Genomic DNA, 54299 nt, shown 5'->3' with positions numbered 1-54299 from the left:
ACCTGGTTGTTGATCTGGATGATGATGCGGTCGCCGATCTCGCGCAGCACTTCGGTGCCTTCCGGCCGCGGACGGCGGCGGATGTCGAAATCGGGAGCCTTGTCGAGGCGGGTGCCCTGTTCGGCGATGACCGGCTTGATCTCGACCGGCTGGGCCGCTTCCTGGGCGGTCTTGTCGTCGGTGGGCGGCGGTCCGAGATCGACAGGCTGCGGCTGCTGGGCAGGCTGTTCGCCCGTCTGGCCCTGTTCGCCTGATTTGCCGGGCTTGCCGCGCGCCGGCTTCTGGCCGGCCTCGACGGGGGCGACCTCTTCCTTCTGGCTGTCGAGGATCGGCGCATCGTTCGGATTGGCCGGCTGCTCGCGCTGCATGGTCGGACGTTCTTCGACCTGCTTGGCCGGCTGTTCGCCCGTTGCGGGCTGCTCGGCGGTCGCAGGCTTTTCGCCCGTAGCCGGCTGTTCGGCAGTTGCAGGCTTCTCGCCTGTTGCTGGCTGTTCCGCCGTGGCCGGCTTTTCTGCCGGCTGGCCAGACGACTGTTCGCCGGCCGGCTTTTCGCCCTCGGCAGGCTTTTCGGCCGGCTGTGCGCCCTCGGCAGGCTTTTCGCCCGTTGCAGGCTGTTCCGTCGCCGGCTGCTCGGCAGGCTTGTGCTTGCCGGGCTTCTTGCCCTCGACTGGGGTTTCGCCCGACGGGGTCGGGGTGGGAACCTGCTCAGGCGTTATTTCTGCCGGCTTTTCCGCCGGCTTCTCGGCCTGCGGCTGCGGTTCTGGCTGAGGCGCCACCTCGGGCGTCTCGACCGGCTTGGTTTCCTCGGCCGGAGCCTTTTCCTTCTTGTTGTGCTTGGGCGCCGGCTGCTCGGCCTGCGGTTCAGGCTGGGGCGCTACCTCAGGTGTCTGGGCCGGCTGTTCGACAGGGGCCTCGGCTGCCGGCTGGCGCTTTTTGTGCTTGGGCTGCTCAGCCTGGGGCTGTTCGGCCTGCGGCTCGGGGGCCGCCTCCTGAGGAGCGGCTTCCTCGACCGGCTGACGCTTCTTGTGCTTGGGTTGTTCGGCCTGCGGCTCGGGAGCGGCCTCCTGCGGGGCTGCTTCCTCGACCGGCTGGCGCTTCTTGCGCTGCGGCTGTTCGGCCTGCGGCTCTGGGGCAGCTTCCTGCGGGGCTGCTTCCTCGACCGGCTGGCGCTTCTTGCGCTGCGGCTGTTCGGCCTGCGGCTCGGGGGCAGCTTCCTGCGGGGCTGCTTCCTCGACCGGCTGACGCTTCTTGCGCTGCGGCTGCTCGGCCTGCGGTTCGGGCGCCGGCTGTTCGGCCTGCGGCTGCTGGCGGGGCTCGGGCGCCTGCTGGCCGCCGCCCTGGCGCGCGGCGCAGGCCTCGGCCGATTCGCCTTCCTGGCATTCGGCCTGCACGCGCACCAGCGGCAGTGCCTGACTGTTCGTCGATGCCATGCCCGATGGCAGCGGCATGGCGCCCAACGGCGCGGACGCCATGAACAGGCCGATAGCCGTGCCTGCGAGAATCCGTGGTTGGCGTTTCATTGCTGGAAGTCTCCTCAAAAGGTGTCCCGTCCCCGCCCAAACAGGTGGAACCGGTAATGGTTCCGCCCGCCAGTCGCATCGTTTAGGGGCATTTGCCCGACAGCAACATGGCAATATCGTGACTTCACTGAACTGGCGATGAACACAAAACCTGCATTCGCCCGGCGTGAGGCCCGCATGCGCTTGACGCGGGATGCGATGCGCGCCACATGCCAGACCATGGATGAGCCGTACTGGAAAACCACGCCCCTGGAGGCGATGAGCCCCGCCCAATGGGAGGCGCTGTGCGACGGCTGCGGCAAATGCTGCCTGTCCAAGCTCGAGGACGAGGACACCGGCGAGATCTACTGGACGAGCGTCGGCTGCCGCCTGTTCGACGGCGCCACCTGCCGCTGTTCCGATTATGCCAATCGCCTCGCGCGCGTGCCTGACTGTGTCGGGCTGACGCCCGCCAATGTGCGCACCATCTCCTGGCTGCCCGGCACCTGCGCCTATCGCCTGGTCGGCGAGGGCCGCGATCTCTACTGGTGGCACCATCTCGTCTCGGGCAGCCGCGAGACCGTGCATGAGGCCGGTATCTCGGTGCGCGGCAAGCTGACCGCGCATGAGGACGAGCTCGCCGAGCCCGAGGACTATTTCGATCACATGCTCGACCAAGAGCCCTGATCTTTTTTCCTTATCTTGCCGACATTGCCCTGACTTTTGCCCTGCCGGAGCGCAGCGTCCGCGCCCGAGCCTACGCCTGTGTTCTCCAAAAGAATCAAAAAAATCAAAAACATGGCGGATGAACCGAAAATGAACGTGCGGTTCGACATCGGTTCAGATGGCCAGGTGCATTGTCTGGTCATCGCTAGGCAACAACGGCCTGACGCCCCCGAATTCAAGGAGAAGACCTCATGAACAAGTTCACGACCGCCGCTCTTTCGGCTCTCATTGGTCTCGGCACGCTGGCCGCCATCCCGGCCTCGGCCCAGGCAGACGGGCTTTACCTCAATCTCGGCCAGGGCGAGCCGCGCGTCGGCGTGTTCGTTCAGGACAACAACCGCTGGGACAACCGCCGCGACAATCGCTGGGGCAACCGTTGGGACAATCGTCGCCCCGACCAGGGCCGCTGGGATCGCCGCTGCACGCCCGACCGGGCGCTGGACAAGGCCGACCGCATGGGCCTGCGCCGCGCCCGCATCGCCGATGTCGGCCCGCGCACCATCACGGTCGCCGGCCGCAAATATGGCGAACGCGTCGCCGTCACCTTCGGCCGCGCCCCGAACTGCCCCGTGGTTCGCTGGTAAGCCGTTGCCGGTAAGCCGGGCGCTGGCAACCGAGCGCCGGTAGCAAGATCGTCGCCCGCGGACGCGGGCGCCGGATAGTGGGGAGCCCCCGGGACAGCGGGTGCGGCTCCAGGCAAAAACCCTGGAGGCTCGGCCTCCGGGGTTTTTCGCGTCTTGGGACTTCACTGCTCCGATGCAATGGACTCGGAAAAGGGGCGGGCTCGGAAAAAAGGGCGGCGCCCGGAAAGCAGAAGGGCCCCGCGCGATGCACGGGGCCCTGTCCAGGATATCACCAGGGCAACCGTGCGCTGCACGAGCCCCCGGGGAAAAAGAATCAGTTCTTCATTTCGAAGGTGACGTTGACCTGCACGCGGTAGGCGTTCTCGCCGGCCTGAACAGGGGCTGCCGCACCGGCTGCGCGGTCGAAGGCCTTGGCTTCGATCGGCATCGGCGGCGGCGCATAGGACTGGTCGGTGATCTCGACGACGCGGCCGAGGCTGACGCCGGCGGCTTCGGCCAGGACCTTGGCCTTGTCGATGGCGTCGGCAACCGCAAGCTTGCGCGCCTCGGTGATGGTCTTGGACGGATTGTCGTTGGTGAAGGTGATGCCGCCGCCCTGGTTGACGCCGAGCGACACGGCCTTGTCGAGCACTTCGCCTGTCTTGGCGACGTCGCGGACGCGCACGGCGAGCGTGTTGGTGACCTGGTAGCCGATCAGTTCGGCGGTCTGGGTGCCGTCGGGCTTGTTGGTGTAGTTGTAGCGCGGCGAGATCTGGATGCCCGAGGTCTGCAGGTCGCGTTCAGCGATGCTTGCCGCCTTCATTGCGGCGATGACCGCGGCCATGGCGTCGTTGTTGGCGTCGAGCGCTTCCCGGGCGGTCTTGGCCTCGCGCATCACCGACAGCGACAGCAGCGCCAGGTCGGGGGCCACGGTGGCCTGGCCTTCGCCCATCACGATGATGCGCGGCGAGGGCTGGTTGTCGGCATGGGCGACAGCTGCCGGAAGCGCGAGCGTTGCGGCAAGCAGTGCTGCCATGTATTTGCGATTCATAATATTCTCCATTCTGGAAGGCCCTTCCGGGAAGGTGAACTACTGTTGGATTATGGGTGCATTGCGGCAACGTGCAAGCTTGCTGAGAAGATGTCTTGTGCCCGCCCGAAAAAGCCACTATCCAGCCCGCGTGGGGCCTGTAGCTCAATGGTTAGAGCCGGCGGCTCATAACCGCTTGGTTGGGGGTTCGAGTCCCTCCGGGCCCACCAGAACCATCGCTTTGTCCCTGTGCGTTTTTGCCTACTTCTGTCGAAGCAAGGGCGCCTTGGGCCGCAACGGCATTTCATCTGCGGACCGAATTAGGCCTCTTTTCAGGCCTCGCCACCAATCCGTTCTGCCGAGATAAGGTGCCCTGGCGGCTCGCGTCGCCAGGGACGGACTCGCTATTAGCGGGGGCGGCTCCCCTCAGGACGTAAGATTGCTAGCCTTCTCCGCATTGCAAGTTTCCTGAGGGCCTGATGCTTGCGGAGGTGGCCGTCCATGCACCTTACGGTCCAGAGATGTGTCCGCCGGCCCATGACAGTTGGTTCGGGGAAGAGACCTTTGCGGATCAGTCTCCACATGTGGGCCTTTGACCAAGGGCAGTAGCCTAAACGTTTGAGATCGCTGTAGCGGAGCGTCGGAATCTCATCAAAAATGGATACCTTAGTCAGGGTTCATTTTTCCGGGTGTTCGACTTGAGCTCTTCCTCCGTTGGTTGTCCAAACTACTGATAGCGTTTGTCTAGGGGCGCTTGCATCCCTGCTGTTCTTACCCGAAGCTTGGAAGCGGTCTCTCCGCGATCAACTCGTATTCGGCCCTGAAGAGTTCCAGTTGGCTACGGATGCTTCCGCGGATCTTGAGGTGCTGGCTCAAATTCGTGATGCTGCAGGTCGACGGGCTTCTTCAACACAAACTGATTGTCAGCGACGATGTAGTTGTCGGCATGCAGGCGGGCGATCGGCTGATAGGCCTCGGGCCGCACATAGCGGCCTCGTTCGTCCAGGCATTCGTCGCGCACATACATCTGAATGACTTCGCCGATGACAATGATGCGGCGGCCGTAGTCGAGGATTTGGGACACCCTGCATTCCATGGCGCAGGGCGACTCGGCGATGCGGGGGGCGGCGACCTTGACTGCGGCTACGCTTGTCAGTCCGGCGAACTCGATCTCATCCACGTCGCTCGCGAAGTTGATGCCTGTGATGATCATCTCCCTGGCAATGGCCATGTCGACCATATGGACCACGAACTCTCCCGAACGCCTGATGTTGGCGACCGTGTCCTTGGCAGTCCCGTCAGGACGGGACTGCATGCCAAGGATCAGCAGCGGTGGTTCGTGCGAGAACACGTTGAAGAAGCTCATCGGGGCGGCATTGTTACAGCCGTGCTCGTCGACCGTCGTCACGAGTGCGATCGGGCGCGGGCCGACGAAGTTGCTGAGCAGGCGGTAGCGGTGCTGCTCCGGAAGTTCGGCGAAATCGAAATCCATCTGCCTATCCTAAAATCGCGAGGCGTTCTGTCTGTTGCGGGGCGGTGGCCGGAAACAGCCGGGCTGGAGCATAGGCCGAGAGCTTGCCCAGGTATGGCTTCGGCAACGGATAGGCGAGGTCGCCGATCTTGGATGTGCGAAGCCTCATGCCGACGAGGGCTTCTGCGAACTTCACCGATGCGGCAACGCCGTCGATGACGGGTACGCCAAGACGCTCTTCGAGATATTTCGCCAGGTCCGCCATGCCGGCACAGCCAAGGACGATGGCTTCCGACTTGTCGGTGCGAAGGGCCTCTTCACACTCGCCCAGGATGATGGCGCGGGCGCAGGATTCCGGCTCCTCGAGATCGAGGACTGCTACATCGGTAGCCCTGACCCGGCGACAATGGCGTTCCATGCCGTAGTTTCGCACCAGCTGCTCCGAGATTATTCGGGTCCTTTCAAGCGTGGTGACGATCGAAAAACTCGTGGCGACGAAGGTCGCGGCATGCATTGCGCACTCGGCGATGCCAAGGACCGGTGCCGCCGTGATCTCTCGTGCCGCGAGCAGCCCAGGGTCGCCGAAGCAGCCGATCACATAGGCATCGGCGGGGTTCCCCTCCAGTATTTGATCGATCGTGCCGAGAACGCTCAGCGCCTCGTCATAATGTCCTTCAATCGACACAGCGCCTGATCTGGATGTCGCGAGAACTATCTCCGTGCCCTGTGCTGCAACCGCTCTCGCTGCCGAACCCATGAGTTCTGTCATCGATGCCGTGGTGTTCGGATTGATCAGCTTGATCTGCATTTCTTCCCCTTCCTTGAGGCGCTTTTGGATCCCGCGTTTGTCGGTCGGCAGCGAGCTCGAAAGGTCGAATTCGCTCGCCTCAGATGCACGTTGAATCCTTCCTGCACACGGACTGTCGGCAAGATTGTCGACATAAAATTTCAAAATTGTCGCCCGTATTGACACATTATTGTACACATGCCATTTCTAATATGTCTATACAAAATAGCGCGGCTGCCGTAGCGGCAGCAACGACGTTCCGGGAACTTTAGAAGACGAGAGGAGTCTCTTATGTCATTGAATAGGCGTGCGTTTTTGCAGGCATCGTCCGCAGCTGTCGGATTGGCCGTGGCCCAGGCTGCCCTTACCAAGATCGCGTACGCAGAGGGTGCAAAGGGCACTCTGCGCGTGGCGATCGCCAAGCCTGCGGGCAATCTCGATCCGCAGAGCCATTTCGCCATCTGGGCGATCCAGGATCTCATGTTCGAACCGCTGGTGAAATACGGCAAAGGCGGCAAGATCGAACCGTGCCTTGCCACCGACTGGAAGCTCGAGGACGGGGGCAAGACGCTCAAGCTGACACTGCGCCAGGGTGTCACCTTCCAGGACGGCACCGTCTTCGACGCAACGTCCTGCAAGTGGAATCTCGATCGCTGGATGGGGAAGGATCAGTTCAGCTGGATGAACTGCTCCAAGTACTTCCAGTCGGCCGAGGTGGTTGACGACAATCATATCACCCTGCGGTTCAAGGAAGCTCCGCTCGCCTTGATGCAGGAACTCTCCTACACGCGGCCGACCCGCTTCCTGAGCCCCAAGTCAGTCGGTGCCGATGGCAAGTTCGTCGACCCTGTGGGCACCGGACCATGGCGCCAGGTCAGCGCCGACGACACCCAGAGCGTCTTCGAGCGCTACGACGGTTACTGGGGCGACAAGCCGTCCTATGAACGCCTAGAGGCAAAGGTCATTCCCGATCCGCGCTCGCGTGTCGCGGCCTTGCGCTCCGGCGAAATCGACCTGATTGGCGGCTTCTGGGTTGCGGGCCTGACACCCGTGGAAGCCAAGCAGCTCGATGCGGCCGGCGTGCCTGTCGTCATCGATCCCGGCAATGTCACGCTGGTGATGGCCTTCAATCCCGACCGGGCGGAAGCCCTCAAGGACCCGCTGGTGCGCAAGGCCATCAGCACCGGTATCGACCGTGCCGCCATCGCCAAGGCCCTATACCTCGGCTACGCCAGGCCGGCCGGCAACCTGTTCTCCGACGCACTTCCCTTGGCGGGCAAACAGTATGACGCTCCGGTCCGCGATGCGGCCGCGGCTTCCGCACTGCTCGATAAAGCCGGCTGGACCGGTGGTCCTGTCCGCTCCAAGGAAGGCAAGCCGCTGACCTTGGAAATGGTCGTCAGCCCGGAAGCCATTCCCGGCGCGCGGGTGGTGGCTGAGGTCATCCAGGCTGAACTCAAGGAGATCGGCATCGACCTGGTTATCCGTTCGGTCGACCATGCCTCGAAGCACACCGACATGCTCGAGAAGAAGTACGATCTCGGCTTCTTCCTCACCTACGGTGCTCCCTTCGAGCCGTTCGGCACCATCGTCGGCCTCTTCCTGTCGACGTTCAAGAACGACGTTGAAGGCAAGCTGGTAACCGATCCGGTCAATCTCGATCCGCTGATCAATGCTGCCGCATCGGCTTCGGAGGACAAGGTCGAAGGCGAACTGCAGAAATTCTACGACTGGCTGCGGGACAACGACGCGATCGCGCCGCTGATCTACGTCCCGACTATCTGGGCCCACTCCAAGCGGGTTCAGGGCTTCAGCACTGCGCCCACGGAATACGACATGCCGTACGAAAACATCGTGCTGGCCGACTAGGGGAGGTTGCGTTGATCCACTTCATCAGCAAGCGGCTGAAGCATTCCCTGGTCCTGCTCTTCATGGCTTCCCTGGTCTGCTTCACGCTCGTGGTTTCTGCCCCGGGCAATGTCGCCGTCCTGATTGCCGAGCTTCGGGGCGCGGTCGCGACCCCGGGCTACGTCGAACAAGTCGCCGAAGAGATCGGACTGAACAAGCCACTGCTGGTGCGCTATGTGGATTGGCTTGGCGACGCGGTCCGCGGAGATTTCGGCATCTCCTACCGGACGGGCCAGGCTGTCAGCGCAGACCTTCCGAAGCGCATGTTCGTGACTGGAGTCCTTGTCGCCGGCAGCGCGGTAATTGCCACCCTGCTCAGCCTGCTCCTCGGGTTTCTGGGTGCCTTCTGGCCCTACAAACTGCCAGACCGCGTTTCGCGCGGTCTGGCTCTCATCGGCGCGTCGACCCCGACGTTCTTCGTCGGCGCGCTGATGATCTATGGCTTCTCCGTCAGCTTTCAGCTGTTCCCGTCCTTCGGCTTCAACGGCCCCGAAAGCTGGATACTTCCGTGGCTGACGGTCGCGGTCCTGCCGGCAGCGGTGCTGAGCCGCATCGTGCGTGTCGGCCTGGAAGAGGCCATGACCAGCCCGTACGTGCTGACGGCGAAGAGCAAGGGGCTGGGCCGTACGGCCATCCTGTTTCGCGAGGCGTTGCCCAACATCACGCCCATCTTCATCAATGCGCTTGGCACCCAGGTGGGGCTGATGACGGCCACCGGCATCATCGTCGAGCCGCTCTTCGCCTGGCAGGGGGTCGGCGACTACTTTCTCGCCGGCGTGCGCTTCCGCGACTTCATGGTCGTGCAGGCCTGCCTGCTGATCTTCCTCACCTTCTTCATCGTGGTGAACCTGATCGTGGATCTTGCGGTCCTCATGACCGATCCCCGCATCCGGCGCCAATGGAGCTGATTATGACCAAACTCAAGCCTCTCTTCGCAGCACTGAACAAGATGCCTCGCGTGGCATTGATCGTCATCGGCCTGTTCGTCGCCCTGGGTACGTTTGCGCCCTGGCTCGCTCCACAGGATCCCAGCGCCCAGAACCTGCTTGCCGCCGGCGAGGGACCAAGCTTCGCCCATTGGCTCGGCACGGACCACCTCGGCCGCGATACACTCAGCCGCCTGATCATCGCCGCCAATACCTCGCTCGTCAGCGTTGGTTCGGTCCTCATCATAGCTATGACGGTCGGCATCCTGATGGGCACGATCGCTGGCTACCACCGGGGTTGGGTCGATGACCTCCTGATGCGTATCGTCGACGTGGGCCTGTCGATCCCGAGCCTGATCACCGCCCTTGCCGTCATCGGCATCGTCGGTCCCGGTTACTGGACTATGGTGCTAGCGCTTGCCTTGGCATGGTGGCCGATGAGCGGCCGCATCAGCCGTGGCGTTGCGGTCAGCATCATGAGCAAGCCGCATATCGAGGCCCTTCGGGTCCTGGGTGCCAGCCCATGGCGCATCTATTTCGGCCACCTGCTGCCCGGTACCATAGGTGCGGTCATGGTGTATGCGACAGCTGATGCGGGAACCGCAGCACTTGCAGTGGCCACGCTGAGCTTCCTCGGCCTCGGCATCCAGCCGCCCACGCCGGAATGGGGGCAGATGCTGGTCGACGCGCTGCCTTATCTCGAATCCGATCCCCGCCAGGTCATCCTGCCGGGCCTGGCACTGACGGCAGCTGTCATCGGCTTCAACACGCTCGGCGAAGCGATTGCACTCAACCGCATACCGAAGCCGCTCACCCGGCGGATGCTCGCCATGCGGCGCATCGAGGTCGCGGGCTGGGCCAAGGAGAATTCCGATGCATGACCAACCCCTTCTCAGCGTCAGCAACCTCACGGTCGATCTCCTGACTGCCAAGTCGGCCGTGCGCCCCGTCGACGGGGTCAGCTACACAGTCCGCCAAGGCGAATGCCTCGCCATCGTCGGCGAGAGCGGCAGCGGCAAAACGGTGATGAACTTCGCTCCGCTTGGGCTGATGCCCATGGGGGTGACGACCAATCTATCGGGCTCAGTGCGGTTCGATGGGCGCGAGTTAGTCGGACTTCCCGAGCCTGAGCTCCGCAAGGTCCGCGGCAAGTCCATCGGGTTCATCTTCCAGGACCCGATGAGTGCGCTCAATCCGGTTCGGCGCATCGGGCGCCAGATCGCCGAAATGGCGGAGCTCCACCTCGACATGACCCCGCGCGCTGCAGAGGCGCGGGCACTCGAACTGGTCAAGCTGGTGGGCATCTCGGACCCGGCTGCACGTCTTCGGCAATTCCCGCACGAACTTTCGGGCGGCCTGCGTCAGCGTATCGTGATCGCCATCGCCTTGGCGGGAGAGCCAAAGCTGCTGATTGCCGACGAACCGACGACGGCCCTCGATGTGACCGTGCAGGCCCAGATCCTGCGCCTGCTCAAGGACCTGCAACAGCGGCTCAACATGGCGATGGTTCTGATCACGCATGACATGGGCGTGGTTGCGGGCGCTGCCGACAACATCGTCGTCATGTATGCAGCGAGGGCTGCGGAACGTGGCCCTGTGGACAAGGTTCTGGTCACGCCGCGACACCCCTACACGAGGGGGCTGATCAACGCGATCCCGCGCAGAGAAGACCCGATTGGCTCGGAGTTCCGCGGGCTTCCCGGCATCCCGCCGACGCTCGGAGCGCCCATCAGGGGCTGTGCCTTTGCGCCGCGCTGCGATCTCGCGATCCCAGCATGCACGGCAGCCCGTCCTCCACTCGTGCAGTCAGTCGACAGCGCCGTCGTCGTTGCCTGCCCGGTCGTCAACCAAGGAAAGGCAGCAGCGTGATGCACGGGCCTGTTCTGAAAGTCGAAAACCTGCAGACGCGGTTCAAGAGCGTGCAGCGGGGCAAGTTCGTCCATGCCGTCGATGACGTTTCCATCGAACTGTATCCGGGTGAGATTGTTGGTCTGGTCGGCGAATCCGGCTGCGGGAAATCCACGCTGGGGCGCACGATCGTCGGCCTTGAAAAGGCAAACTCTGGTCGCGTCCTTCTCGATGGTGTCGACCTGAGCACGCTTTCCGGCTCGGCGCTGCGCGCCAGCCGCAGGGCACTCCAATACGTGTTCCAGGATCCGTACTCGTCGCTGAACGATCGACAGACGGTCGGCGAGGCCATCGATGAAGCCTTGTTGATCGATGGTGTGAAGTCGCAGGCAGATCGTGATCGGCGGACCAAGGAACTCCTCGATCAAGTCGGCCTCGCTGAAGCGGTCAAGGGTCGCCATACGCGAGAACTGTCAGGCGGTCAGCGCCAGCGTGTCGCCATCGCTCGTTCCCTGGCCGTCAATCCGAGAGTGCTGATCTGCGACGAACCCGTCAGCGCTTTGGACCTGTCGATCCGTGCCCAGGTCATGAATCTGTTCCTTCGGCTGCAGAAGGATTTGGGCGTGGCCTGTCTGTTCATCGCCCACGACCTCGAACTCGTCAGGCAGGCGGCTTCGCGCGTCTATGTCATGTATCTCGGCAAGATTGTCGAGCATGGGCCATCGCAGGAACTCTACGATCATCCAAGCCATCCGTACTCGCAGATGTTGTTGGCTTCGGTTCCCGAGGCTGACCCGATCGCCGAACGGCAGCGCAAGGCTCCGCTGATGATCGGCGAGGTGCCAAGCCCAACCAATCCGCCGTCCGGTTGCAGGTTCCGAACCCGGTGTCCCATGGCCGTCGGCGACTGTGCCCAGCAGGTTCCGCCGGCGTTCAAGCTATCGCCGGGGCATGACGCGGCATGCGTGTTTGCCAAGGATCTCCACCGCGGCAAGCGCTCAGCACTGCGGGAAGCCGAAGCCAATGCTGAACGCGTCGGTGCCCTGATCCCCTCCTGATCAGGCCCCGCGCGGCCATCCGGTGCGATGACCCAAGCGTGAGGCGCTATCGGCAGAATAGCGTCTCATGCCAGGCCCCTTGGCGAGCACCGGATGGCCTGCATTTCTAGGTGCTTCGCATCGCCTCTATTTCTCCGCCAGCGCATGTTTGAATGCACTACGGCCCAGCCGATGAGCTGGGCCGTTTGGCGAATGCCTGGTTGCTAGCGTTGGAAGATCACGGGAAACCAATCGTTGCGCAGCTTCTCGCCGGGCTTCATGCCATGGCCGGGAAATGGCGGAGACGTGCGGCCGGGCCGTTCCACGTAGTGAGCGTCGTCGCCGAGAAGCCGCAGCGAGAAGGCCCTGCGTCGCGATTTGCTCTCGTTGCCGCGGGCACCATGCAGGGTTTTGTAGTTGAAGGCGACCGCGTCGCCGGGCTCCATGGCCCATTCCAGGACTGTCATGCCTTCGGCATCGGGATCGGGCACTGGCATGTAAGCTTCGGCATCGGGATAGAAGTTCTGCTCTGACAGCCAGCGGGTCGGAAGTACCGGCTTCTCCCAAAGGTGGGAGCCGGCGACGCAGCGAAGGGAAGCCTCTTTGACCGGGTCGAGCGGCGACCAGAAGCTGACTGTCTGTTCGCCCTCGACAAAATAGTAGGGAGAATCCTGGTGCCAGGGAGTTGGCTTCGACGTTCCCGGTTCCTTGACCAGTACATGGTCGTGGAAGACCTGCACAGCGTTTGACTGCATCAGGTCGGCGGCGACTTCGGCTGCGGCCGACGTGCGGATGACATGTTCGAATTCTGGAATGCGCTGCCAGTTGCAGTAGTCATCGAAGAAGCGGCCGCCTTCGCCTGCCTTGAGGTTCTCAGCGGCATATTCTCCAGGCTCGGCCATGTTGGTCTCGACCCCCTTACGGAGAGCCTCAACGTGGTCGCGAAACAACCCCTTGATCAGCACAACGCCGTCGCGCCGATAACTGTCGATGTGGTCCTGAGTGATGAGCGGATGAGGCATTGCAGTCTCCCTGTTGATCCGGCCGGGATCATGCTGTGAGCCGCTTTTAAGTTCCAATAATCAATTCGGAAGCATAATATAATCTGATGCTATATCTGTCGCTTCGCCAACTGGAATACGTGGTGGCGGTCGCGCGTGCTGGCAGTCTCACCGTCGCTGCCCAGCAGGTGAACGTATCCCAGCCCGCACTTTCGGTCGCCATCACACAGGTCGAAAGGCATCTGCAACAGAAGCTGTTCCTGCGTCGGAAAGGTGTGCCTGTCACACTCACGGCCTACGGGCGGCTGTTCCTGTCGGATGCGGAAACCCTGCTGGCCGATGCGGCGCGGCTTGAAGACCCCAAGGGCCTCGGGCGAAGGCGGCTGGAGCGCGTCGTCTTGGGCATCTTCGACGACCTGGCACCAAGCCATCTTGCGCCTCTGCTCCGGTTGATGCGAGAGCAATTTCCAGAGGTAGAGGTCAGGACGAGGGTTGTCACATTTGAAGTGCTCGCGGAGGCCCTCCTGGCTGGCGATATCGATTTGGCGCTGACTTACGATCTCGGCCTGGATAGCAGTTTTCAGCGAGAACTCATCGCCCAGGTTTCGCCCCAGGCCTGGCTTCGACCGGACGATCCCTTGGCTATGATCAAGGAGATCAAGCTTGTCGACATAGCTGACCGCCCGCTGATCCTTTCCGATCAGGGCCTGTCCATCCGCCATATGGTCGGTCTGTTTCGGTCGCTCGGGCTGATGCCTCATGTGGCCCACAGGGCTGCCTCGGTCGAGGTGCTGCGCAGTCTGGCGGCAAACGGAGAAGGTGTAGGCATCAGCTACACGAATCCGGCAGGCGCGATCAGCTATGACGGCAAGGAACTGGTGCGGTTGCCGATCGTGGATGCGGAAGCACTAGAACCTATCGTGCTTGTTCATTGCGGACCGCAGCCTGAGCCTTTGCCTGATATCCGATCTGCCGTTCGAGCCGCCGCGTTAGTTGGGACGGGTCGCCCGGATCCAGGCGGCTCTGCCTGACCCGCTAACTGCGATCATTCATAGTCGGAGGAGCGCTTCCCTCGACACGGATGTGATTGAAGCTCAACGCGAACACGGTGACGACGAAGACGGCCAGTACCGCGAAAATGACCCAGTTCGAGCGCTTCCTTCTCTGTTGGATCGCCTGGGACTCCTTGGCACTCATTTCATTCAGTGATCCGTGCACGGCCAACCTCGACGTTAATCCTCTGTACTTGGGTCTATCCCAAGAGGCCGGCACTGTGCCGTCTATTTGCTGCGGTTCTTTGCCGCTCGCAAAGATGCTGGCGGAAACAATGCCTTAACCATGATCATTGGACACTAAGCGCACTGAGCGGAGATGCCGCATATCAGGGAGTGGTTCTTGCAGATGTTGAATGCCCTGAGAATGGGTTCGATTGCCGTACTCGCCGTCCTTTTGAGCAGCTGCGTTTCCAGCGTTCTTGAGGTCGATGGCAATGCGACGCAGCCTGTTCCTGCCGCTCTCAAGGCCGAGATGTCACGAAAGGCTATGTCGCCGTCGGCACCTATTCTCGTTCGCATCTTCAAGCAGGAAAGCGAACTGGAAGTATGGAAACGCGACCGGAACGGCAAGTTCGCGCTGTTGAAGACCTATCCGATGTGCAGATGGTCGGGCAAGCTCGGGCCCAAGACCCGCAACGGCGACCGCCAGGCGCCGGAGGGCTTCTATCACGTGTCCGCGGGGATGTTGAATCCTACCTCGCAGTACTATCTTTCCTTCAATTTAGGCTATCCCAACAGGCTCGAAGCCGCGCTGGGCTATACAGGCGAAGCGCTGATGGTGCATGGCGCCTGCTCCTCGTCCGGATGTTATGCGCTTACCGACCAGGGTGTTGCCGAGATCTACGCAGTCGCGCGTGAGGCCCTGGGTGGAGGGCAAGGGTCCTTCCAGGTCCAAGCGTTCCCCTTTCGCATGACACCTGAAAACATGGCGAAGAACCGGTCCGATCCAAATTTTGCGTTCTGGACGGATCTCAAGCAGGGCTACGATATATTCCAGGTGACCCGTCGACAGCCGAAGGTCTCGTATTGCGGTGGGCGATATGTGTTCGATCAGGAGTTTGACGGAGGCGACCCGAGCGATGTTCTTGCCTCATGTCCGCCCGCATCAAATGGGGCAGATTCCGTGGTTGCGGCCAGGACGCAGGCCGATCGCGTCGCCATGGAGAACCTCGTGTCGGCTGGCGTTGCGCTTTCCGCCCACTCATATGCCGACGGCGGAATGCACCCGAGCTTTCGCAAGTTGCTCGAGCGCAATGGGCAGGCAGACCTGGCGAAGCGTACGTCCTTGACCGCTGTGCCGATCAGTCGCCCAGAAGCAGCCCTTGCCGATCCGCACTCGCCGGGAGATTGACCCAGCGTTCGACTTGGACGGCTTCGTGCTCCAGCAAAGTGGACGCACGTGGATGCGCCTCAAGGCCTTTGTCGACAGATGCGATATCGCCTGCGCTGGTGGCCCAGGCCAGGATTGCGTGATCTTCAAAGACTTGGCGCATGAAACCGGTTGCCGCGGCTGTTGAACTCGTCGGCTGTGACGGTGTCCCGGGGCGGCTTTCGAGCCCGCACTTACGGGCTTCGTGATGCTGACCGCCTGGAAGATACCGCCCTGGATCGTAGTTCTCCTATTGGCGACAGGTGGCGCTGGTTTGCAGGTCTGTTGAGGGACATGAGGAATGCCCGCGTCATGGCAACTTGGGACTATTCTTCGCCAATTGCCGCTGTTTCCTGTGGAACGAGCGCATAGATGGCCGCGAAGCCCACGATGGCAAGAGTGCCGGCCGTAGCGGTGAATCCGAGTGATAGGGATGTCCCGAACAGGGCCATGCCATATGCAAGGGCGAAGGGGGCCGTTGCAGATACGATCAGGCGTGCGGCCGTGACGCGTCCCTGAAGCCCTCCATAACCTTCGCTTCCGAACAGCATGAGCGGCAGCGTTCCAGACACGATGCTGAAGAGCCCGTTCCCCAGGCCGAACAGCACCGCAAACGCGATTGCTCCCGCGACGGCCGGGGCCGAAGCCACCAAGGTCACGATGGCGAGCGTCATCAGGCCTGCTGCCGTCAAGGCGAGGACTACGGGTGACAGCTTGCCGCCGAACACCATGTTCGTCAGGCGGCTGAGCACCTGCGCCGGGCCGAACAGCGTGCCCACGATCGCTGCCGACGCGCCCAGACCTAAACCCGAAAGCAGTGGCACCATGTGGACAAGGATGGCAGCTCCGACGAGCGACTGAAGGGAGAAAGCCGTCACCAACAGAACGAAGCCCAAGCGTCGGGTGCGGGCCTCGAGACGACCGCGAACCGGGACGGAGACACTCTGGGTTTTCATCCGACTTTGCGTCAGTTCGCGTGCCAGCCATGCGTGAAGGGGCAGGCAAACAACGAGGTTGAGGGCGGCGAAGCTCAGATAGACATGCTGCCACGGCATCTGGGCGTGTAGGGCTGCCGTGATCGGCCAGAAGATCGTCGATGCAAACCCGCCAATCAGGGTCAGGTACGTGATGCTCCGCTGGGCCACCTGGGGTCGGATTTGAACCAGCAACGCAAATGCCGCACCATACTGGACGAGGTTCGCGGCGATCTCGACGACGATCAGTGCAAGGACGAATGTGGTTCTTGTGGGAGCCAAGGCACAGGCAACGAGGCCCGCAGAAGCCAACACCGAGCCGACTGTCATCAGTCTGCCGGCACCAAATCGATCGATCCAGGCGCCGAGCAAGGGGGCTAGCAGACCGCCCGCCAACAAGGCGACGGACAGGGCACCGAAGACCCACTCCACGGACCAGTCGAAATCCCGGGCGATATCCGCTGCGAGAATGCTGAATGCGTAATAGAGCGTCCCGTAACCGATGATCTGCGTAACGCCGAGGGCGACGATGGCGGCGGTCGGCGTACGCTCGGCAGTCATATGGATTTCAGGCTCACTCGCTTCTCCAGCTTGGCAAGGCTTTCCTTGCGCTCGCTGTAGCGGTCGGTGAGATGGTCCGAAATGCCACGGGTCAACAAGGTGAACTTCATCAGTTCTTCCATCACGTCGACGACCCGGTCATAGAAGGAGGAGGGTTTCATGCGCCCGCCTTCGTCGAATTCCTGCCATGCCTTGGCGACGGAGGACTGGTTCGGGATGGTCACCATGCGCATCCACCGACCGAGGATTCGCATCTGGTTCACGGCGTTGAAGGACTGCGAGCCGCCTGAAACCTGCATGAGCGCCAGGGTCCGCCCCTGTGTTGGCCGGATGGCCCCGCCCGGCAAAGGTATCCAGTCTATTTGAGACTTCATGACTGCACTCATGGCACCATGCCGTTCAGGGCTGGTCCACACCTGGCCCTCCGACCAGAGCATTGCTTTCCGCAATTCCTGAACCTTGAAATGCTCGGCCGGCGCATCGTCGGGAAGGGGCAGGCCATTCGGATGATAGATGCGCGTTTCCGCGCCCATCGCATCCAGGATGCGCTGGGCCTCAAGCGTCAGGAGCCGACTGTAGGAGGGCTCCCGATTTGAACCGTAGAGCAGGAGAATACGGGGCTTATGGGGCGGGAAGGCCGCCTTCAGCGCATCGGCATCAGGCATGCGGAACGCATGGCGCTCCAGATTGGGCAATTCCATTTCAGCGGCGGTCTTTATCATATGCGACGACTTCGCCGTCTTCCTTGGTGAAGGTAGTAACCGGATTGTCGAGGAGGTCGAGGACTGCTTCGGACGGCCGACAAAGTCGGGTGCCTTTGGGCGTTTCCACAATCGGACGGTTGATCAGGATCGGGTGTGCCATCATGAAGCCGATCAGCTGGTCATCCGTCCACATGGGGTCGGACAGTCCGAGCTCGCCATAGGGCGTGCCCTTTTCCCGCAACAGGGCCCGTGGCGACATGTTCATCGCCGCCAGCAAGGCCACCAGCTTTTCACGGGTTGGTGGCGACTTCAGGTATTCGATGACCGCCGGGTCCTCACCACTGGCGCGGAGCAGTTCGAGCGTGTTGCGTGAGGTGCCGCAGCCTGGGTTGTGATAGATCGTGACGGTCATTGGACGCTCCCGGTTTCGATGGGTTGCTTGTGGGCGATGCCGCGCTCGTACCAGCCCTTCGACCGGTTCACGATCCAGACGACCGACAGCATGACAGGCACTTCGACCAGCACGCCGACGACGGTGGCGAGGGCAGCACCTGAGCTGAAGCCAAACAGGCTGATGGCAGCGGCGACGGCCAGTTCGAAGAAGTTGGATGCACCGATCAGGGCGGACGGCCCGGCCACGCAGTGCTGCTCTCCGGAAATCCGATTGAGCAGGTAGGCGAGCCCCGAATTGAAGTAGACCTGGATCAGGATCGGCACCGCCAATATCGCGATGACCAGCGGCTGGGCGATGATCTGTTCGCCCTGGAAGCCGAACAACAGGACCAGTGTTGTGAGGAGCGAGACGAGCGACATCGGCTGCAGGACGTGGAGCACGCGGTCGAGTGCTTTCTGTCCGCCGCGGCCGAGCAGGCTGCGCCTGACGAACTGGGCGATGACGACAGGGATGACGATGTAGAGAACAACCGACAGGACCAGCGTGGCCCACGGAACGGTGATCGCAGAGAGGCCGAGCAGCAGGCCGACGATTGGAGCGAAGGCCACGACCATGATCGCATCGTTCAGGGCCACCTGGGACAAGGTGAAATGCGGCTCGCCTTTGGTCAGGTTCGACCAGACGAAGACCATGGCCGTACATGGTGCCGCTGCCAGGATGATCAGGCCGGCAATGTAGGAGTCGATCTGGTCGGCAGGCAGATGAGGGCGAAACAGCCAGCCGATGAAGAACCAGCCGAGCAGCGCCATGGAAAATGGCTTCACTGCCCAGTTGATGAACAGGGTCACGCCAATCCCGCGCCAATGCTGGCCGACTTCGCGCATGGCCGAGAAGTCGATCCTGAGCAGCATCGGAATGATCATCAGCCAGATCAGCAAGGCCACCGGTATGTTGACCTTGGCAATCTCGGCCGCCCCGATCGCGTGGAAGATGCCGGGGAAGAGGTGGCCGAGCGCAACGCCAGCGACAATACATAGCGCGACCCAAAGGGTCAGATAACGTTCGAATATGGACATTGGATCAGACCTGGAGCTGCTTGGTCAGGATAGTTGCCGAGGCCGGGCACAGGGATGCTGCTTGCCTGGTTCTGAGGATCGCCTCCGGCACGGAACTCCGATCGACGGGAGCAAAACCCAGCCGTTCGAAGAAGCGAGCAGCCGATGTCGTGAGAAGATAGACTTGCCGTGCGCCGCCCTGCTTGGCCTTGTCCATGAGTAGGCTGGTGGCGCTCTCGCCTATTCCATGGCCTTTCAGCGACGGCAGCACGACGATCGAGCGCAGCAGAACGTTGCTGCCAACGGTCTCATATCCGCAGAAGCCAACGGTCGAGTCACCTCTCACGACACGGAAGAAGCTGCGTCCGTCCTCCGTCAGGTCATCGATGGGCAGACCTTCAACCGACAAGGCCGTCGCCAGGTCTGCAGACGATCCTTCGACGGGCTGCAGCCGAATGCCGGCAGCACCTTCAATGGTGCCGATCTTTCGCAGCTGGCGCTCCAGCGCCATGCGGTCGATCGATGACATTGGCAGGCTGAGAAACGCACTGATGCGGTTCTTCATGAAGCGGGCTGCCGTCGAGAAAGCCCGCTCCTTATCGATGTCGCTGCCTTCCACGGCTGCGGGATCTTCTATACCCCAATGAGCCGTCATGGGCTGTCCCGGCCAGACAGGGCAGGCCTCGCCAGCTGCGCTGTCGCAGACGGTGAAGACGAAGTCCATTTGCGGTGCGCCCGGGGCCGCGAACTCATCCCAAGACTTCGACCTGAATGCTTCGGTCGAATAGTCCATGGCCGCAAGCACCTTCAGCGCATACGGGTTCACCGTCCCTTTGGGGTGGCTGCCCGCTGAGAATGCATTGAACCGTCCAGCGCCTTCCTTGCGCAGTACTCCGTCTGCCAGGATGGAACGGGCGGTATTGCCCGTGCAAAGGAATAGGACGTTGTAGGTGCGCTCGCTCATTGAGTGCGTTCCTTCGCCGGAGTGCAGCAAGCGGCAGCGTTGACGACTGGCGAGCAGATCTCGGGGCGGCCGGAGCAGCAGTCTTCCATCAGGAAGCGGATCAGGCCGCTGATTGCGTCATACTCGGCGTTGTAGATCATTGAGCGGGAATCCCGCCGGCCGGCAACGAGCCCAGCCCGTTCCAACTCCTTCAGGTGAAAGCTGACGTTCGAGGCAGAGACCTCTGCGTTCTCCGCGATCGTGCCGGCTGCAAGTCCGTCTGGGCCGGCGACGACCAGCATGCGCAGGATGCGGAGCCTGGTTTGTTGAGACAGTGCCCCGAAGGCGGTGAGGGCTTGACGCTCATCCATATTTCAATAATCCTAGAAATGTCAAAATGAGGAGTAGCCGACATGAACGCGCTTGGCAAGGATGATGTTGTAGCCACAGTTTTGCCGGACCCGGGCGAGGCGACGATCGGGAGCCTTCTGGGCTTCTTTGCCTGCCATCCGAAGCATCGCGTGACCTTCAGGTATGACGGCAGGACTGCCCGGCCCGGCTATCACGTGACCGAAGTCAAGGCCGGCGCGTTTGCCGCGCTCGACTGCGGGGCAAACCCCGAATCCTGGGACGAGATCTTCGTTCAACTCTGGGATGTCGACGACTCGCCCGAACAAATGACCGCGGGCAAGTTCTCAGCGATCGTCCGGAAGGTGACCGAACACGTCGCCCTCGACATGGATGCGAGGCTGACATTCGAGGTCAGTGATGGAATCCTGCCAATGCAGCTTCATCGGGCTGCCGCGCCAGAGGCAGTGGAAGACGAAATCGTCGTCGAGCTTTCCCCGCGCCCGGCGAGCTGCAAGCCCAGGGACCGGTGGCTTGCTGAGCAGAGCAAGTCGGCATCGGGATGCTGCGGTTCCGTCAGCGCGAAATGCTGCCAATAGGCGTTCAGTTGATGGCTATGCCCGTTGCTGGTACCAATAGTCGATCAGGAGATATCGGCTAGAAACGGATGCCCAGACCTCCAAGAAGACCCGGTTACGACCGCTGTGACGCGGAATGCGGCGCTGAACGCTAGGCCGTTCGCCGCATTCGCTGTCGTAACCACTTCTGGAGTTTGCCATCATGCGCCGTTCGCTGCGCTTACCTCCTGCTGCCCTCTTGGTTGTTGCTTGCGCCCTTTGGGGGGCGGCAACCGTCTTGAACAAGGCGCTTCTCGGGTCGATCAACCCTGTTACGCTTCTCGTCCTTCAATTGGCTCCAAGCGCCCTCGTGCTCTGGCTGGCCGTTCGCTGGATGAGCTGCCCATTCCCCAGGCGGTCTCTTCTGCTGCCGCTGATCGCACTTGGCGTTCTCAATCCAGGCATTTCCTACACGCTGAGCTTGATGGGACTTGCACGGACTTCGGCGAGCGTGTCGTCGCTGCTGTGGGCTGCCGAACCTTTGATGATCCTTGGACTGGCTGCCCTGATCCTAGGAGAAAAGGTCACCAGGAGCCTGGTGCTGGTGATGTTGCTTGGCGCATTCGGGGTTGTCCTTGTGGCCAACGTCGGTGGGGGAGGCGGAGCCCTTCTCGATCTCGGTGGGACCCTTCTGCTGTTGGGAGGAGTACTGTGCTGTGCGTTCTACACGGTGTTCTCTCGCAGAATAGGCGAGCATGTCGATCCAGTACTTGTTGTCGCCGTGCAGCAATCCGCCGGGCTGGCTTGGGCTCTGGCGGTTTTGGTCGCCGATACGCCGTTTGGTTCGATTGAAGATATCCTCGCCATTCCTGGAGGCCTTCTGGTGGCTTCGGCAATTTCGGGGCTTCTTTACTACGCCGCTGCCTACTGGCTCTACATATCAGCATTGCGCTCGGTCCCCGCTGCGGTAGCGGGTAGCTACTTCAACGTAATTCCGATATTCGGCATTGCGCTTGCCTACGCCTTCCTTGGCGAAACGTTGGAGCCCATCCAATGGCTTGGTGCGGGCGCAATTCTCGTGTCGGCCTACATGCTGGTCCGGCTCACCAACGGCATCGGAGCCGAACGACCAGCAGAATGACGTGAGGCGGTCGTCGACGCGGGCAGGAAGGAGGTGTCCGCGTCTGGTCGCCTATTGAACTTCAGCGTGCCAGGGCGCGAGATGCTTCATGAAGTAGACGGAGGCCTTCGGAGCTCCGAAAGGGTCGACGAAGTGGTTCGGAACGACACCGATTTCGTCCCAGCCCAGCCGGCGGTAGAGCCGTTCGCTCGTCCCACCTTGAACCGTGTCAAGGATCAGCAGCGAGCGGCCCCGCCGGCGAGCTTCCAATTCGAGCGCCTCCATCAAGGCCGAGCCGACACCACGCCTTTGCGCCCGTCGGTGGACCAAAAGCTTGTAGACTTCTGCCCGGTGCCGCGCATTGGGTTCAGGTGAGAGGTAGAGCTGCACGGTGCCTATGACCTGACCTTCGTCCATTGCACAAATCAGCAGTCGCTCGCCATCCGCGACTGACCCAAGTGTGCTTGTCCAATATGCCCGTGCCTGATCGCCGGAGAATGGGAGAACGAAGCTGATGAGTGCGCCGTCTTCGACGCTTCCGATCAATATCTCCTCGAGCCTGGGCAGATGCATCTCCGCTCCGGCCGCCGTGAGAATTTGAATCGTGAAATCCGATTTCATGGATAGTGTTTCGCCAATCCAGCCCATCGTTGGCGCACCTGTCGTTTTGTCCCCGCACACATTGAGTGCATGTGCACTAGCGTGCCCGTCAAGGCACCCTATGCTTCGCCGGCAAGTGCGTTGCGGGCTGCGTAGAGTTCGGTCGTGAAATCGCCGACCAGGGTCGAGTTGACACCGTCTGGCGGTCGCAGGATCAGTGCCCGGAAATGGACCGCCGGCTCTTCGTCAAGCCGACCCTGGCTGATTGGTGCGTGGCTTCAGCTTCGTGGACCTGCTGCGTTGACCGGCCTCAGCGGCAGCTTCCCGCGCTGCAGCGGCGCGCCGCCGCCATCCGATCATCGTGCAGGACGAGGCGGTGAGAGGCAGCGCGATGTTCACCAGTTGCCGGTCCCGCGAGCTGGACAAGGCTGCTGCCACCGTCGTGCTCGCCGAGCGTTTGCAGCATGCAGAGGCGTCGCTGGCGACTTGTGTGGCGCAGGTTGATGGCGTCGGCAAGGCTCTATGGGCGGTCGGGAGGCTGCTCTTGGCTGCCGCAGCCGGCAGCGGCTGCCTGATATGCAATCACCAGCCGTCCGCCACCCTGACCATTCTACCTGGGTCGAAAGTGCCTGTTGTGTTTCAGCAACGCGCCAAAGTGAGTTCAGGATGGGACTATAAATTTCCCGACCACGTGGTAATTTCTACTGGGGGGTAAGTCCGGAGAACTGCTGTGAAAAAGTTTTTGCTAGCGAACGTTTTCGTGCTCGGGCTGTCAGGCATTGCCTCCGCGGCCGATGCGGTCGTGCTTGAGCCAACTCCCGAAGTTTTGCCGGCAGGTTTTGTTTGGACAGGCGGATACGTCGGTCTTCAGGCAGGATATGGCTGGGGCGATGGTGACCTGTCGACCAATCCCGTCGGACCTACGGCGCCTGCGGATATCGATGGTTGGTTGGGTGGCGTCTATGCCGGCTACAATCACCAACTGGCCAACAACATCGTGGTCGGCATTGATGCCGATATTGCGTGGTCAGGCATTGATGGCTTTGGCCAAGGGTTGACCTCGGGCGTTCCAGTGGCTGGCGCGGGCATAGACTACGAGTTGAATTGGACCGGCGCTGTGCGCGCGAAACTCGGATATGCGGTCGATCGGTTCTTGCCGTACATCTCAGGCGGCGTGGCATTTGCCGGAGCTGACGCAACCGTCTTCACCGGCGGTTCGCCAACTGTGAAATTCAGTGACACGCTTGTCGGATGGACGGTGGGTGTAGGTGTTGAATATGCCTTCACCGATAGTCTGATTGGTCGGGCCGAGTACAGATACACGGATTATGGTGATCTGGACTTCACCGATGTGGGCGGAAGCGGCAGCTTCGGCTTCAAGACGAGCGATGTTCGTGTCGGGTTGGCATACAAGTTCTAAACCATAATGTGAGCGCTTGTGCCCCGTTGCCGAAAGGTGGCGGGGCTTTTGTATCAATAGTTGCACCAGAACACCCAAATGAGTGGGCGTTCGGAGTGAGATCATACCCCGGCCAGGCAGTTCCTGTTGATCGAAATGCTCACCAAGCTCATAACTATTCGCTGTGCGTCGACCCTGGCAATTCCGCCAATATCAAACCCGCACTCTGTCAATGACTCGTAGCGGTTTTCTGGGTCTCGAAAGTTGTAATAGACTTTGCATACCTGATCGTCGCAATACGTGTAATTTTGTCTCAGTCTCGACAGACGCACGTTGAAGTAGCGGCCGATGAAACGCTGGGTGCAAGCCTCCGGCGTGTCAGCGCAAGGCGTGGTCGACGCTATCGGTATCTCGATATACAGACTGCAGAAGTTGCCTGCGGCGACAATGCTTGTTCCTGGCATGCTGCTCTCTGCCCCAGACAGACAGAGTTCGCGCAGATGTTGGGAGTAGCCGGCGGCATCTGTCGGAAGCTCAGCTGCATGTGCAGTTGGCAACGGCAGGCCGAGCAAAAACGAACCAGCAAGGACGTTACGAAGGATTGTTCGCCCCGACATTCTTCTTGCCCCCAATGGATTCAGTCACTGCCTTCGTGGCAGCGGCGTGCCGCTGCCCATCGCGATGTCCATGCTTGCAGTGAAGGCGGCCGCAACCTTCTCTGTGATCTCGTCTCGCCGTGGCGAGGACTTTGGCAAGATATCTGACGATCTTCAGGAGGTCGTCTTGATCCCGCTTTCGCGTACTGGAGAGCGTGCCTTGAGCCGCGGAGATGGTCAAACAAAAACCCCGGCCGGAGCCGGGGTCTCTTTGGTCTGACTGTCGAGGTCAGAATTTGTAGCTGGCGCCGAGCCGCACGACATGGACGTTGTTGTCGAAGTCGTATCTGAAGCCATCGAACGAGCCTTGGCTGTCCTTGAGATCGACATACAGATATTCGGCGCGAAGGGACCAGTTGTCGGTGAGCGCATATTGCGCGCCTGCGCCGATGGTCCAGCCGGCCACGACGTCGTCGGCGACGGCATGGTTGCCTGGGACGAAATCATTGTCGTCGTAGCTGCTCTTGATGTGGCCAAAGGCGACGCCGCCGGTGACATATGGCAGGAAACGGTCGACCGAATATCCCAGGCGTGCGCGGGCCGTGCCGAACCAGTCGATCCTGGTGGAAAAGCTCTCATTGGCGCCAGGGATCATGGAGTTGGCGACGGTGTTGCTGATGTCGGCGCCGGTGATGTCAAGTTCAAGGCCATAGACCAATTGGCCCGACTGCCAGTTGTACCCGGCGTGCACGCCGCCAAGGAAGCCGTTCGAGTTGAACTTGAACTGCGTGTCGCCAAACTCCGAGAACGAATAATCGTCCAACTCGGTGACCGTGGTTCGGCCGGCGCCGTAGCCGAGATGCACGCCGACATAGCCGCCGGTCCAGACAAAGCCGGCCGGTGGGACGCTCACGGCATCCGCAGCATTTGCTGCACCGATCGACATGACGAGAGCCGTTGCGGCCCAAAGCACTGACTTCATGATTATCCCCTTGCCATTGGTCGGCAAATTACGCACGAAAAGATGAATTGCAATATCCTAATGCTCTAATAGGTTGTGGAAATTGGAGCGGGTGTTGCTGCATTGCCACGAGGTGGCCACGAGGAGGCCTGGGCATTGCCAAGCCTTCCGTCAGGCGGCAGAGTTGCGCCATGTGCGGTCGCGTCTTCGTCAAGTCGACCCTTGCCGAGCTGGTGCGTGGCTTCAGCTTCGCCGACCCTTCAGGCGTGGCCGGCCTCGGCAATGCCTTCCCACGCTACAATGGTGCGCCGACGCTGATCTATCCGATCATCGTGCCGGACGAGGCCCTAAAGGGCAGCGCGATGTTCGTCTCGGCCAAATGGGGCCTGATCCCGTCCTGGCAGAAAGAGGCGAGTTCCGGGCGGCCGCCGCCGATCAACGCACGTTCGGAGAGCATCGCCACCAACGGCATGTTCAAGCGGGCCTATGCGTCCAGGCGCTGCCTGGTACCGATCGACGGCTATTTTGAGTGGCGCGACATCAATGGCACCGGCAAGGACAGGCAGCCCTACGCCATCGCCATGAAAGATGGCTCGCCCTTCGCGCTGGCCGGCGTCTACGACGACTGGCGCAATCCCGCGACCGGCGAGCTGTTGCGGACGTTTTGCCTTGTCACCTGTGCGCCCAAGGCCGAAGATGTTCCGGTCGAAGGTCGGGCGCTTTTCGTGCGCGACGCTGCCGTGCAAGGTAAGATCATCGCTGACGTTCCAGGAGATGCCGGCAAAGGTCGTCTGGGTGCCGACCAGGCTGCCCTCCGAAATCTCGGGCGCATCGCTGTAGCCGACGAACAGGCCGATATGGGATGTCGGCGCAAGATCGGCGCGCAGGGCATAGCCGTCCGACTTCGTTCCGGCGTCATCGAAGGCATGGATCCAGCGCGCCGACAGGCCCAGCTTGCCGTCGAAAAGATAGGTCTGCAGCCAGGGCGACAGGGTGGTGACCTCGCTGTCGGAAAACACGTCGTATCGTGCGTCGATATTGAGCAGCAGGGGACCGAAATCGCCTTCCTTGCCCAGCGCCTGCCAGGACGCGCCGCCGCCGACCGACACTTGCGCCAGGAAGTCGGCATCGGGTGTCGCCGCGACCAGTCCATAACCGGAGAAGACAGGGGAAAACACATGCTCGAGGCGCGCCTCGAGCTGTATGTCAGTCGCGCCATTTCTGGTTGCGACACGCGTCCGCCCGCCGAGCGTGGTGTCCGGCGTCAGGCGATATGAAAGGCCGATCGAACTGTCGGTCCAGCTGCCCAAACCCGACGTCAGCGCGCTGACTTCGGTGCCGAGATCGAGGCGCCACTTTCTGGGGGCGGGCGCGGCAAGCCGCTGCTCGATGTCGCGGGAGCCGGGCTCAAGCGCAAGTGCTTGCCGAAAGGCAGCCCTTGCGCCTTCTTCGTCTCCCTGTGCCCTGCGAACGTCGCCAAGCCCGACGATGGCCTCGGCATTGTCGGGGGCGGATGCATGTATCCGGGTAAAGATCTGGCCGGCGCGTTCGTAATCCTTTTGGTCGAGCGCCACGCGCGCGCTCAACGCAAGCGCCTCGACATTGCCGGGCGATGACGCCAGCACCCGGTCGACAAGGCTCGACGCCTGCTTCAGGTCTCCCTGCCACAGCGCGAGACGCGCCTGTCCAAGGCGGGCGTCGACGAGATCGGGGCGAATGGCCAGCGCGGCGTCGAAGTAGCGGGCGGCGGCGTCGAATTTCTGCTGGTTGCCGCTGACCAGGCCCAGCGCCACCAGCAGGTCGGTGTTGCGCGGCTCGATTTTCAGGGCGCGCAGATAGGCCTGTTCGGCACCGGCAAAGTCCCCCTGCAGGCGCAGCCGCCGGCCCTCCGCCATTGGCCCGGCGACGGGGTCGGGCTTCGCTGCCGCCGGTCTCTTCCTGGCCGTGGCGGCTGCGGGCGGCTGCCTGGCCGCAACTTCGGCCGCCGCGCGCGCCTTCGTTATGTTGGCGATGAGACCGGCGATGTCGGCATTGCCCGGCTGCTGGGCCGCAAGCGGCTCGACCAGGGACTGTGCGGCATCGAGGTTTCCGGACCGAAACTCGACCTCGGCCAGGCCGAATCTTGCATCGGAGTAGGCGGGGGCCACGACCAGCGCCCTCGAGAATGCGCTTCGGGCCTCGGCAAGGTCGTTGCGCCCAAGCTGGGCGAAGCCCATCTGCACCAGGGCATCCGAATCGTCGGGCTTGATGGTGAGCAGGCGGTTGAGAACATCGACCGCGTCGTCGAAACGCTGCTCTTGCCTGGCCTTGACCGCCGATGCGTAGAGATCGTCCGGCGTCTGGGCGAGGGCGGCAGGCGAAAGACCGGAAGCAGCCAGCAACGTCAAGGCGAAGGCGATGCTCCGGCGGCCGCGCATCAACGGCCTCCGCCCTTGCGGGCAATGAGGCGGGACAACCGCGCCAGCAGCTCTTCAGGGATAAATGGCTTGACCAGGTAGTCGTCCGCTCCCGTCTCCAGCGCCGAGACGATGTCGCTCTGGCCCTTGCGGGCCGTGAGCATGATCACCGGCGTGGCGCTCAAGGCCGGATCGCCCTTGATGCGGGCCAGAACCTCGAACCCGTCGGCGCGCGGCATCATGGCGTCGAGCACGACCAGGTCGGGTCTTTCCGACTGCGCCTTGGCCAACGCTTCGTGTCCGTCTTCCGCGGTGACGACGTCATAACCTCGCGCCTGCAGCCGGAACTGGATGAGTTCCAGAAGCAGGGGGTCGTCGTCGCAGATCAATACTTTAGCTCTGGCCTCGTCCACACGTCCTCTCCGGCAATTCCTGCGCTCAGCCCCCCGGAGTGATCAGATCGTGAACCAGCATTCCGCCAAATGTGGCCCACGCACCCAAATGTCCCTCGAGCCTCGCCAGCGCCGCATCGATCGCATCCCGATTTCCGAGAAAGCTGATTCGTGATGGCTCGACCTGAAACTCATGGTTAAATGAGTAAACGGGCTTCGCATAGCTGTCGGCGACAATAGTGCTTAACAGTATCGCTTCAACCTGCCGCCCCGATCGGTCCAGCACCAGCTCTCCGCTCGCGCTGCGATTGTAAATCCGGTGTATTTCTTCCGGCAACGGGCCGCTTTCCAGGGCAATGTCGATCGGGATACCCATTTCGCTGCCCCAGTCGAGCCAGCCGATTGCAATCTGTTCGACGACCTCGACATCCGTCCTGTAGGCCATCACCGTGATGCTGGAGACCGCGCTTTTGACCTGCCGCAGGGCCATCTTGCCGGATGGCTCGTCGAGCATCCAGAAGGGCACGACCACGGCGACGTTTTCGCCGAGAACCCCGGAGAGCTCCTGGACCGTCACTGCCCATTCCCGCCAGCCGGAAGCGGGATCCGATCGGTATGTCTGCTGCAGATACGGCTCGATGTCATATTGGAACGAGCGCACAGGCGCTCCCGCGCGTTTGAATTGACGCAGCACGGCTGCACGCCGCAGCGCATTGGCCCGGCCTGCGGCGCTCGCCATGTCGGGGTCGCCCTCGACCGCATGCGGGGCGATGCCGGCCGCCGCCAGCGTCGCCATGAGGTTCCGGACCCTGGCAGGGGCGACCACGCCGGCGTCGTCGACGCCAAGCTGGAGAAACAGGTCGCGGACACCGGATGTCCGAGCCGCCGCCACCAGCAATTCGGGTCGGTCGAGCCAGGGCGTCAGGTCCCAGAGCCATGTCCCGATCCCCCGGGATTGCCTGATGGGATGCGGCACGATGCGGATGGCGGATATCGACACTGCCGCAGCTTCGGCCGGGCAGACGACGACCAGTTCCGCCTTGCCGCTGCCCGGCCATGCAGCCGACGGGATGGCCGCCAGCTTCGCCCCGGCCGATTTCGTCTCCGCCGGTCTCGACGGGAAGGTCGTCTCCGCGTCGCGACCAGCCTCGACCATGGCAAAGGCGACGTTCTCGCCGACACCCTCGATTTCGAGCGTGCCCGTCATGGCGCGTGGAAACCGCAAGCCGGCGTTGCAAGAACGACGCCGGCAGGCCTGGAGCCGGCAGCGCAGGAGATCGTGGTTCTGCCGCGGGCCGTTGTCGCGCTGGCCCGCTCCTCGACGCCGAAGGGGCGGACGCTCATCTGCGCCAGGAGGTTTGTCGAGAGCGGGAAGGGGCGTGGTGCCGCCGCCGCTGGCTCGTGCGATGGCAACAAGGCCTCGTTGGGAACGAATGTCGCGCCAACCATGCGCCCCACCAGTTCGATGCGATCGGGCACGGCATCGACTTTGCCCAGGCTGTAGATCCAGATGGGATCGCGCTGGTCAGCCATGGCCGTTCCGCCTCCCGTCAGAACCTGCAGATGGAGGGCAAGGCCCAGGACGATCGGCGACCACCTGCCTTTGCGTTGGGCTGCGCTATGTCCTGCCGTCATGAGCATTGAGCAGCTGCTTGACCTCGGCTGCCAGTTTCATCGGATCGAAAGGCTTGGCCACGACGCCGATGGCGCCCATCGACCGGTAGCGCTCGACTTCGTGCAGCTGCGTCTTGGCCGTGATGAAGATGACCGGAATTGCAGCCGTCGAGGGCTGCTCGGCCAATCGCCTCAACGTTTCCGGGCCATCCATTTCCGGCATCATGACGTCGAGCAGTATCAGGTCGGGTTGCCATCCGGCTGCCTCGCCGAGCGCCTCGCTGCCCGACGAACATTGACGCACGCTGAAGCCGGGCTCGAGTTCGAGCGACATCTGGGCGATTTCGCGGATATCGTCTTCGTCGTCGACGTAAAGAATTCTGGCGGACATCATTTCACCTTGCTTGCGAGGGGGCTTGCGAGGGGGCGCGCGGCGGCAACATGCCTTGCGGGAAGATGGCTCCTCACCAGCCGGGCGACGTCGACCTCCGACGCCTTGGTCTTGGTCATCACCGCCTTGACGCGTCCGCTCAAGGTCTGGTCGAACTCGGCCGCCGAAAACACCACGACAGCCGTTTCGGGAGGCAGGTTCGACAACAGGTCGAGGCCCGATCCATCGGGCAATGCGATGTCGAGAATCATCAGGTCGAAGCTGTCGCGGGCAATCTCCTGCTGCGCCTCGCCGAGCGTCCTTGCCGAGGTGATCGAGACGTCGGGCCCGAGCCCCTCGGACATCACCGCAAGCACGCCTTCGTCGTCCTCGACATGGAGGATCCTGGGCTTGTCAGTCCGGCGCATCACGATCTTGCCGAGCGCCGAATGGAGACGGTTGGGGTCGACGGGCTTTTCGAGCCAGTCGATGATGCCGACCGCCGAGCCGTTGATCGAACGCCTGGCCTCGTCGGCAACTGCCGAAACGACGATCACCGGGATGTCGGCGTTGACCTCGGAGGCCCTGATGTCGTGGAACAGCTTGATTCCGGATTCGCCGGCAAGCTTGATGTCCAGCGTCATCGCCGCATAGTTGCGCGACCGCAGCAGCATCTTCGCCGAGGCGATGTCGGGCGCGACGTCGCAGGAGAAACCCTCCGCATCGAGCAGGGCGGCGATGACGGTCGAGACATCGGCCTCGTCTTCGCAGACCAGTACCCGGGTTCGATGGTCGTCTAGCCCCATGGTCGCGATCGGCTTCGGCGCGGCATGTGACGGCCTGGCCTCAGGCAGGTCGACGTGGAACGACGTTCCCTTGCCTTCCTCCGTTTCAAAGGTCAGCGTGCCGTCGAGCCTTTCGACGATGGTCTTGGCAATGCTGAGGCCCAGCCCGGTTCCGCCCTTTTCCCGCGTGTTGGATCCGTCGGCCTGCTCGAACTTGCCGAAAATACGGCCCCTGAACGCCTCGGGAATACCGCTGCCATTGTCGATCACCGAGATGCGAAGCGTACCTTCCCTCAGGCGGGCCAGCCTGACGGTGACAGTCTCGCCGGCGGGCGAGAACTTGATCGCATTGGACAGCAGATTTGCCAGCACCTGGTGAAGGCGATCGGGATCGACCCGGACTTCGGCACGCGGGGCATCGTCGATCAGCACCAGCCTGATCTGCATGTCGGTGCGATAGTTCGCACTCGCCGCAACAACCTGCTCGAGCACCTGCCGGACCGCCATCTGCCTGATGTCGAACGTCATCTTGCCCGACTCGATCTTCTCCATGTCGAGGATGTCGTTGATGAGATGGACCAGCCGCTCGCTGTTGGTGTGCGCGATCTTGACGAGGTTTGCCGCCTTGGGCGGCAGTTCGCCGGCCACGCCCGCCGCTATCAGCCCCAGCGAGCCGCGGATCGAGGTCAGCGGCGTGCGCAACTCGTGGCTGACGGTCGAGATGAACTCGTTCTTCAACTGGGCGCTGCGCTTCTGTTCGGTCACGTCGCGGTTGTAGGTGATGATCCCGACCACACGGCCGGCCTCGTCCTTGAACGGCGCCTTCAGCGTCGACAGCCAGCCGGGCGCGCCGTCGGCGAGCAGGGCCTGCTGGTCGACCCGCACGCTTTCATCGTTCTCCAGGGCCGCGACCTCGTCCTTGCGGAACTGGGCGGCCATCTCAGGCGGGAAGAAATCGAAATCCGTCTTGCCGATCAGTTCCTCGACGGAGCCGACGCGCATCAGGGCCGCCGTGGCCGGATTGGCGGCAACGAAGCGCCCGTCCACGTCCTTGACGTTGAGACAGTCCGGCAATTCGCGGACCATGGCGCTGAAAATCCTGTTGGCCTCGGCCAGTTCGCGCCGCCTCAATTGCCGGTCGAGAAGCACGCCGATGATGACCGGGCTGATGAAGGCGAACAAAACCAGCGGAATGCCGGTGCGGGCAATGAGATCGCCCCTCGCTCCCGACGGAAAGGCAAACAGGCTGATCAGGCTGCCGATGGCGACGGCGACCGCCAGGCCGAAGATATCCATCGTCGTCCGCTGGCGCGACCTGACCGCCCGGTGGCAGGCCAGGCCGACGACCGTGGCAATGAGGATGCCCGCCAGGCCGGGCACCGCGCCCTGTCCGCCAAGATGGACGCGAAAGGCGATTGCCGCGCCCGTCGTCACCACCATTGCCGGCAATCCGCCGAAAAAGACTGCCGATGCGATGAAGGCTGAGCGCAGGTCGAGGATAAAGCCCGATGCGATGGGCAGCGCCAGCATCATCGAAATGATGGCGCCGCCTCCCATCACCGCGCCGAGAGCCAGCGACTGGGCCGTCTTCGAAAGCTTGCCGGTCACATCCGAAATCAGGTCCCATGCGACCATCAGGATCGAGACAAGGGCGAGATTGGCCAAAAGCGATTGCCAGATTGGGCTCATGGTTCGGTCGACCCCCGTTCATGCATGCGAGTCGCCTCGCGGCAAAAGTCGCCCGAGTATGGAGCGCGACAGCTGACTTCACCATATCCCGAACGCACCGGCGGCGGGTTTTGCTCAGGTCGGTGAATGACGGACCGCACGACCATGCTCGATGGCTCGGCGGCTTCGGCTCGGCCCTATGCCCACGATCTCCACCTTGGACGGGGAAAAGACTGGGGGACGCCGGAAAAGGCCGAGCGCATCGGCGCCTGCCGACACCTTTATCGCAAATGCCGCCTGCCTGCAGCTGTCAGGCATCGTCGCGTTGCCGTCAGAACAGCCAGATGCCTATGGCGAGCAGCGCTGCAAGGCCTGCGCTCGGCAGGATCAGGGAGGTCAACTCGAAGCTGCCGGATTCGCCATGCTCGGAGGCGTGGGCATGGTCGCCGGCCGTGTGCCCCGCGGCTGTCTGGTCGCCGGAGAAGGCGTCAGGCTGGAGCGCTGCGATGACGAGCGTGGGCACGCCATCGACAGCCGGCCGGGAAAGGCGATGCGCGTGCCTATGCGCATCCCGGCAGCTCCGGCGATGCAATGGCGAAGAGTTCGGTGCTGCCGTGAATGAACAGCCCGGCGCCGAATTCGTATGCAAGACCTTTCGCCCAGAAGACATAGAACATCGCGCCGAGGATGCACCCGTTCATCAGCATGAGCAGGGCCGTGGGTACGGCGAGCGCGCAGCCCAGTGCAAAGGCGAGGATCGACACCTGGACGTTGTGGTGAAAAGGTAGGCGGCGAAAGTGGACAGGTGGCCGTCGCCGCCATCGTAGAGCCCTTGTCGCCATTTGGAAGAGCAGCCAGCCGCCCGTAAAAATAGGAGGGGATTCTGCCATGACCAGAGAACAGATGATCGCCCATATCCGTGAAGCCAATGATGTTGCTCGCGCCACCGCTGCCCATGGTCATCATCCCTTCGGTGCGGTGCTGGTCGGGCCCGACGACGGGATCCTCATGCGCCAAGGCAACATCGATACGGTGCATCATGCGGAGAGCGAGCTGGCGCGGCGGGCGGCGGCGGCCTATTCGCCGGAATTTCTCTGGACCTGCACGCTGGTATCGACGGGGGAGCCCTGTGCGATGTGCGCAGGCACACTCTACTGGGCAAACATAGGCCGGCTTGTCTACGGCTATGAGGAGACCAAACTCCTTGCACTGACTGGCGACCATCCCGAAAACCCCACGATGAGCCTTCCCTCCCGCACGGTGCTTGCCTCCGGCCAGAAGGACGTCGAAGTATTCGGTCCGTTCCCCGAGATCGAGGACGAGCTGCTTGCGCCTCACCGCGATTTCTGGAAGCGCTGACGCGGCGGCCGTCAGTCCGGCGGCCGTCAGGGCGGCGGAGGCTGCGCGGCGGGTAGCCTGTAAATGTTCGTTCGGCCTCTTGATCGGTCATCGTGGAGAAGGGGCCGGCCTTGTACAGCAGCAGGGCCTGTTTCAGTTGCCGGCGCCGGGCTTCTTGCCGGAAGGCGTGCCGTCGGGGTTCATGCCATAGCGTCGGTAGAGAGCCTGCTCATCGCGGGCCAGTTGGGCATCCATGCGCGCATCGGCACTTCTGGCCAATGCGTTTCGTGCAGCAAGTCCAGCTGGAGCCTTGATAAAACTGGATATGCCGGTCGGATCGGCGGATGCGGCGAGGCTTGTCGCGCCCTGGGCTGCGCCAAATGCCGCAGCTTCCGCATTGAGCTGTTTTTCCAAGGCTCTCGTTTCATCAGAAAAGTTCGAGCCCTGGAAACTGGATTGGGAACTCTGACATGCAGATAGCTGAAATACTGCCAGTGATGCGAGAACAACGCAGGCGATGCGACCGTTGCAATACATGACGACAAACACCTCAAATCCGATATCGCCTAGTAGCAGGCCACGCTGTAGTTGCCCTGGCCGCGTATCGCCATGCTGTTCACCGGCCCCATGGCGCGAGCGGCCAGTGCGCCACCTGGTCCGGCGACGCTGACGGCTGCTGTTGCGCCCCTGACCGCCATTTCCTGTGCCTGCACGGCGCGCGAATGCGCCTGAAGCTGGTCGATGCACGATTGCGCGGAGGCAAAACCCCTGGCGCGTTCAATATCTTGTGGCGTGGCACCGGGACGGCGGGCCGCCATTTCGGCGCTCGCCTGGCGACTGGCCATGTCGGTCCGCAACGCAGTCATGCGGGCATCGCTGCTGGTGCAACCCATCACAGGCAGGCACAGCGCAGCAGCAAAAAGCCATCTGGTCTTCATTACAACTCTTCCCACGGTTTGGTTTGAAGCATCCGACGATGTTCGTCGTCCTGCCCTGTCGTCAGGTGCAGATGTGCCGGATGCTCCTTTGACGGCTCGTCTTCCGAGCCGCAGCAAGCCTGGCAACGACGACTGATCCCATCAGGCTATAGCGGGCCCCGTGGAGAGGCCGAAGGGCCAATCAATTACAATTCTTCTGCTAATTTGGGAGAGACCAGGCCGATACTGCGGCAGCGAGATGGGGCCAGGCAGCTGACCACGGGGACCGCGTTTTTCATTGTGCCACATGGCTGGCGAAGCGCATGGAAGGGCGGTTGCCATGCCCGGCTTTTGAAGAATAGACACAGTTCCAAGCGGTAACGGGGAAAATCGTCTTATGGGGAACAGGAAAGCACCACTGCCACCGAAAGAAGTCTTTGATGAAGTGCTGTCGATCGACCGGCATTCGGAGGTAGCGCTCGATCAGGAGCATCGTGCCGTGCTCGCTTCGGATGTGTCATGGCTCGAATACCGGGCAGAATTTCGCAGGCAGATGATCAAGAGCGGCTTCCTCAAGCATCCATGGCGCAGCATCTTCGAGGCGGACATGATCTTCACCCTTATCGGTCACAAATGGCTGCAGGGCGAAATATTGACGGTGAAGGAGGTGGCGACCTATTTCGAGGCCTTCACCAGCAATGTCACCATTACCCGGCACATCGACGACATGGTTGCATCCGGCACGCTGGTGCGCACGCCGGACACCAGGGATCGCCGACGGTTGCTGTTGATGCCGACCCAGCGCCTTTTCGAGATCGGCCGGATCTTTCTGGAGGCGCGCAAGGAAATCGGCCGCAGACATGGCTTCGTCTATGATCCCGACCGCGCCGAGGCGGAACGGGAATTGTCCCGATTGACCACCTCGCCATGACCGGCGATGGTTTGGCCTGATCGCCAGGCGTTCGAAGCCCGCAGCTTCCTAACTGACGCTCCATTGCGGCATCGGCAGCACGTCGCGCAACAGCGTCTGCGTGTATGAATGGGATGGCTGCGACAGGACCGTGTCGACCTTGCCGTCTTCCACAACCTGGCCCCGATCCAGGACGACGATCTTCTGGCAGATGTCTGCAACCACCCCGAAGTCGTGGGTAACGAGCAGATAGCTGATGCCAGACGTGCGATGGAGGTCGAGGAGCAAGTCGATCAGTCTCGCCTGAACCGAGACGTCGAGCGCAGAGAGAGGCTCATCCAGCACCAGCAGCTCAGGCTCCGGGGCAAGCGCCCGGGCCATGCAGACACGCTGGCACTGGCCTGTGCTGAGCTCGTGCGGATGGCGATCGAGCAGGTCGGCGGTGAGCGCGACACGCTCGAGCAGGCGGCAAAGGCGTTCGTTCCGTGCCTCGGCTCCTTCCCGGGGAAGCCAGTTGACCAGCGGCTCGGACAGGATCCTGCGGATGGTCCAGCGCGGGTTGAGGCTGGACCTCGGATCCTGAAATACAGCCTGCATGCTGCGGCGGGCCCTGCGGCGCACCATGCCGTCGGCAAGCGATTGGCCATGCCATCGCAGGTGACCGCTGTCCGGCCGCTCAAGGCCGAGGATGCACCTGGCAATCGTGCTCTTGCCTGAACCGGACTGTCCGACGAGCCCCACGATCTCGGCGCGGCCTATTGCGAAGGAGACATCGGTCAGAACCCTGTTGTCCTTATAGCGTTTGGAAAGCTGCTCTACCGACAGCATGGTCATGTCTCGCTCAAAGATGCGGAGCGGAGCCGGCGGCCCGGCACCGCCGTCAGCAGCTCACGCGTATATGGATGGGACGCGTCTGCGAACACCTTTGCGGTCGGGCCGCTGTCCACGATTGTGCCGTTTCGCATGATCGCCACGCGATCGACCACGCGCGAGACCACACGCAAATCGTGCGACACGAAAACCAGGGCAAGCCCGTAACGGGCCTGCAGGTCGCGAAGCAGGTCCAGGATACGGAGTTGGGTCGACACATCGAGCGCCGTCGTCGGTTCGTCGGCAATGAGCAGCCTTGGCCTGTTGACGACTGCCATCGCGATGACGACACGCTGCCGCATGCCGCCGCTGAGCTCGTGCGGAAACTGCCTTAGGACGCGCGCGGGCAGCTGAACCTCGTCCAGTACCTCGCTCAGCCTGTGTTCGATCGCTGCTGGGGAGGGGGCAAGGTGAACCTGCATCACCTCGCGGATCTGGTCACCGATGCGCAGCACGGGGTTGAGGGCGGCCAGAGGATCCTGGTTGACCAGCGTGGCCATCCGCCCGCGCACCTGTTGCCAATCGTCCCAGGACCAGGGAGCCGTATCCTGGCCAAACAGGGCGGCACGGCCGCTCACAAGGCCCAGCGGGGGCCTTGTCAGGCCGAGCGCCAGGGCAGCGACCGTGCTCTTGCCGGAGCCGCTTTCGCCGATCAGCCCGATGCTTTCGCCGCGCCCGACACGCAGGCTCACCTCATTGAGGATGGGCCGGCCGAAATAAGGCGACCGAGGGTCGACGACCTCGACCCGGACAGCCTGCAGATCAAGGGCAGGGGAGGCCGCATCCGGGGACGCCTCGTATGAGGCGACGATGGCCTGCGCATGCAGGGGACGGCTGGCGCCCCAGCGCGGGAGACGCAGCCAGTTGCGCGGGCCATGGACGGGGCGGCCCTCGACGCTGTCGCGCACGATGTCGCCGAAATAGTTGGCAGCCAATACGACGATGAAGATTGCCATGCCCGGTGCGAGCACCAGCCAGGGCGCGATCTCCATGCTGCCACGACCCTCGTTCAGCATGGCGCCCCATTCAGGCGCAGGAGGCGGCACCCCGAGGCCGAGGAACGAGAGTGCGGAGACCGCAAGGATCAGGTTTCCGATGTCGAGCATCGCCAGAACGAGGATCGGCCCGGTCAGGTTCAGGGCGATGTGGCCGGTCAGGATTTTCCAGGTCGGTGTTCCCAGGCATCGTGCGGCCGACACATATCCCTCCTGCGCCAGCTGAAGTGTGAAGCCACGGATGATGCGGGCATAGGCCGGCCACGCGACGACCGAAATGGCGATGGTGAGCGGTACCATGCCGCCGCCCATGAGCGCGGCGACGGCGATCGCCAGCACCAGCCGTGGGAAGGCGAGCAGCACATCGATGATCTTGGTCAGGACGAGGTCGACCACGCCTCCGAAATAGCCGGCCACGATGCCGACAGTGACCCCGATCGACATGACAATCAGCACGGCAATGGCCGCCACCGTCAGCGAGGTGCGGCCGCCGTGGAGAAGCCGCGTGAAGACGTCGCGACCGAAATCGTCCGTTCCGAGCCAGTTGACGGCATTCGGCGGCACGAGGACCCGCTTGAAGTCGGTGTCGACAGGGCTCAGGCCGGAGATGAGAGGTGCGGCGAGCACTGCGGCCAGCATTGCAACGACGATGGCCAGCAAAAGCATGCCGACCGGGTCGCGGCGCAGGCCGCTCGCAAAGCGACGCAGAACGCGGTCAGACATTGCCGTGCTCTTCGATGCGGACCCGCGGATCCATGAAGCGGTAGAGAATGTCAACGGCGAAATTGATGATCACGAACAGGCTCGCCATCAGCAGCGTGAAGCCCTGGATGACGGGATAGTCGCGGCCGCCGATCGCCTCGACCATGTATCGACCGACTCCGGGCCAGGCAAAGACCGTCTCGATCACGGCGGTGCCGCCGAGCAGGCCGCCGGCGACAAGCGAGGCAGCGGTGATCACCGGTATCAGCGCCGGCCGCAGGGCGTGACGGAAAAGCAACGTGCGCCGCTTCATGCCCTTTGCTTCGGCCATCAGCATGTAGGGCTGCGACAGGGTGTCGAGCAGGCTGGCGCGAAGAAGCCGTGAGGTCGCCGCGGCGATGCCGACGCCGAGCGTGACGGCAGGCAGGATGATGCTTTCCGGCCGCCTGCCGCCCATGGCCGGCAGCCAGCCCAGCGTGATGGCGAAGAGATAGATGAGCAGGACCCCAAGAAAGAAACTCGGCAGGGACTCGCCGACCAGGCTCAGCACCCGGGTCACGTGATCGGTGGTGCGCCCGGCATAGAGGCCGCCGAGGATTCCACTTGGAATGGCGATGACGAACATCACCACAAGTGCGGCACCTCCGAGTTTCAGCGTTGCTGGAAGGCGAGCCGCCAGCTCGTCGGCAATGGGCTGGCGACTGCGCAGCGAGGTTCCGAGATTGCCCGTTGCCACGCGTCCGAGCCACGTCACATATTGCTGCGGCAGAGGGGCGTTCAGGCCCATCTGGTCGCGCAGCTCATCGATATCGCGCTGGGTGATCTGTGCGGAATCGAGGCCGGGCTCGACCATGGTCAGCAGCACCGCCGTGGCTGGATCGCCCGGGATGAACCGCAGCATCAGGAAGACGACCACGGTTATCCCGAACAGGACCGAAAGCCCGGCCAGGGCGCGTCGGAGCGCGTAGCCGAGCATTCGTCACTCCGCCGCGATATACATCGAAGGCGTGATGTCGCGCGGACGCTCGACGTCGACGCCTGCGACGCGCCTGTTGTGCGCGATGCCGATCAGTTCGGCGTTGGCGACGTAGATCAGCGCGGTGTCGGCCATCACTTTTTCCTGAATCTGCCTTGCCAAGGCAAAACGAGCGTCGGTGTCGGCCTCCGTGCGCAGCTGGTCGATGAGCGCGTCGACCTCAGGGTTCGCGTAGCGCTGCCAGTTCTGCACGGCGTCCGAACGGTAGAAGCTGGAGAGCTGGCCGTTGAGGTCGCCGGTGGCTGTGCCGCACGAGCAGTAGGTTGCGATGTCGAATGCCCCGTCGAGCATGATCTGGTTGGAGGCCGTCGGCTCGACCACGTGAAGCTTGGCGGAAACGCCGATCTTGCGCCACTGCGCCTCAAGAGCGACGGCGACGGTCTGCCACCAGCCATAGGTCAACACGGTGAATTCGAGCTTCTTGCCGTCACGCTCGCGGATGCCGTCTGCGCCAGGCTTCCAGCCGAGTTCGTCCAGCAGCGCCCTTGCGCGGTCAGGGTCGGTGACCTGCTTCGTCTCGATCGCGTAGGGCAGGCCGGCGGGAAAGTGCCCGGTCGAGTGCGTCGCAAATGGCGCCATCACGCCGTCGACGATCTCGTTGCGATCGGTGCCGAGGCTGAGTGCTTCCCGCAGCTTCACATCCTGAAGCAGAGGGTTGCGGTAGTTCATCCAGATGTTCCAGTTGCTCGCGTTGACGACAGGGAACTTGTAGTCTTTGGAGCGGACATAGGCGCGGCGCTGCTCGAACTGGACGTTGGCATCCATGTCGGCCTCGCCCGACTGCATGGCCAGATAGCGGGTCTGCGGATCGACGACGAAACGGGCTTCGAGCCGCTGGAGCTTGGGCTGCTCGCCCCAGTAGCCCTCGAACGGCTTGGCCACCACGAGCTCGCCGGGGACAAACTCGGCAGGCTTGAAGTAGCCGGAGAGGTCGGCCTCCAGCGCGTATCGATCGCCGAGTTCTTCGGCGCGCGCGGCGTTGTGCACAGCGATCGTGACCGTCTTGAACAGGAATGCCGGGTCCGGCCTCTCGGTGCGGATTTCAAGCGTGGTTGGACCCACGGCCTTGAACGTCGCGCCACGCAGGATCGAGGCCGCGCGGGTGTTCTTGGCCTGGTGTCGCTCGAAGGATGCCTGGACGGCCGCCGCATCGACGGGCGCGCCGCTCCAGAACCTGGCGTTCGGCTGCAACTCGATCCGCCACAAGGTCGGTTCAACCCGCTCCCAGCTTTTGGCGAGCGCCGGGATGAGGTTGGCGCCGTCGAGCGTGGCATGAACCAGCGGCTCGGCGAAGCCGTTGTTGATGATCCGCTGGGCATCGATGTTGATGGGGTCGAGCGAGCGCGGCATGTTTGCCGTAACGAGCCGCAAGACCTGCTCGTCCGCAGGCGCCGCTTCCTGGGCGAAAGCAGGCAAGGCGAAGGTCGACCAGGTGGCGGCAAGCGCGGCCAATGCGGTCCGCGAAAGATAGTTCATCTTACTCTCCTGTAGATGTGGAATTCTTGGCCACGAGACGCAGCCGCTGTTTGCGGCCCGTCGGCTGGTAGGCGAAATCTTCGACGACCCGGCCGCCGAGCAGGTGTTCCTCGACGATACGGTCGACCGCCGTCTCGGTGACGCCGCCGTAATAGGTGCCTTCGGGAAAGACCTGGAGCACGGGCGCGAGATTGCAGGGCCCGAGGCATGTCGCCTTGGCGGTCATCGTGCCGTCGCCGGTCGTGCGCAGCTTGCGGTTTTCCTGCACGTTGCGCAGGTGGCCCCAAATCGCGTGTGCGCCGGCCGCGTTGCAGGCGCCGCCTTCGCAGACAAGGACTCGTCGCTTCTGCGCCGGCACCAGCGATCCTTCCTGCTTGACGGGATCGTCGGTTGGAATTGCAGGCTCGGCAGAAGCACCGTTGATGAGAGCCCCGAGCAAGGGCTCGAAATGGAGGCTCTGGGCGATATCGCGGGATATCCGGATCGGCGGCCACCCACCTGGATGTTCGGACTGCCAGCGCTTCAGCGAGCGTGTGATCCAGTTGAGGAATCCTGGCTCCAGCGGAAGAACCAGCGGCACCACGATGATGGTTTCATAAGGCCCGCCGCGCAATGACAGGAGCGCGTCGCGCAGCGAGGGCTGACCCTGCTCGGAATAGCAGGCAACCGCCGTAGCTACCCCCTGTAACAATGCAGCCATTGCCGCCATGCGTTGCATTTCGGCATGCGGAGCCGCTGCAAATGCCGACTTTGCGACCAGCAATACGGCCCGCCCGGACGCCACTTTGCCCGGCTTGAGTTTGGAGTTCGAAAAAGGAAAATCTGTTTCCAACGAAAAAATCCCCGACCTGATGCGAGCGGGGATATGGAAACGTGGCCGCGCAGACATGCCGGAGGCAGCCGCGACAGCGCGCGCTCCTGTGGCACACCCCGACCACGGAACCTAAGCAGTCAGGCAGGTCTCCTGGCTCGCGGTTCATCGCTGTTTCGCCTGTCTTCCCAGCACCGAAGTGCCAGTGACGTCGTTGGCGTAACAACTCGCCGCTTACAGTTGCGGGTCAGCTCCGGTTTCGCACCGGATTCCCTCTTAGCTGTCACGTTGGCGCAGGCCGTCGTGACAGAACCTTGACGGGCGCAACCTATCGCTATCGACCTTCAAGTCAATCCCCGTTCGTCAGCCAATTCGCGGAAGACCAAAAAAGCAGATTAGCTATATTGTGAGCACGAACATGCCATGGCTGGCTGTTCTTCTTGGTGTGACGTCATTCGACTTGCGCACGGCATAGTCAGCGTCAGCAGCTTGTTGTCCGCACCTGCCGGACGTCTGTTTGTGGCGCGAGCAAGAGCATTCACCCTCCTGGCGGAGAACAGGAATTGGCTAGCCTGCCAATGCCAGTTTGCCATAGCGGCTGACCTCGGTCTCAATCTCGGAGATCAGGCTTTCGAGGGCGGGATTCCTCGTCTTTTTCGCCCGTCGCACCACGTAGACAAGCTGTGGGGGCGCGGGAAGGCTGTTGTCGAGGATCTCCATGTCCGGACGCAGATGGCGGTCACTCAGGAGTGCGACGCCCAGTCCGGCATTGACCGCAGCGACAATGCCTGCGGCGCTTGAGCATTCGAACACGGTTTCCAGCTCCGCACCGCCATCCTGTCCAATGTCGATTGCCCAGCGTCGGTAGAAACAGTCGTCGTCGAAGGACAGGAACGGGATCGCTCCTTCAGGATCCAGCAGCAGCTCGCGGGATTTGACCCAGTGCAGGTTTTCGCGAAACAGCACCAGGTCGGTCGGGCGCACCTCATGGGCGAAAACCTGCACGATGGCCACATCCATCTCGCCGCGCTCGAGCATCGCGCGCAGAACCAGGCTCATTCGAACCTTCGTTCTCACCGCGACATGGGGATGCTGGCGCCGGAAGCGCCCGAGGATGCGCGACAGGTCCGAGCATGTGGTGTCCTCGGTGAGACCCAGCAGGATCCGACCGGCCAGATCCGACCTGGCGAAGCTGATCAGCGCCTCGTCGTGCAGGTCGAGGATCTTTGCGGCGTAGTCGAGCAGCGCCGTTCCTTCTGAGGTAAACATGCCGCCGCCGGGCCGTCTGTCCAGCAACTGGCAGCCAAGGCTCGTTTCCATGCGCTTGATCTTGTGGCTCACGGCCGATTGCGTCAGGCCGAGTGCCTCGGCAGCCCGGGTGACGCCGCCGTGGAGCCTGACCGCCCGAAGCGCGCGCAGCGCGTCGATGTCCAGTCGCCTCGCATTGATCTCGTTCATTCCGGGCCTCGACGCCAATTCACCTCTGACGGGGATTACATTCATCTTCGGACGGTATTTTTGCAAGAAACGATTATCGTTCGGCAATGAATGTCATCGCCTGATCGAAATTTGTCATGTGCGCGCCATCAAGGGAACGGCTAACCCGGGATGATATCCATCTGGGCTTCCCATGACCGATCTTTCCCTGTCTTCCACGGACCCGACACGGTCCCGCTTTCTCTGGCCCCTGATGGCAACGCTGCTGGTGATCGGCTGGAGTTCGGGGTTCGTCGGCGTCCGCTATGCCAGCGAACAGGCGAGCGTGGCCGTGCTGCTGTTCTGGCGCACGCTGCTGTCGGGGGTGTTGCTGCTGCCGTTTGCCCTGGCTTTCGGGCCGAGGATGCGTCTGCGCGCCGTGATGTCCCAGGTCGGGTTCGGCGTCATGGCCGTTTTCATCTATCTGGGCGGTTTTGCGGTGGCGATCGAGCAGCGCGTGCCGACCGGGCTGGTCGCGCTGATCTCCGATCTCGTGCCTTTGGCGATCACGGTCATGGCTCAACCGCTCCTGGGCGAGCGGCTTACCGGACGGCAGTGGCTGGGCACCGCCATCGCCGTTGCGGGCGTGCTGATCGTGTCCTTCGACAGCTTGAGTTTCGGCACCGCTCCCTTGTGGGCCTACGGCTTGACCATCGCTTCGATGATGGTGTTCGCCTTTGCGTCGGTTCTGCGCAGGGGGCGCGAAACGCTGAACATGCCGGTGCACCAAAGCCTGTGCATCCACACGCTGACAGGCGCTGTGCTGTTCGGCATCTGCGCGCTCGCCCAAGGAGAGATCGCCCCGCCCATGACGCGCGAGTTCGCCATCGGCATGGTCTGGCTCGTGCTGATCTCTACCTTTGCCGCCTATTCGGTGTATTACACCATGCTGCGCATGTTCCCGGTGGCGAAGGTCAGCGCGGCCATATATCTGAGCCCGCCGGTGACGATGCTGTGGGCCTGGGCGCTGTTTGCAGAACCGCTGACCCCGGCCATGTTTCTGGGGCTGGCTGTGACGCTGGTGGGGGTGTGGCTGACCTCGCGCGGATAAATCAGGTCGTTGCCGCGGCGCGGATCGTGTTGCCGTCCTCGTCGCTCCGGGTGGTGACGCGGGCTGCCGGCCATCAGACCTTCAGAGGCGAGGGGGCCGCCACCAGCTGGCCGCTTCCGAAGCTTGAACGCCTGAAGCTGCCGGACCGCATCCGGCCTGCCAGCTGCCCCGCGCCCTGAGGACCGGTCATGACTTGCGGGCGGTGAGGCGCTCCAGCGCGTCGACGATCAGGTCGCAGAATTTGGCATGGTCGAGCTGCATCGCGACCGTGTGGCGGAAGTTGACCTGCTCGCTGGCGGTGCCGCCGAAATGGCGCATGCCGCCCATTTTCTCGAAGTTGCAGACGGTCATGCCCTTTGTCCACCGGCCGGCGGTTTCGACGCGGATGTCCGCTTTTTCGGTGGTGAAGACGGAGGCGTCGATCATGGCGGCGACGCAACAGGCATCATGGACGGCAGGATATTCGATCTGCAGGAGGCCGCCATGCGTGGTGGCAATGAACGCCCAGATATCGAGGATGAACTTGCTGATGGGGCCGCCGACGGCGCGCACCCTGTCTTGAAGCTGCGGGGTGGCCAGCGCCTGGTGGGTGAGGTCGAGCCCGACCATGGTGACGTCCCAGTTGGCGCGGAACACGATGTCGGCGGCTTCCGGATCGCCATAGATGTTGAACTCGGCGGCGGGCGTGATGTTGCCGCGCGTATAGCTGCCGCCCATGGCGACGACCCGTTTCACCCGCTCGACGATGCGCGGCTCCTTGCGGGCAGCAAGAGCGATGTTGGTGTATGGCCCCACCGGCACGAGCGTGACCGTCTTTGGCTCATGCGCCATGACGGTGTCGATGATGAAATCCACCGCATGACGCTTGTCGAGCTCGAAGGAGGCAGGTGGCAGCACCGGCCCGTCCAGCCCGCTGTCGCCGTGGATCTCGATGGCCAGGACCTGATCGCTGATAACAGGACCTGGCGATCCCTTCGCAACCGGCACCTTGATGCCATAGGCGGTGCACACCGACAGTGCATTGCGCGTGGTGTTTTCGACAGTGTGGTTGCCCGACACGGTGGTGATGCCGAGAAGGTCGATGGCTGGATTGCCCGCCGCCAAAAGGATGGCGATGGCGTCGTCGTGCCCGGGATCGCAGTCGAGGATGATCTTTTCCATCAGAGCGCCTTTCTGTCAGCCGAGCGTGCCTTGACTAGAGACTGCCACGCCCGGCGCCGTCAAGGTTGCCGGCCTCTCGACCAATGTCAGGCGCGCACCCCTGAGGCGAAATCATGGAAAACCGCTGCGCAGTTTTCCTGGAATTGCTTCAGGCGTTCATCTTCCAGGCAGCCGGGCTGCGGCCACGGGCGCGAACCCGGCCAGCAGCGTCACGGCGATCATCGCGCCGGTGACCACGAAAAGGGCGCCGGACAGCGAGATGACCGTCATGACGGCACTGGCGAAAATGACGCCGGTCGCGTTTGCGGTGCGCAAAAGGGCAAAGACCTCGGGCCGCTTTCGTGGCGGCGCCAGGTGATCGAGCACAAGGGCATAATGCGTTCCAAGCGGCGCCAGCACGAAACCGACGAGCATTGCTCCCACCACTGTCGTCACGATGGAGGGCCCAAACGCGGCAAGGGCCGCCCCCAGCGTCATCACCGACAGTTGGACGATGACGGCGCGTCTGCTCGCCATCCGGTTGCGGACGCTCACCCAGATTCCGCCGGCGACCGAGGCCAGGCACAGCGGCACGGTAAAGAGGATGGCGAGGGCCGGCTCGTAGCCGAACTGCATTGCCAGGGCGACGGCGCCGATCTCGATGGCAGCAACCGTCGAGGCGCCGGCTGCAGCGCAGCAGAGCCACAGCAATATGGACGGGTTCAAGACGGAGCCGTCGGCGCGCGAAACCTCTGCGACATCTGCCATGTCTGCCTGCGGGACCAGAAGGACCGGTATCGCGCCAAGTGCGGTGATCGCCAGCAGCGCGAACACCGGCGATATGGAGCCCAGGCCCGATGCCACGACAGGCCCCAGCACGAAGGTCAGCTCGTTGAGCGTGGAGGCGATGCCCAGGGCACGCGGCAGGCGCGAGGCGGGCGTGAAGTGGTTGAGCAGCGACCTCAGATAGCCGAATGCGGCCCCGTTCACCGATCCGGCAAGCGCTGCCAGCACCACGAGCCAGACGAAGGAGGCCTGATAGTAGGCGCATAGCGCGATGCCGGCGAGGGCAATGCTGCGAAATCCCACCAGCAGCCTGAGGAAGGTGGCGCTCGGCAGGTTCCTGCCCAGTCGCGTGATCGGAATTGCGCCGGCCACCTGCGCCAGCGTCATCGCCAGGATGATGGCGGCTCCGCCCTTGGCGTCGCCGAGCATGGCCAGTGCCAGCAGCGAAAAGGCCACAGGTCCGGCAGCTTGCGGCACCGACATGGTTGCAGACGAGGCAAACCAGCGGACGAGCGGCCAGCGGCTCGAGGGCCCGTTGCTCGAGGAATTGTCTGCCTGAAGATGAGGATCGTGAGTGTCGGTCATGGCGAGCAGGTTCGGCCGGCGGCGCACCGTTGGCGGGTCCGGATGTCGCGAACACCAGGACAAGCGGCGGCGGATCCGTGGCGGCTGTCTCCGAAGCGGAGCCTTTTGGCGGCACGTTGGAAGAACAAGCGAAACATGCCTCGACCCTTGAGTGGGCCGGGCCGTTCCCGGACATTCTTTCCCGCTGTGGGGGAGGACGTTACCTCGCTGCGCGGAACTTATCTCCGCGCCTTGCCGAGTCAACCCTGGGGCAATCGAGATTTTGGCCCTGCCGGGAAGCGGAACGAGGTCGCAGAGCTTCCACGATGCTTCCTTTGCGTGACAGTGCGAAAGCGGATCCCGCCTGGTTGCGAGCGCAGAGGGGACGCCATTATCGAAATATTAAGCATAAAGCTCTCAGAACTTGCTTAGTATTTGAATCATCTGCGGTTTTTTATGCCAAAGCATCGCCATTCGCCTTGGATTTCCCAGTCATCCTGCCGCCGCCTGCCCATGGCCGTGGCGCCTTTGGCCCTGATGCTGGCCAGCGCGCCAGCGCTGGCCCAGCAGGTGGTCGTGGGGGGCGATGTCGACCCTTCGGATCCCGCAGCCATCAACAGCAATGTGGATCTGGAGATCGGCCGCACCGGCACCGGCAGCTTGACCATCCAGAACGGCGGCACGCTGACCAACAGGCAGGGCTCGGTCGGCAGCGATATCGGCGGCGATGGCACAGTCATCGTCACCGGGCGCGACGGGGCAGGCAACGCCTCCACCTGGACCAACACGGATTTTCTCTATGTCGGCGGCCAGGGCACCGGCACCCTCGACATTCTCGATGGCGGGGTGGTGACGGATAGCGGCGGTTATGTCGGAAATGACGCCGGCAGCACCGGTTCGGTGACGGTTTCCGGCCAGGGCTCATGGTGGAACAATCTTGGCAACGTCGTCATCGGGCAGGGCGGCGATGGAACGCTCGATGTCCTTGCCGGCGGGCGCGTCAGCAGCGAGACCGGCTATATCGGCGCCAGCCTCGATGGCGTCGGCGTCGTCACCGTGTCGGGCGTCGATGGACAGGGCAATGCCTCGACCTGGACCCAGCAGAACGACCTTTTCATCGGCGACGAGGGGAACGGCACATTGAACGTTGCCCATGGCGGCCGGGTCGCGACCAACGGCCGGATCAACATCGGCAATTTCGGTCAGGGCCAGATCGCCATCTCGGACGGCGCCACTGTGTCGGGCAACGACGCGATCATCGGCATCGGCGCATATGGAGAGGCGCTGCTGACATCGGCCGGGTCGTGGACCTTGGCCGAGCAGCTTACGGTCGGCCTGGGCGCCCAGGGCGTCCTGCGGATCGAGGACGGCGCCCGCGTGACCAGCAACCAGGGCTATGTGGGCGCCAATGCCGGCGGCGACGGCAGCGTCACGGTGACGGGGGTGGGGTCGAGCTGGGAGATGACCCGCTACAATCTCACCCTGGGCAATTACGGCGTCGGCGCCATGACCATCGAAGACGGCGCCCGGGTTCTTGCGCGCGGCGGTGTCTCTCTCGGCATGTCGGACGCGGCGGCAAGCGGCACGCTCGATGTGCTGGGCACCCCAGGCGCCCGCGGGGTTCTGGAAACCAGCGGGATCCTGGCAGGCATCGGCACGGCGCATGTCACCCTCGATGGCGGCATCATTCGCGCCATCGACGACAACGAGACCTTCTTCCGCAACTATGGCGCTCGGCAGATCGTCCTCGGCAGCGCCGGCGGCATCATCGATACCAATGGCTACGATATCGGCATCGCCCCCGAAATGACCGGCGCGGGCGGCCTGACCAAGGATGGTCTGGGGACGCTGACCCTGAACGGCGTCAACAGCTATGCCGGCGACACGACCGTGGCATCGGGGGTGCTGGCCGCGGGGGCTGCGAACGTCTTCAGCGCCGGGTCGGCGCATATGGTTCTGAGTGGCGGCACGCTTGCGCTCGACGGCTTCGATCAGCTTGTCGCGTCGCTGAACAATGCCGGCCGCGTGACGCTCGGCCGCGTTCCCGGCACTACGCTGACGGTGGCCGGCGACTATACCGGCAATGGCGGCGCGCTCGAGATCGCGACCGAACTCGGCAGCGACAACTCGCCGACGGACCTGGTCGTCATCACCGGCAACAGCATTCTCGGCAGCGGCACCACGCTGGTCAGCGTCATCGATGTCGGCGGCGCCGGCGGGGCGACCACCGCCGACGGCATCCGCATCATCAAGGTCGATGGCATCTCCGATGCCGGCGCCTTTGCGCTTGCCGGACCGGCCATTGCGGGCGCCTGGCGCTACGACCTTTACCAGAATGGCATTGCCGACCCCGCCGACGGCGACTGGTATCTGCGCTCGTCGGGCCTGGCGCCTACCTTGCCTGTCTACGAGACCTATCCGCAGGTGCTGCTCGGCATGGTCGAGCTGCCCACCCTCAAGCAGCGCGTCGGCGCTCGCTACTGGACAGAGCTGGACGGCGCCGCGCCGGGCAATGCCGCTCCAAGCGCCATCTGGGCGCGCATTGAGGGCGCGCATGGCCGCGTCAAATCAGGCGGGGCGACCAGCGGCGACGCCGGCTTCGACACCAATGGCTTGCTGCTGCAGGCTGGCCTCGACGGCCAACTGGCAAGCAATGCCCAGGGCATGTGGATAGGCGGGCTGACCGCGCAATATGGCCGCGCCAGCGCCGACATCTTCTCGGGCCTCGGCGAGGGGGCCAACGCCACGACCAGCTATGGTTTCGGCGCGACGCTGAGCTGGTATGGCGAGAGCGGATTCTATGTCGACGGCCAGGCGCAGATCGCCACCTTGCGCAGCGACCTGGATGCCGCCGGCATCGGCAGGGTCGGCGACGGCATTCACGGCAGCGGCTATTCGCTCAGCCTTGAGGCCGGCCGGAAAATCGCGCTTGGTGACGGCTGGTCGCTGACGCCGCAGGCGCAGCTTGCCTGGTCGTCCGTCGACTTCGACAGCTTCACCGACCGCTTCGGCGCTGTCGTCTCGCTGAAGGACGGCGACAGCCTGAAGGGCCGGCTCGGCATCGCCGCCGATTACGAACTCGGCGCCGGCAAACATGTCTACGGCGTCGGCAATCTGACCTACGCGTTTGTCGACGGCACGGCGGTGGCGGTGTCGGGCGTCGACGTGGCGCTCAGGCCGCAGCGCCTCGGTGCCGAGCTTGGCTTCGGCGGCAGCTATGGCTGGGCCGGCGGCAAATATGCCCTGCATGGCGAAGCGCTTGCCGCCACCAGCTTTGAGGGCAGCCACAGCCTCAAGGGCACCGTCGGTTTCACCATGGGCTTCTGACCGGCGAGGTCGGCCGATTCCGGGGGGCTATGGAAGGGGGACGGCCGATGCGGAGCATGGCAGTTCCAGGAGCTGCCAAGCCCTGGCGTCTCCCTCTTTCGGGGGGCGATGAGCGAAGATGCCAACGCCATGCTGCCGATCATCCGCCAGATGCACGACGCCGAGAGCGACGAGGCGCGTGCCGGCGTGCTGCTTCAGTTGCCTGACGTCGTGTTGGTGCGACACGTGGCGGTGTTCGCCAAGGCGTGCCGGCAGGGCGGTTTGGAATTGGGCGATCTGTTCATCGACATGCGTCGGGCCGAATGGCTGGAGGCGGCGGAATGAAGCAGCTTTCAAACCGGCAAGCTGCCTTTGCCCTTCGGCGCGACCATCCACGGCTCGATCGACATCGACTGGTGCTGGAGGATATTGGCCGAGCGCGCGAAGCTCGCAAACGCATTGCTTGCGACATCGACAGGTACGCGGCCTTCGCGGGCGAACAGGCAGGCACGGTGGGCCGCACCGAAGATCGGCCCGCGTCTGCCGTGCGGCCAACGGTCCAGAAACTCGATGGCAGTTTCGACGCAGTCGATCTCGCGGATGATGTGGGCTTCGTCCTTGACCAGGACTGTGTGGGCAAAAGTCTTGTTCGACATCACTTCCTCCGGTTTCTTGGACGGCTTCTTGAGCAAGCGAAGTCCGCCTCTATGCGTGGCGGGCACCTGAGCACATGGCGCGTCGATGCCTCGTCATCAAGCTTGGAAGGGCTGCTTCCGCAGAATTCCAGCCTCGTCGCAAAAGGTCTGGAACGTGTCGCGCGCCTCGTCCACCGAAATGGAGCCGTTGATGGCCGCCTGCATGGCGTTGTCGGCCAGATACCAGAACGGGCTGCGCGCGTTAAGCGGCCATTCCTCAAGGAATTCAACAGCTTCGGGCACAGTGCGAATCTCCTGAAATGAGACGCCCGGGCGTTTGATCAGTATCGACGGAACGATTTCCATGCCCACCAACGCATTCGGCAAGGGGTGGTTGCATGACGCTTTCCCCCGACGCGATGAAACTGCGCGTGTATCGCGGAAGCCTGGCGGCGGCTGCGGAACGACTTCAAGGCATGGGAAAGGGCGGGGTGTTGGGACACCTGGTGGCAACGCTCGTTGCCACCGAACCCACCGCCGGAGGTCCATGGCGCCCGGATGGCAAAGGCTGCGGAATGACGCCGGTGGCACTATCCACCGAAACCGCCGGCGCTGCGCCAAGGAGACTTGATGGCGAAGGCCTCGGGATAGCGGCGCATTGCTGCCTCGGCCAGCTGAGTGGTTTTTGTTGCCTTGAGATTGACGGTGCCGGCCAGGCCCCCGTTGGACCCAGTGGTGTACGTGCCGTCATATTTGACTTCGCCAACATCCATCCCTGCAATGATGCCGTTGCCTGCAAAGAGAACTGCGCCGCCCTCGTCGAAGCGTCCACGGAACGTCACTTGATACAATGCTGCTGGTGAGGTCTGTCGACTACGACCGGCAGGAAGCAATGTCGCTAACTGACAACTGGCAGCGCTTCGTCGCCGAATACCTCGTCGATCTGAATGCAACCCAGGCTGCGATACGCGCCGGGCACAGCGAGAGGCCGCAAGGCAGCTTAGAGATCAGCTGCTGTAGGCTACATGGTCGACGATTTCGCCGCCTCGCAAGTATCAGGAGACAGGCGCTCACCTTTTCGGATCAGCCCTGCGAAGTGCGTCATGCCCCAGGCGAGAGCAGCAGTTTAGCAAGATCAATCACGATGGCGGAGAACACACCGCCGGTGGTCAGGATCACCCCGATTACAAACCTTCGATTGGCCTTTTCGAAGACGTTCTTTTTGAGAGCAGCCTGATCTAGCAGCCCAACCAGAGCGGCGATTTGCCAGATGATGCCGGCGCACAGAAGCAAGACTGATGGTGCATCGATCAAGTTCCACGGCAGCGGGTTATTCGCCCATTGGGTCAGGAACCCAAGCGAAAACGAGAGCACGATACCGACAACCGTCAACGTGCCGTTGCGGAAGATTGTTTCGACCAACTGCTCATTGTCGTCATTGAGATTCATAGCAGGCCACCTTCCAGGCAAACCTAGCGCAGGTAAGCACCAATGGCATCTTACCCTGCCTACTTTGAAAACAATCAAAGGTAATCAAACGTGGCGCGTGGTGGCAAGAGAACGGGCGCTGGCCGCAAGCCAGGGGCCGCTACAAAGCGAACGCGGGCAATCGCGGACAAGGCTTCCGCCGAAGGTCTGTCGCCTCTGGAGGTCATGCTGAAGGCGATGCATACCCATGCCGACAACAACAAGGCTTGAAGGGTCGGTTGCCTACGGCGCCGGCCTCGCTCCGAGCCCGTTGCGTCTGTCAGAATTGAATCTCGATCAACTCGGGAGGCTCCTTGTTGAAATCGGAATATCGAATCCACCGCGGCGTTGCTTTGAACATCACTGCTCCTCTCTCGATGAACACCCTGTCGGCCGGAACGCTGTTGAGGAAAATCTCCTGGTATTGTTCGATATCCGCGGCAGGAACCCTTGTTGCCTCACCCTCGTATTGAACCGTGATATTGTCGTCCCATCCGACTACGAACGCGACGCCCGGACGCTCCGCAAGATTGCCGAACTTTCGCGTCTCCTTGAAAGCGCTGAACACGATCTCAAAATTGTCGCGCACCGTGAAATCGATCGTAGCCGCCTCCGGCGTTCCATTGCGATGGCTTGTCGCAATGACCGCCAAGGTGTGGTTTCTCAGGAATTCAAGGATCATGCGTTTCGGATGATCTGTCATCGCATTCCCTCCCATCTAAAACAGACCGAAAGTAGAACAGAGCAGATGGTCGTCGGCAAGAAGACGGGCGGGCGATCCAAGGGCACCATGGCGGTCTAATCCCGATATGGTCGACCTGACGAAACTGAGTTGTGATGAGCCCGATCAGCTCAAACGGATCTTCGGTGCGCTGCCGGATTTGGCGACGACGATGCGCCGGATCAGGCAGGAGAGGGTGCGGCTCAAGGCTGACGAAGGCCTGACAGGCAGAGTGTCGAACAGGGCAGGGCAGGGCGTTAAAGGGGGGCGCTCCTGCTCCGCCACTCGAGCCATTCGGCGTGTGTCTGGCTTTCGCTCCCGTTGGCCTGATGCCATGCGACCCATTGCGCGTGCGTCGGCAGCTTGTCGATATCAGGCAGGTAACCCCGGGCCACGTAGTCCTCATTGACCATGAGCATGGAGTTGTGGTCGTAGAGCACCATCACTTGATCGGCGCCGTCGCGGTAAAGGCCTCTTGGCATCGATCTCTCCGTCATGGCTTCGGGCCATGGCCAGCGGCGAGCCGGGAGGGTAGCCCGGTGTCAGGTTATGTAAGTGGGGGCGGAAAAGTCGGCAGTGGATGTGAAAGTCACCAGATGCCAAACATCCGGCCAGCCATTGCAACCGTAAATACGGCGCTAACGATCCCTGCAAAGTAGGCTGCGGCTTCAAGAGTCATGCGGGCATCTCCTTTTGAAGGAGGAAATACCGCCGCAATGGTTTCAGCCGCCAGCTCGGGTGGGGCGATGGTAGTCAAGACTGCCAGAAGGGCGCTCGCTTCATGCGGTATCCCGGCTGCTCGCTGCCGCCGGGTTTGTTTTTCGGGCGACCTGGCGGGTGCTTTCCTGCCTTCTCGACCAAGGATTGTTCAGTGCGTTTTTCCTTGTCGTTCGGGTCGCGGTAGTTTCGCGCCGGTTTACGAGCTCGGATCTCCTGATTGTTGTACGGCATGTGAATCCTGTCTCTTCAATCCAAATGTACGATGGAAGATGTCGGCGAGACGGGCGATGCCTCATCTCGCCGAGATCCTGCGGCTAGTTCATGATGTAGACGACCTTGCGCGTCTGCGGGTCAATCAGGACCGTGCGGCCGTCCATCTCCACATACTGGTACTGGTGTGGCAGCATGTTATCGGCCAAGGCGCCTGGCTTGAGGATGTCAGGAATGATAGCCCCCACGACCAGTTCGAAGTTGGACGGACGTTCGACGACCACTGGGTTGGCCTTCACGTATTCGCGGACCACAACTTCTTGCTCTGGGGTCACAACGACCGTCTGAGCGGCTGCAAATGCTGTACCTGCGAGCAAGATAGTAGCTGCAAGAGTGCTTCGAAAAATCATCTCGATACCTCCTCAGTTGGTGAGGACCAACCCGCGCCAACTGAATCGGTTCCGAAAACGTGATCGGCGGTCGCGCTCCCGACAGTGGCGCGGTCAACAGA

56 protein-coding genes, 1 tRNA gene, 5 pseudogenes and 1 riboswitch (1 of these 63 cut by a window edge) are annotated in these 54299 nt (G+C 62.7%); of the genes and pseudogenes, 21 read left to right on the top strand and 41 right to left on the bottom strand.

The genetic code is table 11. The features are described 5' to 3' along the window. Window positions 1-1520: the 5' portion of an OmpA family protein gene (locus tag B015_RS0116490; protein WP_018428826.1), read on the bottom strand. 808 nt of this gene lie to the left of the window's left edge; 1520 of the gene's 2328 nt are visible here — the first part of the coding sequence; it begins with the start codon at window positions 1518-1520; its stop codon lies beyond the left edge, outside the window. A 219-nt stretch (window positions 1521-1739) separates the two neighbouring features. Between B015_RS0116490 and B015_RS0116485 the strand changes: the two genes are divergently transcribed. Both B015_RS0116485 and B015_RS0116475 read left to right on the top strand, forming a co-directional pair. Further along, window positions 1740-2186: a YcgN family cysteine cluster protein gene (locus B015_RS0116485; protein WP_026227368.1), complete on the top strand. Its 447-nt coding sequence runs from the start codon at window positions 1740-1742 to the stop codon at window positions 2184-2186. A gap of 230 nt (window positions 2187-2416) precedes the next feature. Continuing rightward, window positions 2417-2809, top strand: a complete 393-nt coding sequence (locus tag B015_RS0116475; RefSeq protein ID WP_018428823.1) for a hypothetical protein — start codon at window positions 2417-2419, stop codon at window positions 2807-2809. Window positions 2810-3122: 313 nt separating this feature from the next. On the opposite strand, the gene B015_RS0116470 is transcribed toward B015_RS0116475, so the two are convergent. Further along, a complete protein-coding gene (locus tag B015_RS0116470) occupies window positions 3123-3839 on the bottom strand; it encodes an SIMPL domain-containing protein (RefSeq protein WP_018428822.1) in 717 nt (238 codons plus the stop codon). A 133-nt stretch (window positions 3840-3972) separates the two neighbouring features. Between B015_RS0116470 and B015_RS0116465 the strand changes: the two genes are divergently transcribed. Then, window positions 3973-4048 (top strand) — tRNA-Ile (locus B015_RS0116465). 608 nt (window positions 4049-4656) lie between these two features. On the opposite strand, the gene B015_RS0116460 is transcribed toward B015_RS0116465, so the two are convergent. Then, a complete protein-coding gene (locus tag B015_RS0116460; protein ID WP_018428821.1) occupies window positions 4657-5310 on the bottom strand; it encodes a flavin reductase family protein in 654 nt (217 codons plus the stop codon). A 4-nt stretch (window positions 5311-5314) separates the two neighbouring features. Further along, window positions 5315-6097 (bottom strand): aspartate/glutamate racemase family protein, encoded by a 783-nt coding sequence (locus tag B015_RS31090; RefSeq protein ID WP_051091972.1) that lies wholly within the window; start codon window positions 6095-6097, stop codon window positions 5315-5317. A gap of 270 nt (window positions 6098-6367) precedes the next feature. On the opposite strand from B015_RS31090, the gene B015_RS0116450 reads away from it, so the two are divergent. Genes B015_RS0116450 through B015_RS0116430 form a run of 5 tightly spaced genes read left to right on the top strand, consistent with a single transcriptional unit; the run spans window position 6368 to window position 11816 of the window. Continuing rightward, on the top strand, window positions 6368-7945 hold the full coding sequence (locus B015_RS0116450; protein WP_026227367.1) for an ABC transporter substrate-binding protein: 1578 nt from the start codon (window positions 6368-6370) through the stop codon (window positions 7943-7945). Between the two features lie 11 nt (window positions 7946-7956). Then, entirely contained in the window at window positions 7957-8892 is a 936-nt protein-coding gene (locus tag B015_RS0116445; protein WP_018428818.1) for an ABC transporter permease, read from the top strand. Further along, window positions 8883-9791, top strand: coding sequence for an ABC transporter permease (locus tag B015_RS0116440; RefSeq protein ID WP_018428817.1), 909 nt, complete (start codon window positions 8883-8885; stop codon window positions 9789-9791). The genes B015_RS0116445 and B015_RS0116440 overlap by 10 nt, the downstream gene beginning before the upstream one ends. Then, window positions 9784-10779 carry an ABC transporter ATP-binding protein gene (locus B015_RS0116435; RefSeq protein ID WP_018428816.1) on the top strand — a complete coding sequence of 332 codons (996 nt, stop codon included), beginning with the start codon at window positions 9784-9786 and terminating at the stop codon, window positions 10777-10779. Before B015_RS0116440 ends, B015_RS0116435 begins: the two co-directional genes overlap by 8 nt. Then, window positions 10779-11816, top strand: a complete 1038-nt coding sequence (locus tag B015_RS0116430; RefSeq protein ID WP_018428815.1) for an ABC transporter ATP-binding protein — start codon at window positions 10779-10781, stop codon at window positions 11814-11816. The genes B015_RS0116435 and B015_RS0116430 overlap by 1 nt, the downstream gene beginning before the upstream one ends. Window positions 11817-12019: 203 nt before the next feature. On the opposite strand, the gene B015_RS0116425 is transcribed toward B015_RS0116430, so the two are convergent. Further along, window positions 12020-12817, bottom strand: a complete 798-nt coding sequence (locus B015_RS0116425; protein ID WP_018428814.1) for a phytanoyl-CoA dioxygenase family protein — start codon at window positions 12815-12817, stop codon at window positions 12020-12022. 86 nt (window positions 12818-12903) lie between these two features. Here B015_RS0116425 and B015_RS0116420 point away from each other — a divergent pair, with 86 nt between their 5' ends. Further along, the gene (locus tag B015_RS0116420) at window positions 12904-13827 is read left to right on the top strand and encodes a LysR family transcriptional regulator (protein WP_018428813.1); all 924 of its coding nucleotides are present in this window, start codon (window positions 12904-12906) and stop codon (window positions 13825-13827) included. Between the two features lie 388 nt (window positions 13828-14215). Continuing rightward, window positions 14216-15202, top strand: a complete 987-nt coding sequence (locus tag B015_RS0116410; protein WP_018428811.1) for a murein L,D-transpeptidase family protein — start codon at window positions 14216-14218, stop codon at window positions 15200-15202. A gap of 344 nt (window positions 15203-15546) precedes the next feature. Here B015_RS0116410 and arsK read toward each other — a convergent pair whose 3' ends face one another. The 7 genes and pseudogenes from arsK to B015_RS0116380 all read right to left on the bottom strand — a co-directional run bounded on the left by arsK (window position 15547) and on the right by B015_RS0116380 (window position 20222). After that, window positions 15547-16755, bottom strand: a complete 1209-nt coding sequence (gene arsK / locus B015_RS31085) for an arsenite efflux MFS transporter ArsK (protein WP_018428810.1) — start codon at window positions 16753-16755, stop codon at window positions 15547-15549. Then, window positions 16752-17477 (bottom strand): arsenical resistance protein ArsH, encoded by a 726-nt coding sequence (gene arsH, locus B015_RS0116400; RefSeq protein ID WP_018428809.1) that lies wholly within the window; start codon window positions 17475-17477, stop codon window positions 16752-16754. The genes arsK and arsH overlap by 4 nt, the downstream gene beginning before the upstream one ends. Next, window positions 17458-17871 (bottom strand): arsenate reductase (glutaredoxin), encoded by a 414-nt coding sequence (gene arsC, locus B015_RS0116395; RefSeq protein ID WP_018428808.1) that lies wholly within the window; start codon window positions 17869-17871, stop codon window positions 17458-17460. Before arsC ends, arsH begins: the two co-directional genes overlap by 20 nt. Then, window positions 17868-18929, bottom strand: coding sequence for an ACR3 family arsenite efflux transporter (gene arsB, locus B015_RS0116390; RefSeq protein WP_018428807.1), 1062 nt, complete (start codon window positions 18927-18929; stop codon window positions 17868-17870). The genes arsC and arsB overlap by 4 nt, the downstream gene beginning before the upstream one ends. Before the next feature lie 4 nt (window positions 18930-18933). Next, window positions 18934-19323, bottom strand: a pseudogene (gene arsN2 / locus B015_RS33880) (arsenic resistance N-acetyltransferase ArsN2); the annotation flags it as partial. 45 nt (window positions 19324-19368) lie between these two features. After that, window positions 19369-19872, bottom strand: a pseudogene (locus B015_RS33875) (arsenate reductase ArsC); the annotation flags it as partial. Continuing rightward, on the bottom strand, window positions 19869-20222 hold the full coding sequence (locus tag B015_RS0116380) for a metalloregulator ArsR/SmtB family transcription factor (protein WP_018428805.1): 354 nt from the start codon (window positions 20220-20222) through the stop codon (window positions 19869-19871). The gene B015_RS0116380 and the pseudogene B015_RS33875, both read right to left, overlap by 4 nt. Window positions 20223-20264: 42 nt before the next feature. On the opposite strand from B015_RS0116380, the gene B015_RS0116375 reads away from it, so the two are divergent. Further along, window positions 20265-20798 (top strand): DUF6428 family protein, encoded by a 534-nt coding sequence (locus tag B015_RS0116375; protein WP_018428804.1) that lies wholly within the window; start codon window positions 20265-20267, stop codon window positions 20796-20798. A 181-nt stretch (window positions 20799-20979) separates the two neighbouring features. Continuing rightward, window positions 20980-21897 carry a DMT family transporter gene (locus B015_RS0116370; RefSeq protein WP_018428803.1) on the top strand — a complete coding sequence of 306 codons (918 nt, stop codon included), beginning with the start codon at window positions 20980-20982 and terminating at the stop codon, window positions 21895-21897. A 51-nt stretch (window positions 21898-21948) separates the two neighbouring features. On the opposite strand, the gene B015_RS0116365 is transcribed toward B015_RS0116370, so the two are convergent. Next, window positions 21949-22497, bottom strand: coding sequence for a GNAT family N-acetyltransferase (locus B015_RS0116365; RefSeq protein WP_018428802.1), 549 nt, complete (start codon window positions 22495-22497; stop codon window positions 21949-21951). Window positions 22498-22867: 370 nt separating this feature from the next. On the opposite strand from B015_RS0116365, the gene B015_RS0116360 reads away from it, so the two are divergent. Together B015_RS0116360 and B015_RS0116355 are read left to right on the top strand one after the other, a co-directional pair. Further along, entirely contained in the window at window positions 22868-23191 is a 324-nt protein-coding gene (locus tag B015_RS0116360) for a hypothetical protein (protein ID WP_026227365.1), read from the top strand. A 15-nt stretch (window positions 23192-23206) separates the two neighbouring features. Continuing rightward, on the top strand, window positions 23207-23896 hold the full coding sequence (locus tag B015_RS0116355; RefSeq protein WP_018428800.1) for an outer membrane protein: 690 nt from the start codon (window positions 23207-23209) through the stop codon (window positions 23894-23896). Window positions 23897-23997: 101 nt separating this feature from the next. Here the strand turns inward: B015_RS0116355 and B015_RS33315 are convergent, their stop codons facing one another. Beyond that, on the bottom strand, window positions 23998-24492 hold the full coding sequence (locus B015_RS33315; RefSeq protein ID WP_157632764.1) for a hypothetical protein: 495 nt from the start codon (window positions 24490-24492) through the stop codon (window positions 23998-24000). A gap of 268 nt (window positions 24493-24760) precedes the next feature. Next, on the bottom strand, window positions 24761-25453 hold the full coding sequence (locus tag B015_RS0116340) for an outer membrane protein (protein ID WP_026227362.1): 693 nt from the start codon (window positions 25451-25453) through the stop codon (window positions 24761-24763). Window positions 25454-25623: 170 nt separating this feature from the next. Between B015_RS0116340 and B015_RS33870 the strand changes: the two are divergent. Next, window positions 25624-26124, top strand: a pseudogene (locus B015_RS33870) (SOS response-associated peptidase); the annotation flags it as partial. A 51-nt stretch (window positions 26125-26175) separates the two neighbouring features. On the opposite strand, the pseudogene B015_RS31075 reads toward B015_RS33870, so the two are convergent. From B015_RS31075 to B015_RS33860, 8 genes and pseudogenes are all read right to left on the bottom strand, one after another. After that, window positions 26176-27648: pseudogene (locus B015_RS31075) on the bottom strand (YaiO family outer membrane beta-barrel protein); the annotation flags it as partial. Between the two features lie 200 nt (window positions 27649-27848). After that, a complete protein-coding gene (locus B015_RS0116330) occupies window positions 27849-28241 on the bottom strand; it encodes a response regulator (RefSeq protein WP_026227361.1) in 393 nt (130 codons plus the stop codon). A gap of 25 nt (window positions 28242-28266) precedes the next feature. After that, complete coding sequence (locus B015_RS0116325) at window positions 28267-29427, bottom strand: hypothetical protein (protein ID WP_018428795.1); 1161 nt, start codon at window positions 29425-29427, stop codon at window positions 28267-28269. Continuing rightward, on the bottom strand, window positions 29424-29753 hold the full coding sequence (locus B015_RS0116320) for a hypothetical protein (RefSeq protein ID WP_157632763.1): 330 nt from the start codon (window positions 29751-29753) through the stop codon (window positions 29424-29426). Before B015_RS0116320 ends, B015_RS0116325 begins: the two co-directional genes overlap by 4 nt. A gap of 85 nt (window positions 29754-29838) precedes the next feature. Further along, on the bottom strand, window positions 29839-30228 hold the full coding sequence (locus tag B015_RS0116315) for a response regulator (protein WP_040456283.1): 390 nt from the start codon (window positions 30226-30228) through the stop codon (window positions 29839-29841). Then, entirely contained in the window at window positions 30225-32678 is a 2454-nt protein-coding gene (locus B015_RS31070) for an ATP-binding protein (RefSeq protein WP_040456282.1), read from the bottom strand. Before B015_RS31070 ends, B015_RS0116315 begins: the two co-directional genes overlap by 4 nt. 310 nt (window positions 32679-32988) lie before the next feature. After that, a complete protein-coding gene (locus B015_RS33865) occupies window positions 32989-33180 on the bottom strand; it encodes a hypothetical protein (protein WP_018428791.1) in 192 nt (63 codons plus the stop codon). A gap of 37 nt (window positions 33181-33217) precedes the next feature. Next, window positions 33218-33421 (bottom strand): stage II sporulation protein M, encoded by a 204-nt coding sequence (locus tag B015_RS33860; protein WP_026227360.1) that lies wholly within the window; start codon window positions 33419-33421, stop codon window positions 33218-33220. A 124-nt stretch (window positions 33422-33545) separates the two neighbouring features. Between B015_RS33860 and B015_RS0116295 the strand changes: the two genes are divergently transcribed. Continuing rightward, window positions 33546-34016, top strand: a complete 471-nt coding sequence (locus tag B015_RS0116295; protein ID WP_026227359.1) for a nucleoside deaminase — start codon at window positions 33546-33548, stop codon at window positions 34014-34016. Window positions 34017-34148: 132 nt separating this feature from the next. Here the strand turns inward: B015_RS0116295 and B015_RS0116290 are convergent, their stop codons facing one another. Both B015_RS0116290 and B015_RS0116285 read right to left on the bottom strand, forming a co-directional pair. Beyond that, window positions 34149-34544 (bottom strand): hypothetical protein, encoded by a 396-nt coding sequence (locus tag B015_RS0116290; protein WP_157632762.1) that lies wholly within the window; start codon window positions 34542-34544, stop codon window positions 34149-34151. 17 nt (window positions 34545-34561) lie between these two features. Further along, window positions 34562-34933: a hypothetical protein gene (locus B015_RS0116285; RefSeq protein ID WP_018428788.1), complete on the bottom strand. Its 372-nt coding sequence runs from the start codon at window positions 34931-34933 to the stop codon at window positions 34562-34564. A gap of 376 nt (window positions 34934-35309) precedes the next feature. Here B015_RS0116285 and B015_RS0116280 point away from each other — a divergent pair, with 376 nt between their 5' ends. Then, window positions 35310-35843, top strand: coding sequence for a MarR family transcriptional regulator (locus tag B015_RS0116280; protein WP_157632761.1), 534 nt, complete (start codon window positions 35310-35312; stop codon window positions 35841-35843). Window positions 35844-35891: 48 nt separating this feature from the next. Here the strand turns inward: B015_RS0116280 and B015_RS31065 are convergent, their stop codons facing one another. The 6 genes from B015_RS31065 to B015_RS0116250 form a co-directional block, all read right to left on the bottom strand. Continuing rightward, window positions 35892-36656, bottom strand: a complete 765-nt coding sequence (locus tag B015_RS31065) for an ABC transporter ATP-binding protein (protein WP_018428786.1) — start codon at window positions 36654-36656, stop codon at window positions 35892-35894. Then, window positions 36653-38410 carry a dipeptide/oligopeptide/nickel ABC transporter permease/ATP-binding protein gene (locus B015_RS31060; protein WP_018428785.1) on the bottom strand — a complete coding sequence of 586 codons (1758 nt, stop codon included), beginning with the start codon at window positions 38408-38410 and terminating at the stop codon, window positions 36653-36655. The genes B015_RS31065 and B015_RS31060 overlap by 4 nt, the downstream gene beginning before the upstream one ends. Next, window positions 38403-39365, bottom strand: coding sequence for a nickel ABC transporter permease (gene nikB / locus B015_RS0116265; protein ID WP_018428784.1), 963 nt, complete (start codon window positions 39363-39365; stop codon window positions 38403-38405). The genes B015_RS31060 and nikB overlap by 8 nt, the downstream gene beginning before the upstream one ends. Window positions 39366-39368: 3 nt before the next feature. Next, complete coding sequence (locus B015_RS0116260) at window positions 39369-40901, bottom strand: ABC transporter substrate-binding protein (RefSeq protein ID WP_018428783.1); 1533 nt, start codon at window positions 40899-40901, stop codon at window positions 39369-39371. 1 nt (window position 40902) lies between these two features. Then, window positions 40903-41619 (bottom strand): (2Fe-2S) ferredoxin domain-containing protein, encoded by a 717-nt coding sequence (locus B015_RS0116255; protein WP_343122982.1) that lies wholly within the window; start codon window positions 41617-41619, stop codon window positions 40903-40905. A gap of 218 nt (window positions 41620-41837) precedes the next feature. After that, a riboswitch (cobalamin riboswitch) is annotated at window positions 41838-42044 on the bottom strand. 235 nt (window positions 42045-42279) lie between these two features. Further along, window positions 42280-43170 (bottom strand): LysR family transcriptional regulator, encoded by an 891-nt coding sequence (locus B015_RS0116250; RefSeq protein ID WP_018428781.1) that lies wholly within the window; start codon window positions 43168-43170, stop codon window positions 42280-42282. 172 nt (window positions 43171-43342) lie between these two features. Between B015_RS0116250 and B015_RS0116245 the strand changes: the two genes are divergently transcribed. Beyond that, a complete protein-coding gene (locus B015_RS0116245; RefSeq protein ID WP_026227358.1) occupies window positions 43343-44239 on the top strand; it encodes a DMT family transporter in 897 nt (298 codons plus the stop codon). A 186-nt stretch (window positions 44240-44425) separates the two neighbouring features. Here the strand turns inward: B015_RS0116245 and B015_RS0116235 are convergent, their stop codons facing one another. Both B015_RS0116235 and B015_RS0116230 read right to left on the bottom strand, forming a co-directional pair. After that, the gene (locus B015_RS0116235; protein ID WP_018428778.1) at window positions 44426-45400 is read right to left on the bottom strand and encodes a nucleoside hydrolase; all 975 of its coding nucleotides are present in this window, start codon (window positions 45398-45400) and stop codon (window positions 44426-44428) included. 156 nt (window positions 45401-45556) lie between these two features. Then, window positions 45557-46750 (bottom strand): MFS transporter, encoded by a 1194-nt coding sequence (locus tag B015_RS0116230; RefSeq protein WP_157632759.1) that lies wholly within the window; start codon window positions 46748-46750, stop codon window positions 45557-45559. 492 nt (window positions 46751-47242) lie between these two features. Here B015_RS0116230 and B015_RS0116225 point away from each other — a divergent pair, with 492 nt between their 5' ends. Together B015_RS0116225 and B015_RS0116220 are read left to right on the top strand one after the other, a co-directional pair. Continuing rightward, window positions 47243-50056, top strand: a complete 2814-nt coding sequence (locus B015_RS0116225; RefSeq protein WP_018428776.1) for an autotransporter outer membrane beta-barrel domain-containing protein — start codon at window positions 47243-47245, stop codon at window positions 50054-50056. 129 nt (window positions 50057-50185) lie between these two features. Further along, complete coding sequence (locus B015_RS0116220; protein WP_157632758.1) at window positions 50186-50380, top strand: hypothetical protein; 195 nt, start codon at window positions 50186-50188, stop codon at window positions 50378-50380. Between the two features lie 8 nt (window positions 50381-50388). On the opposite strand, the gene B015_RS0116215 is transcribed toward B015_RS0116220, so the two are convergent. The 3 genes from B015_RS0116215 to B015_RS0116205 all read right to left on the bottom strand — a co-directional run bounded on the left by B015_RS0116215 (window position 50389) and on the right by B015_RS0116205 (window position 51512). Further along, window positions 50389-50691, bottom strand: a complete 303-nt coding sequence (locus B015_RS0116215) for a DUF982 domain-containing protein (protein ID WP_026227357.1) — start codon at window positions 50689-50691, stop codon at window positions 50389-50391. A gap of 96 nt (window positions 50692-50787) precedes the next feature. After that, the gene (locus B015_RS33310; protein ID WP_018428773.1) at window positions 50788-51036 is read right to left on the bottom strand and encodes a DUF982 domain-containing protein; all 249 of its coding nucleotides are present in this window, start codon (window positions 51034-51036) and stop codon (window positions 50788-50790) included. 224 nt (window positions 51037-51260) lie between these two features. Next, complete coding sequence (locus B015_RS0116205) at window positions 51261-51512, bottom strand: hypothetical protein (protein WP_018428772.1); 252 nt, start codon at window positions 51510-51512, stop codon at window positions 51261-51263. Between the two features lie 8 nt (window positions 51513-51520). On the opposite strand from B015_RS0116205, the pseudogene B015_RS33855 reads away from it, so the two are divergent. After that, window positions 51521-51646: pseudogene (locus B015_RS33855) on the top strand (terminase small subunit); the annotation flags it as partial. A 125-nt stretch (window positions 51647-51771) separates the two neighbouring features. On the opposite strand, the gene B015_RS0116200 reads toward B015_RS33855, so the two are convergent. From B015_RS0116200 to B015_RS0116175, 5 genes are all read right to left on the bottom strand, one after another. Beyond that, window positions 51772-52119 (bottom strand): hypothetical protein, encoded by a 348-nt coding sequence (locus B015_RS0116200; RefSeq protein ID WP_018428771.1) that lies wholly within the window; start codon window positions 52117-52119, stop codon window positions 51772-51774. A gap of 298 nt (window positions 52120-52417) precedes the next feature. Beyond that, window positions 52418-52840, bottom strand: a complete 423-nt coding sequence (locus tag B015_RS0116190; RefSeq protein ID WP_026227356.1) for a pyridoxamine 5'-phosphate oxidase family protein — start codon at window positions 52838-52840, stop codon at window positions 52418-52420. A gap of 275 nt (window positions 52841-53115) precedes the next feature. Beyond that, window positions 53116-53340 (bottom strand): hypothetical protein, encoded by a 225-nt coding sequence (locus B015_RS0116185; protein ID WP_157632757.1) that lies wholly within the window; start codon window positions 53338-53340, stop codon window positions 53116-53118. A gap of 271 nt (window positions 53341-53611) precedes the next feature. After that, on the bottom strand, window positions 53612-53809 hold the full coding sequence (locus B015_RS33305; RefSeq protein WP_157632756.1) for a hypothetical protein: 198 nt from the start codon (window positions 53807-53809) through the stop codon (window positions 53612-53614). An 83-nt stretch (window positions 53810-53892) separates the two neighbouring features. Then, entirely contained in the window at window positions 53893-54102 is a 210-nt protein-coding gene (locus B015_RS0116175; RefSeq protein ID WP_245262200.1) for a DUF1236 domain-containing protein, read from the bottom strand. Between the last annotated feature and the right edge of the window lie 197 nt (window positions 54103-54299).

Origin of the sequence: Hoeflea sp. 108 (assembly GCF_000372965.1) — a bacterium.
GTDB lineage: Bacteria > Pseudomonadota > Alphaproteobacteria > Rhizobiales > Rhizobiaceae > Aminobacter.
This window is presented reverse-complemented; position numbering and strand designations above follow the sequence as displayed.

What these genes read in the sequence shown, in the direction of transcription:
- B015_RS0116485 (WP_026227368.1), top strand. Translation starts at nt 1,740, where the DNA reads ATGGATGAGCCGTACTGGAAAACCACGCCCCTGGAGGCGATGAGCCCC.
- B015_RS0116475 (WP_018428823.1), top strand. Translation starts at nt 2,417, where the DNA reads ATGAACAAGTTCACGACCGCCGCTCTTTCGGCTCTCATTGGTCTCGGC.
- B015_RS0116470 (WP_018428822.1), bottom strand. Translation starts at nt 3,839, where the DNA reads ATGAATCGCAAATACATGGCAGCACTGCTTGCCGCAACGCTCGCGCTT.
- B015_RS0116460 (WP_018428821.1), bottom strand. Translation starts at nt 5,310, where the DNA reads ATGGATTTCGATTTCGCCGAACTTCCGGAGCAGCACCGCTACCGCCTG.
- B015_RS31090 (WP_051091972.1), bottom strand. Translation starts at nt 6,097, where the DNA reads ATGCAGATCAAGCTGATCAATCCGAACACCACGGCATCGATGACAGAA.
- B015_RS0116450 (WP_026227367.1), top strand. Translation starts at nt 6,368, where the DNA reads ATGTCATTGAATAGGCGTGCGTTTTTGCAGGCATCGTCCGCAGCTGTC.
- B015_RS0116440 (WP_018428817.1), top strand. Translation starts at nt 8,883, where the DNA reads ATGGAGCTGATTATGACCAAACTCAAGCCTCTCTTCGCAGCACTGAAC.
- B015_RS0116435 (WP_018428816.1), top strand. Translation starts at nt 9,784, where the DNA reads ATGCATGACCAACCCCTTCTCAGCGTCAGCAACCTCACGGTCGATCTC.
- B015_RS0116430 (WP_018428815.1), top strand. Translation starts at nt 10,779, where the DNA reads ATGCACGGGCCTGTTCTGAAAGTCGAAAACCTGCAGACGCGGTTCAAG.
- B015_RS0116425 (WP_018428814.1), bottom strand. Translation starts at nt 12,817, where the DNA reads ATGCCTCATCCGCTCATCACTCAGGACCACATCGACAGTTATCGGCGC.
- B015_RS0116420 (WP_018428813.1), top strand. Translation starts at nt 12,904, where the DNA reads ATGCTATATCTGTCGCTTCGCCAACTGGAATACGTGGTGGCGGTCGCG.
- B015_RS0116410 (WP_018428811.1), top strand. Translation starts at nt 14,216, where the DNA reads ATGGGTTCGATTGCCGTACTCGCCGTCCTTTTGAGCAGCTGCGTTTCC.
- arsK (WP_018428810.1), bottom strand. Translation starts at nt 16,755, where the DNA reads ATGACTGCCGAGCGTACGCCGACCGCCGCCATCGTCGCCCTCGGCGTT.
- arsH (WP_018428809.1), bottom strand. Translation starts at nt 17,477, where the DNA reads ATGATAAAGACCGCCGCTGAAATGGAATTGCCCAATCTGGAGCGCCAT.
- arsC (WP_018428808.1), bottom strand. Translation starts at nt 17,871, where the DNA reads ATGACCGTCACGATCTATCACAACCCAGGCTGCGGCACCTCACGCAAC.
- arsB (WP_018428807.1), bottom strand. Translation starts at nt 18,929, where the DNA reads ATGTCCATATTCGAACGTTATCTGACCCTTTGGGTCGCGCTATGTATT.
- B015_RS0116380 (WP_018428805.1), bottom strand. Translation starts at nt 20,222, where the DNA reads ATGGATGAGCGTCAAGCCCTCACCGCCTTCGGGGCACTGTCTCAACAA.
- B015_RS0116375 (WP_018428804.1), top strand. Translation starts at nt 20,265, where the DNA reads ATGAACGCGCTTGGCAAGGATGATGTTGTAGCCACAGTTTTGCCGGAC.
- B015_RS0116370 (WP_018428803.1), top strand. Translation starts at nt 20,980, where the DNA reads ATGCGCCGTTCGCTGCGCTTACCTCCTGCTGCCCTCTTGGTTGTTGCT.
- B015_RS0116365 (WP_018428802.1), bottom strand. Translation starts at nt 22,497, where the DNA reads ATGAAATCGGATTTCACGATTCAAATTCTCACGGCGGCCGGAGCGGAG.
- B015_RS0116360 (WP_026227365.1), top strand. Translation starts at nt 22,868, where the DNA reads ATGTTCACCAGTTGCCGGTCCCGCGAGCTGGACAAGGCTGCTGCCACC.
- B015_RS33315 (WP_157632764.1), bottom strand. Translation starts at nt 24,492, where the DNA reads ATGTCGGGGCGAACAATCCTTCGTAACGTCCTTGCTGGTTCGTTTTTG.
- B015_RS0116340 (WP_026227362.1), bottom strand. Translation starts at nt 25,453, where the DNA reads ATGAAGTCAGTGCTTTGGGCCGCAACGGCTCTCGTCATGTCGATCGGT.
- B015_RS0116325 (WP_018428795.1), bottom strand. Translation starts at nt 29,427, where the DNA reads ATGACGGGCACGCTCGAAATCGAGGGTGTCGGCGAGAACGTCGCCTTT.
- B015_RS0116320 (WP_157632763.1), bottom strand. Translation starts at nt 29,753, where the DNA reads ATGGCTGACCAGCGCGATCCCATCTGGATCTACAGCCTGGGCAAAGTC.
- B015_RS0116315 (WP_040456283.1), bottom strand. Translation starts at nt 30,228, where the DNA reads ATGATGTCCGCCAGAATTCTTTACGTCGACGACGAAGACGATATCCGC.
- B015_RS31070 (WP_040456282.1), bottom strand. Translation starts at nt 32,678, where the DNA reads ATGAGCCCAATCTGGCAATCGCTTTTGGCCAATCTCGCCCTTGTCTCG.
- B015_RS0116295 (WP_026227359.1), top strand. Translation starts at nt 33,546, where the DNA reads ATGACCAGAGAACAGATGATCGCCCATATCCGTGAAGCCAATGATGTT.
- B015_RS0116285 (WP_018428788.1), bottom strand. Translation starts at nt 34,933, where the DNA reads ATGAAGACCAGATGGCTTTTTGCTGCTGCGCTGTGCCTGCCTGTGATG.
- B015_RS0116280 (WP_157632761.1), top strand. Translation starts at nt 35,310, where the DNA reads ATGGGGAACAGGAAAGCACCACTGCCACCGAAAGAAGTCTTTGATGAA.
- B015_RS31065 (WP_018428786.1), bottom strand. Translation starts at nt 36,656, where the DNA reads ATGACCATGCTGTCGGTAGAGCAGCTTTCCAAACGCTATAAGGACAAC.
- B015_RS31060 (WP_018428785.1), bottom strand. Translation starts at nt 38,410, where the DNA reads ATGTCTGACCGCGTTCTGCGTCGCTTTGCGAGCGGCCTGCGCCGCGAC.
- nikB (WP_018428784.1), bottom strand. Translation starts at nt 39,365, where the DNA reads ATGCTCGGCTACGCGCTCCGACGCGCCCTGGCCGGGCTTTCGGTCCTG.
- B015_RS0116260 (WP_018428783.1), bottom strand. Translation starts at nt 40,901, where the DNA reads ATGAACTATCTTTCGCGGACCGCATTGGCCGCGCTTGCCGCCACCTGG.
- B015_RS0116255 (WP_343122982.1), bottom strand. Translation starts at nt 41,619, where the DNA reads ATGCAACGCATGGCGGCAATGGCTGCATTGTTACAGGGGGTAGCTACG.
- B015_RS0116250 (WP_018428781.1), bottom strand. Translation starts at nt 43,170, where the DNA reads ATGAACGAGATCAATGCGAGGCGACTGGACATCGACGCGCTGCGCGCG.
- B015_RS0116245 (WP_026227358.1), top strand. Translation starts at nt 43,343, where the DNA reads ATGACCGATCTTTCCCTGTCTTCCACGGACCCGACACGGTCCCGCTTT.
- B015_RS0116235 (WP_018428778.1), bottom strand. Translation starts at nt 45,400, where the DNA reads ATGGAAAAGATCATCCTCGACTGCGATCCCGGGCACGACGACGCCATC.
- B015_RS0116230 (WP_157632759.1), bottom strand. Translation starts at nt 46,750, where the DNA reads ATGACCGACACTCACGATCCTCATCTTCAGGCAGACAATTCCTCGAGC.
- B015_RS0116225 (WP_018428776.1), top strand. Translation starts at nt 47,243, where the DNA reads ATGGCCGTGGCGCCTTTGGCCCTGATGCTGGCCAGCGCGCCAGCGCTG.
- B015_RS0116220 (WP_157632758.1), top strand. Translation starts at nt 50,186, where the DNA reads ATGCTGCCGATCATCCGCCAGATGCACGACGCCGAGAGCGACGAGGCG.
- B015_RS0116215 (WP_026227357.1), bottom strand. Translation starts at nt 50,691, where the DNA reads ATGTCGAACAAGACTTTTGCCCACACAGTCCTGGTCAAGGACGAAGCC.
- B015_RS33310 (WP_018428773.1), bottom strand. Translation starts at nt 51,036, where the DNA reads ATGGAAATCGTTCCGTCGATACTGATCAAACGCCCGGGCGTCTCATTT.
- B015_RS0116200 (WP_018428771.1), bottom strand. Translation starts at nt 52,119, where the DNA reads ATGAATCTCAATGACGACAATGAGCAGTTGGTCGAAACAATCTTCCGC.
- B015_RS0116190 (WP_026227356.1), bottom strand. Translation starts at nt 52,840, where the DNA reads ATGACAGATCATCCGAAACGCATGATCCTTGAATTCCTGAGAAACCAC.
- B015_RS0116185 (WP_157632757.1), bottom strand. Translation starts at nt 53,340, where the DNA reads ATGCCAAGAGGCCTTTACCGCGACGGCGCCGATCAAGTGATGGTGCTC.
- B015_RS33305 (WP_157632756.1), bottom strand. Translation starts at nt 53,809, where the DNA reads ATGCCGTACAACAATCAGGAGATCCGAGCTCGTAAACCGGCGCGAAAC.